44 protein-coding genes (1 of these 44 running past the window's edge) are annotated in these 57,671 nt (G+C 64.5%); 23 read left to right on the top strand and 21 right to left on the bottom strand.

Annotation, left to right across the window (positions count from 1 at the left end; genetic code table 11):
• Positions 1 to 128: the 3' end of a tRNA (adenosine(37)-N6)-threonylcarbamoyltransferase complex transferase subunit TsaD gene (gene tsaD / locus PQR08_RS20865; protein WP_238214734.1), read on the top strand. Its footprint begins 901 nt before the window's first position; 128 of the gene's 1,029 nt are visible here — the last part of the coding sequence; its start codon lies off the left edge, out of view; its stop codon occupies positions 126 to 128.
• Positions 129 to 132: 4 nt separating this feature from the next.
• Here tsaD and PQR08_RS20860 read toward each other — a convergent pair whose 3' ends face one another.
• Positions 133 to 756 (bottom strand): glutathione S-transferase family protein, encoded by a 624-nt coding sequence (locus PQR08_RS20860; RefSeq protein WP_250484335.1) that lies wholly within the window; start codon positions 754 to 756, stop codon positions 133 to 135.
• Positions 757 to 791: 35 nt separating this feature from the next.
• Positions 792 to 2,015, bottom strand: a complete 1,224-nt coding sequence (locus PQR08_RS20855) for an MFS transporter (RefSeq protein ID WP_408162220.1) — start codon at positions 2,013 to 2,015, stop codon at positions 792 to 794.
• A 101-nt stretch (positions 2,016 to 2,116) separates the two neighbouring features.
• On the opposite strand from PQR08_RS20855, the gene PQR08_RS20850 reads away from it, so the two are divergent.
• Positions 2,117 to 3,034 carry a LysR substrate-binding domain-containing protein gene (locus PQR08_RS20850; protein ID WP_250484333.1) on the top strand — a complete coding sequence of 306 codons (918 nt, stop codon included), beginning with the start codon at positions 2,117 to 2,119 and terminating at the stop codon, positions 3,032 to 3,034.
• A gap of 8 nt (positions 3,035 to 3,042) precedes the next feature.
• On the opposite strand, the gene folE2 is transcribed toward PQR08_RS20850, so the two are convergent.
• From folE2 to PQR08_RS20830, 4 genes are all read right to left on the bottom strand, one after another.
• Positions 3,043 to 3,849 carry a GTP cyclohydrolase FolE2 gene (gene folE2 / locus PQR08_RS20845; protein ID WP_238214743.1) on the bottom strand — a complete coding sequence of 269 codons (807 nt, stop codon included), beginning with the start codon at positions 3,847 to 3,849 and terminating at the stop codon, positions 3,043 to 3,045.
• 146 nt (positions 3,850 to 3,995) lie between these two features.
• On the bottom strand, positions 3,996 to 5,912 hold the full coding sequence (dxs, locus tag PQR08_RS20840; protein ID WP_238214747.1) for a 1-deoxy-D-xylulose-5-phosphate synthase: 1,917 nt from the start codon (positions 5,910 to 5,912) through the stop codon (positions 3,996 to 3,998).
• An 86-nt stretch (positions 5,913 to 5,998) separates the two neighbouring features.
• Complete coding sequence (locus PQR08_RS20835) at positions 5,999 to 6,886, bottom strand: polyprenyl synthetase family protein (protein WP_250484332.1); 888 nt, start codon at positions 6,884 to 6,886, stop codon at positions 5,999 to 6,001.
• On the bottom strand, positions 6,883 to 7,215 hold the full coding sequence (locus PQR08_RS20830; RefSeq protein WP_035502408.1) for an exodeoxyribonuclease VII small subunit: 333 nt from the start codon (positions 7,213 to 7,215) through the stop codon (positions 6,883 to 6,885). The genes PQR08_RS20835 and PQR08_RS20830 overlap by 4 nt, the downstream gene beginning before the upstream one ends.
• 311 nt (positions 7,216 to 7,526) lie before the next feature.
• On the opposite strand from PQR08_RS20830, the gene PQR08_RS20825 reads away from it, so the two are divergent.
• Positions 7,527 to 8,633 (top strand): aromatic ring-hydroxylating oxygenase subunit alpha, encoded by a 1,107-nt coding sequence (locus PQR08_RS20825; protein WP_238214750.1) that lies wholly within the window; start codon positions 7,527 to 7,529, stop codon positions 8,631 to 8,633.
• Between the two features lie 112 nt (positions 8,634 to 8,745).
• Positions 8,746 to 9,615, top strand: coding sequence for a sulfurtransferase (locus PQR08_RS20820; protein ID WP_250484331.1), 870 nt, complete (start codon positions 8,746 to 8,748; stop codon positions 9,613 to 9,615).
• Positions 9,616 to 9,621: 6 nt separating this feature from the next.
• Here PQR08_RS20820 and PQR08_RS20815 read toward each other — a convergent pair whose 3' ends face one another.
• From PQR08_RS20815 to polA, 3 genes are all read right to left on the bottom strand, one after another.
• Complete coding sequence (locus tag PQR08_RS20815) at positions 9,622 to 10,497, bottom strand: dienelactone hydrolase family protein (protein ID WP_035502403.1); 876 nt, start codon at positions 10,495 to 10,497, stop codon at positions 9,622 to 9,624.
• Between the two features lie 192 nt (positions 10,498 to 10,689).
• Positions 10,690 to 12,054: an NAD(P)/FAD-dependent oxidoreductase gene (locus PQR08_RS20810; protein WP_187605563.1), complete on the bottom strand. Its 1,365-nt coding sequence runs from the start codon at positions 12,052 to 12,054 to the stop codon at positions 10,690 to 10,692.
• A gap of 163 nt (positions 12,055 to 12,217) precedes the next feature.
• Entirely contained in the window at positions 12,218 to 14,956 is a 2,739-nt protein-coding gene (gene polA / locus PQR08_RS20805) for a DNA polymerase I (RefSeq protein ID WP_187605636.1), read from the bottom strand.
• A 1-nt stretch (position 14,957) separates the two neighbouring features.
• On the opposite strand from polA, the gene PQR08_RS20800 reads away from it, so the two are divergent.
• Positions 14,958 to 15,707, top strand: a complete 750-nt coding sequence (locus PQR08_RS20800) for an LOG family protein (protein WP_035502399.1) — start codon at positions 14,958 to 14,960, stop codon at positions 15,705 to 15,707.
• A gap of 175 nt (positions 15,708 to 15,882) precedes the next feature.
• Here PQR08_RS20800 and PQR08_RS20795 read toward each other — a convergent pair whose 3' ends face one another.
• Positions 15,883 to 17,409: an AMP nucleosidase gene (locus PQR08_RS20795; RefSeq protein WP_250484330.1), complete on the bottom strand. Its 1,527-nt coding sequence runs from the start codon at positions 17,407 to 17,409 to the stop codon at positions 15,883 to 15,885.
• Positions 17,410 to 17,640: 231 nt separating this feature from the next.
• Here PQR08_RS20795 and PQR08_RS20790 point away from each other — a divergent pair, with 231 nt between their 5' ends.
• From PQR08_RS20790 to PQR08_RS20780, 3 genes are all read left to right on the top strand, one after another.
• Positions 17,641 to 18,051, top strand: coding sequence for a hypothetical protein (locus PQR08_RS20790; protein ID WP_187605561.1), 411 nt, complete (start codon positions 17,641 to 17,643; stop codon positions 18,049 to 18,051).
• A gap of 118 nt (positions 18,052 to 18,169) precedes the next feature.
• The gene (locus PQR08_RS20785) at positions 18,170 to 19,138 is read left to right on the top strand and encodes a homoserine kinase (RefSeq protein WP_250484329.1); all 969 of its coding nucleotides are present in this window, start codon (positions 18,170 to 18,172) and stop codon (positions 19,136 to 19,138) included.
• 9 nt (positions 19,139 to 19,147) lie between these two features.
• Positions 19,148 to 19,969 carry a BPSS1780 family membrane protein gene (locus PQR08_RS20780; RefSeq protein ID WP_035502393.1) on the top strand — a complete coding sequence of 274 codons (822 nt, stop codon included), beginning with the start codon at positions 19,148 to 19,150 and terminating at the stop codon, positions 19,967 to 19,969.
• 115 nt (positions 19,970 to 20,084) lie between these two features.
• On the opposite strand, the gene PQR08_RS20775 is transcribed toward PQR08_RS20780, so the two are convergent.
• Together PQR08_RS20775 and PQR08_RS20770 are read right to left on the bottom strand one after the other, a co-directional pair.
• The gene (locus PQR08_RS20775; RefSeq protein ID WP_187605558.1) at positions 20,085 to 20,258 is read right to left on the bottom strand and encodes a DUF3563 family protein; all 174 of its coding nucleotides are present in this window, start codon (positions 20,256 to 20,258) and stop codon (positions 20,085 to 20,087) included.
• A gap of 139 nt (positions 20,259 to 20,397) precedes the next feature.
• Positions 20,398 to 21,555, bottom strand: a complete 1,158-nt coding sequence (locus PQR08_RS20770; RefSeq protein ID WP_250484328.1) for an extracellular catalytic domain type 1 short-chain-length polyhydroxyalkanoate depolymerase — start codon at positions 21,553 to 21,555, stop codon at positions 20,398 to 20,400.
• 332 nt (positions 21,556 to 21,887) lie between these two features.
• Here PQR08_RS20770 and PQR08_RS20765 point away from each other — a divergent pair, with 332 nt between their 5' ends.
• Entirely contained in the window at positions 21,888 to 22,574 is a 687-nt protein-coding gene (locus PQR08_RS20765) for a phosphatase PAP2 family protein (protein WP_250484327.1), read from the top strand.
• A 30-nt stretch (positions 22,575 to 22,604) separates the two neighbouring features.
• Here the strand turns inward: PQR08_RS20765 and PQR08_RS20760 are convergent, their stop codons facing one another.
• Positions 22,605 to 23,429: a TOBE domain-containing protein gene (locus PQR08_RS20760; RefSeq protein WP_238214766.1), complete on the bottom strand. Its 825-nt coding sequence runs from the start codon at positions 23,427 to 23,429 to the stop codon at positions 22,605 to 22,607.
• 45 nt (positions 23,430 to 23,474) lie between these two features.
• Positions 23,475 to 24,965: a CHAD domain-containing protein gene (locus tag PQR08_RS20755; RefSeq protein ID WP_250484326.1), complete on the bottom strand. Its 1,491-nt coding sequence runs from the start codon at positions 24,963 to 24,965 to the stop codon at positions 23,475 to 23,477.
• Positions 24,966 to 25,142: 177 nt separating this feature from the next.
• Between PQR08_RS20755 and PQR08_RS20750 the strand changes: the two genes are divergently transcribed.
• Together PQR08_RS20750 and PQR08_RS20745 are read left to right on the top strand one after the other, a co-directional pair.
• Positions 25,143 to 26,729: an inorganic phosphate transporter gene (locus PQR08_RS20750; protein WP_187605553.1), complete on the top strand. Its 1,587-nt coding sequence runs from the start codon at positions 25,143 to 25,145 to the stop codon at positions 26,727 to 26,729.
• 312 nt (positions 26,730 to 27,041) lie between these two features.
• Positions 27,042 to 27,200 carry a DUF3309 family protein gene (locus PQR08_RS20745; protein WP_035502384.1) on the top strand — a complete coding sequence of 53 codons (159 nt, stop codon included), beginning with the start codon at positions 27,042 to 27,044 and terminating at the stop codon, positions 27,198 to 27,200.
• Between the two features lie 87 nt (positions 27,201 to 27,287).
• Here the strand turns inward: PQR08_RS20745 and PQR08_RS20740 are convergent, their stop codons facing one another.
• The gene (locus PQR08_RS20740; RefSeq protein ID WP_187605552.1) at positions 27,288 to 27,599 is read right to left on the bottom strand and encodes a hypothetical protein; all 312 of its coding nucleotides are present in this window, start codon (positions 27,597 to 27,599) and stop codon (positions 27,288 to 27,290) included.
• A gap of 17 nt (positions 27,600 to 27,616) precedes the next feature.
• On the bottom strand, positions 27,617 to 27,841 hold the full coding sequence (locus tag PQR08_RS20735; RefSeq protein ID WP_250484325.1) for a hypothetical protein: 225 nt from the start codon (positions 27,839 to 27,841) through the stop codon (positions 27,617 to 27,619).
• Between the two features lie 267 nt (positions 27,842 to 28,108).
• On the opposite strand from PQR08_RS20735, the gene PQR08_RS20730 reads away from it, so the two are divergent.
• The 3 genes from PQR08_RS20730 (at position 28,109) to PQR08_RS20720 (ending at position 29,643) form a co-directional block, all read left to right on the top strand.
• Positions 28,109 to 28,381: a DUF2866 domain-containing protein gene (locus tag PQR08_RS20730; RefSeq protein WP_187605550.1), complete on the top strand. Its 273-nt coding sequence runs from the start codon at positions 28,109 to 28,111 to the stop codon at positions 28,379 to 28,381.
• 93 nt (positions 28,382 to 28,474) lie between these two features.
• Positions 28,475 to 28,912: an MbcA/ParS/Xre antitoxin family protein gene (locus tag PQR08_RS20725; protein ID WP_250484324.1), complete on the top strand. Its 438-nt coding sequence runs from the start codon at positions 28,475 to 28,477 to the stop codon at positions 28,910 to 28,912.
• Positions 28,912 to 29,643 (top strand): RES family NAD+ phosphorylase, encoded by a 732-nt coding sequence (locus PQR08_RS20720; protein ID WP_250484383.1) that lies wholly within the window; start codon positions 28,912 to 28,914, stop codon positions 29,641 to 29,643. Before PQR08_RS20725 ends, PQR08_RS20720 begins: the two co-directional genes overlap by 1 nt.
• 22 nt (positions 29,644 to 29,665) lie before the next feature.
• Here the strand turns inward: PQR08_RS20720 and PQR08_RS20715 are convergent, their stop codons facing one another.
• The 5 genes from PQR08_RS20715 to PQR08_RS20695 all read right to left on the bottom strand — a co-directional run bounded on the left by PQR08_RS20715 (position 29,666) and on the right by PQR08_RS20695 (position 35,324).
• Complete coding sequence (locus PQR08_RS20715) at positions 29,666 to 31,027, bottom strand: DNA topoisomerase IB (protein WP_187605549.1); 1,362 nt, start codon at positions 31,025 to 31,027, stop codon at positions 29,666 to 29,668.
• A 49-nt stretch (positions 31,028 to 31,076) separates the two neighbouring features.
• The gene (locus PQR08_RS20710; RefSeq protein WP_250484322.1) at positions 31,077 to 31,814 is read right to left on the bottom strand and encodes a metallophosphoesterase; all 738 of its coding nucleotides are present in this window, start codon (positions 31,812 to 31,814) and stop codon (positions 31,077 to 31,079) included.
• Between the two features lie 153 nt (positions 31,815 to 31,967).
• Entirely contained in the window at positions 31,968 to 33,197 is a 1,230-nt protein-coding gene (locus PQR08_RS20705) for a cytochrome c (RefSeq protein ID WP_250484321.1), read from the bottom strand.
• Positions 33,194 to 34,789 carry a GMC family oxidoreductase gene (locus PQR08_RS20700; protein WP_250484320.1) on the bottom strand — a complete coding sequence of 532 codons (1,596 nt, stop codon included), beginning with the start codon at positions 34,787 to 34,789 and terminating at the stop codon, positions 33,194 to 33,196. The genes PQR08_RS20705 and PQR08_RS20700 overlap by 4 nt, the downstream gene beginning before the upstream one ends.
• Before the next feature lie 43 nt (positions 34,790 to 34,832).
• Complete coding sequence (locus tag PQR08_RS20695) at positions 34,833 to 35,324, bottom strand: sugar dehydrogenase complex small subunit (RefSeq protein ID WP_250484319.1); 492 nt, start codon at positions 35,322 to 35,324, stop codon at positions 34,833 to 34,835.
• Between the two features lie 85 nt (positions 35,325 to 35,409).
• Between PQR08_RS20695 and PQR08_RS20690 the strand changes: the two genes are divergently transcribed.
• The 9 genes from PQR08_RS20690 (at position 35,410) to treY (ending at position 57,599) form a co-directional block, all read left to right on the top strand.
• Positions 35,410 to 36,066, top strand: coding sequence for a DUF1345 domain-containing protein (locus PQR08_RS20690; protein WP_238295417.1), 657 nt, complete (start codon positions 35,410 to 35,412; stop codon positions 36,064 to 36,066).
• A gap of 274 nt (positions 36,067 to 36,340) precedes the next feature.
• Complete coding sequence (gene glgA, locus PQR08_RS20685; RefSeq protein ID WP_408162213.1) at positions 36,341 to 37,996, top strand: glycogen synthase GlgA; 1,656 nt, start codon at positions 36,341 to 36,343, stop codon at positions 37,994 to 37,996.
• 390 nt (positions 37,997 to 38,386) lie between these two features.
• A complete protein-coding gene (locus PQR08_RS20680) occupies positions 38,387 to 41,791 on the top strand; it encodes a maltotransferase domain-containing protein (protein WP_250484317.1) in 3,405 nt (1,134 codons plus the stop codon).
• Positions 41,792 to 41,885: 94 nt separating this feature from the next.
• Positions 41,886 to 45,272: a maltose alpha-D-glucosyltransferase gene (gene treS, locus PQR08_RS20675; RefSeq protein WP_250484382.1), complete on the top strand. Its 3,387-nt coding sequence runs from the start codon at positions 41,886 to 41,888 to the stop codon at positions 45,270 to 45,272.
• Positions 45,259 to 47,484 carry a 1,4-alpha-glucan branching protein GlgB gene (glgB, locus tag PQR08_RS20670; protein WP_250484316.1) on the top strand — a complete coding sequence of 742 codons (2,226 nt, stop codon included), beginning with the start codon at positions 45,259 to 45,261 and terminating at the stop codon, positions 47,482 to 47,484. Before treS ends, glgB begins: the two co-directional genes overlap by 14 nt.
• 810 nt (positions 47,485 to 48,294) lie before the next feature.
• On the top strand, positions 48,295 to 50,520 hold the full coding sequence (glgX, locus tag PQR08_RS20665; RefSeq protein WP_250484315.1) for a glycogen debranching protein GlgX: 2,226 nt from the start codon (positions 48,295 to 48,297) through the stop codon (positions 50,518 to 50,520).
• A 37-nt stretch (positions 50,521 to 50,557) separates the two neighbouring features.
• Positions 50,558 to 52,456 (top strand): malto-oligosyltrehalose trehalohydrolase, encoded by a 1,899-nt coding sequence (gene treZ, locus PQR08_RS20660; protein WP_250484314.1) that lies wholly within the window; start codon positions 50,558 to 50,560, stop codon positions 52,454 to 52,456.
• Positions 52,453 to 54,669 carry a 4-alpha-glucanotransferase gene (gene malQ / locus PQR08_RS20655; protein WP_250484313.1) on the top strand — a complete coding sequence of 739 codons (2,217 nt, stop codon included), beginning with the start codon at positions 52,453 to 52,455 and terminating at the stop codon, positions 54,667 to 54,669. The genes treZ and malQ overlap by 4 nt, the downstream gene beginning before the upstream one ends.
• Positions 54,666 to 57,599, top strand: a complete 2,934-nt coding sequence (gene treY / locus PQR08_RS20650) for a malto-oligosyltrehalose synthase (RefSeq protein ID WP_250484312.1) — start codon at positions 54,666 to 54,668, stop codon at positions 57,597 to 57,599. Before malQ ends, treY begins: the two co-directional genes overlap by 4 nt.
• Positions 57,600 to 57,671 lie beyond the last annotated feature (72 nt).

Raw genomic sequence — 57,671 nt, 5'->3', positions numbered from 1 at the left:
CCGACAACGGCGCGATGATCGCGCTCGCCGGCGCGCTGCGGCTTTCGCGCTGGCCCGAGCAGGCCGTGCGCGACTACGCGTTCACCGTGAAGCCGCGCTGGGATCTCACGTCGCTCGCGCGCGCCTGAGCGTTCATCGCGGCGGATTGAAAGGCTGCACGATCGCCTTGAAGACAGGCAGCGTTTCGCAGCGGTCACTATGTCCGATGAGCGTAGGCCACCGCGTCGAGCTGAAAATCTCCGGATGCGCCTCGCGCGCGAAACGCAGCGCGCAGGCCACGGCGATGTCCGCGTGACCGATCGCATCGCCGAACCAGTACGGCGACGCGCGCGCGGCGCGGTCCGCTTCCAGTGCGTTCAGCACGCGCTCGACCTGCCCCGTGCAGCGATCGAGCCACGCCTGCGATTTCTCCCTGTGCAGCACGCGTTCGTACACGAGCGCGACGGCCTTGTCGGCGAGACCCGTCGCGAGCGCGCAGACCTTCAGCGCCTGGCGCCGCTCCGGGCCGCCCGATGCGATCATCGCGCGCTCGCCCGCCTGTTCGTCGAGATAGTCGAGGATCATCGCGCTTTCGACGAGCACGTCGCCGGAGTGGAGCACGAGCGTCGGCACGCGGATCAGCGGATTGAAGGGCGCGATCTTGTCGGCATCGCCGAAGACGGACCACGGGCGATGTTCGTACGCCATGCCGTAGAGATTCAGCGCGATGGCCACGCGCCGCACGAACGGGGAATCGAATTGGCCGATGAGGATCAAGATGCGCTCCGTGGTCGATTTCTCGGACGGCCAGTTTAAGGTCGCGCATGCCTCGGAAACAACAGCAACGCCAACGACGCGCACAGGCCCGACGCCAGCCATACGACCGGCCACGAACCCACCGCGAGCACGTGCGGAATGACGAGCGGCGTCACGAAGAACCCGGCATACACGGCCGTGTTCGCCATGCCGAGCGCGGTGCCGGCGCGTTCGGTGCCGGCGAGCGTCGCCAGTTCCGTGTACGCGACGCCATGCCACGCCGACACGCAAATCCCCGCGAAAACGAGTATCGCCGAGAGCAGTAAAGGCGCTTGCGCCGCGCCGCCCGCGACCGCCGCCGCCAGCACGACGAACGACGCCGACGCCACGATCACCGAGCCGCGCAAGTACGCGCGCCGGTTGCGGTGACGATCCGTGTGACGGCCGCTCCAGACCCGCATGACCATCGCGCCGAGCTGGATCGCGCCCATCGTCGCGCTGATCGCGGTTACGCCGAAATGACCGGCATCGTGAAGGAAGACGGTCGCGAAGGTCAGAATCGCGAATTGCGGCACGCACAGGATGCCGATGCCGAGCACGACGCGCCAGACCAGCGCGTTCTTCAATGGCGGGACGCCTTTGCCCGTCACCGCGCGATGCACGGCGTGCGGCGCTTCATGCAGCCAGCGCCAGGCGAACGCGCCGGAGACCGCGCACATCGCCGCCAGCGCGCCGTAGACCGCCGCAAAGCCATGCGACGACGCCAGCCACGGCAACAATGCCGCGCCGATGCCGCCGCCCAACGGCACGGCCGTTTGCCGGATGCTCATCGCGAGGCCGCGCTCACCGTCGGCGAACCACGCCATCACCGCCCGCCCGCTCGATCCGTTGACGCTGCCGCCCAAGAGACCCAGCACGCACATCGCGAAAACGAGCCAGCCGAGCGTCGCCGACGACGGCACCGCGAACAGACTCATCGCGACGAGCATCGCGGCTGTCGAAAGCAAGCCGGTCAGCAGAACCGGACGGTCGCCCCAGCGATCCGTCAGCACGCCCCACGGCAGTTCCGACAGCGCGACGCCCAGACCCAGCGCGCCGAGCGCGAGGCCCAGTTCGCCGTTGCTCAGGTGATAACCGCTGCGCATCCACACGGCGGTGGTCGGAATGCCCGCCGCCGCAGCCGAGAAGCTCGCGTTGGCCGCCACGCCGACGCCCAGCACTTTCCAGCGATGCGCGTCGCCGAATGCGTAAGCGCCTTTTACGAGAGAAGTGGCCATCATGCAATCCATTCGAATTTGACTCCGGCCAGTTTGAAGGCTTAGGATCGTCCTGAAAATTACAAAGTTTTTCATCGATCATTCAGAAAATCAGGACGATTGCCATGGGCCAGACGACATTCGATCTCGCGGTGCTGCGCAGCTTCGTCGCGGGGATGGATCTGGGCAGCTTCGCGAAGGCGGCGGACCGCGTCGGGCGCTCGACATCGGCGGTGAGTGCGCAGTTACGCAAGCTGGAGGAGCAGGCGGGCGCGACGCTTTTCCGCAAATCCGGACGCGGGCTCGCGCTCACCGATGCGGGCGAAGTGATGCTCGGCTATGCGCGGCGGCTCGTCGAACTGAACGACGAAGCCGCCGTCGCGATTCGCGGCGTCGATCTGGAGGGCTGGATACGGCTCGGTTTGCAGGAGGATTTCGGCGAAGTCGTGCTTCCGGATGTGCTCGGCCGCTTCGCGCGGGCGCATCCGAAAGTGCGGATCGAAGCGCGCGTGGCGCGCAATACGGAACTGCTGGAGCGCATCGATACCGGGCAACTCGATCTCGCGCTCGTGTGGGGCGCGCCGGGCGTCACCGACGATAGCAACGCCGCGATGATCGCCGAGCCGATCGCGGCGCCGTCGATGCGCTGGATCGCTTCGTCGACGGTTCCGTGGCAGTTCGACCCCGACGAACCTTTACCGCTCATCGCGTTCGATCGTCCGTGTCTCTTTCACAGCGCGGCGGCCGCGGCGCTGGATCGCGCGGGCATCAAATGGCGTGTGGCGTTCACGAGCCCGAGTCTGTCGGGATTGTGGGCGGCAGCGGCGGCGGGTCTGGGCGTCACCGTGCGAACGAGCTATGGATTGCCGTCGACGGTACGTGCGCTCGATGCCGGCGAAGGCGAATTGCCCGCGTTGCCTTCGATTCCTCTTGCGCTGCATCGCGCATCGGGAAGCGCATCGCCGCCGGTCGAGCGGCTCGCGGCGCTGGTGATGGCTTCAGTGCGGGCAGCGCACGTTCCTGCGGAAACGGCGCTCGCCTGAAGACGGGCTCACGCGTCTCGGCGCTTGTCCCGCTCGATCACCGCATACGCGCTGTGATTGTGGATCGACTCGAAGTTCTCGGCTTCGAGCACATACGCGACGATGCGTTCGTCGGCGTTCAGGCGCGTCGCGACATCCCGCACAAGATCCTCGACGAACTTCGGGTTTTCATACGCGCGCTCGGTCACGAACTTCTCGTCGGGGCGCTTCAGCAAGCCCCACAGTTCGCACGACGCCTCTTCCTCCGCGATGCGAATGAGTTCCTCGACCGCGACTTCCCCTGCGAGCTGCGCCGCGATCGTCACGTGCGAGCGCTGATTGTGCGCGCCGTATTGCGAGATCTTCTTCGAGCACGGGCACAGGCTCGTCACGGGCACGAGCACTTTCATCGACAGATGTGTTTCGCCGTCGCGCTTCTCGGCGATGAACGTCGCTTCGTAGTCCAAGAGGCTTTGCACGCCGGAGACCGGCGCCGTCTTCATCACGAAGTACGGCAAGGTCACTTCGATGCGCCCCGAATGCGCTTCGAGCTTCGTCAGCATCGAAGCGAGCAGCGTGCGCAGCGCGGCCTGATCGAGCGGCTCGCGATTCTCTTCGAGCAGCGCGACGAAGCGCGACATGTGCGTGCCCTTCTGATCGGCAGGCAGATGCACATCGAGATTCCATACGCCGACGCTCGGCTGCACGCCGTTCGCCGTGCGCACCGACAACGGATGCCGCACACCCTTCACACCGACGCGCTGAATCGCGATCTGACGCGTGTCGGGCGTGCTCTGAACATCGGGCATCACGAAGGCGGGATTCATCTGATTCATTTGTTTTGTCCTTATGCGCCGCGCGTCGCTGGGGACGCGAGCGGATCGAAACGTTCAAGCGCACACGGCGCGGGACGATGCCCGCGCCGTGTGTCAAAGCGTTGATACGCGGCGCACCCCGAGCGCGCCGTTCGAGCGATGCGTCGTCAGGCGACGCGCTTGGTCAGCTTGCCGGCGTGCGCGCTTTCGACGGCGTCGATGAAGCGCTCGCGAATCGACTTGACGATGCCAGCCGAGTCCAGGCCGACGCTCGACAGCAGCTTGGCCGGATCGCCGTGATCGATGAAGGCGTCGGGCAGCCCGAGTTGCAGCACGGGCTTCACGATCGAGCTGGCGAGCAGCGCTTCGACGCACGCGGAGCCCGCGCCGCCCATGATCGCGCCTTCTTCGATCGTCACGATGGCATCGTGCGTCGCGGCGAGTTCGCGCAGCAAATCGGCGTCGACCGGCTTCACGAAACGCATGTTGGCGACCGTCAGATCCAGTTCTTCCGCGGCGGCGAGCGACGGTGCGACCATCGTGCCGAACGCGCAGATCGCGATGCGCTTGCCCGAACCGAGCTTCTGCGACGACTCGCGGCGAATCTCGCCACGGCCGACGGGAATCGCGGTCATTTGCTTGACCGTCGCGACACCCGTGCCCGCGCCGCGCGGATAACGCACGGCCGTCGGGTTCGGTTGCTGCAGCGCCGTGTAGAGCATCTGCCGGCACTCGTTTTCGTCGGACGCGGCCATCACCGTCATGTTCGGGATGCAGCGCAGGAACGCGAGGTCGTAGTTGCCCGCGTGCGTCGCGCCGTCCGCGCCGACGAGGCCCGCGCGATCGATCGCGAACACCACCGGCAGGTTCTGCAGCGCGACGTCGTGGATCAGCTGGTCGTACCCGCGTTGCAGGAAGGTCGAATAGATGGCGACGACGGGCTTCATGCCGTCCGCGGCCATGCCGCCGGCGAACGTGACCGCGTGCTGCTCGGCGATGCCGACATCGAAATAACGCTCCGGGAAGCGCTTCTCGAACTCGACCATGCCGGAGCCTTCGCGCATTGCCGGCGTGATGCCGACCACACGCGAATCCTGCGCCGCGGCGTCGCACAGCCACTCGCCGAACACTTGCGTGTAGGTCTTCTTCGACGGCGCCGTCGACGGCTTGATGCCTTCCGCCGGATTGAACTTGCCCGGACCGTGATAGAGCACCGGATCGGCTTCGGCGAGCTTGTAGCCCTGACCTTTCTTCGTGACGACGTGCAGGAATTGCGGGCCGCGCAGTTCCTTGATGTTCTGGAGCGTCGGGATCAGCGAATCGAGATCGTGACCGTCGATCGGCCCGATGTAGTTGAAGCCGAACTCCTCGAACAGCGTGGCCGGCACGATCATGCCCTTCGCGTGCTCTTCGAGCTTGCGGGCGAGATCGAGCACCGGCGGCGCATGGCGCAGCACGCGTTCGACGCCCGCGCGCGCGGCCGCGTAGAAACGCCCCGACATCAGACGCGCGAGATGGCGATTCAGCGCGCCGACCGGCGGCGAAATCGACATGTCGTTGTCGTTGAGGATGACGAGCAGCGGCACGTCGTCGGCGACGCCCGCGTTGTTCATCGCCTCGAAGGCCATGCCCGCGGTCATCGCGCCGTCGCCGATCACGGCGATCGAATAGCGGTTGTCGCCCTGCAGCTTGTTGGCGATCGCCATGCCGAGCGCCGCCGAAATCGACGTACTCGAATGCGCGGTGCCGAAGGTGTCGTATTCGGACTCCGCGCGGCGCGGGAAGCCGGAAATGCCGCCCAGCTGGCGCAGGCCCGGCATCTGATCGCGACGACCGGTGAGGATCTTGTGCGGATACGTCTGATGACCGACATCCCAGACGATGCGGTCATTAGGCGTATCGAACACATAGTGCAACGCGATCGTCAGCTCGACCGTGCCCAGATTGGACGACAGATGGCCGCCCGTCTGTGACACGCTGTCGAGCACATAGGCTCGCAGCTCGTCGGCCAGCGGTTGCAGTTGGCGGCGATCGAGGGCGCGCAAATCGGCCGGATCGTCGATGGTTTTCAGCAAGTCGTACATCGTCGTCCCATTTTAGGAAAACTGGCGTGATTCGTTCGGCGCGATTATGTCTCTTCCCGCCGTGGGGTTCGTCACGCGTTCAACAATCAATTCACCCGGTTCACGACCAGGTCGGCAAGTTCTGCCAGGCGCTGGCCGCGTGCGCCGAACGGCTGGATCGCGGCGTGCGCGTCGCGGCCGAGTTGCGCGGCGAGTTCGCGCGACGCATCGAGCCCGATGATCGACACATAAGTGGGCTTGTCGTGCTGCGCGTCCTTGCCGGCGGTCTTGCCGAGCGTGGCGGAATCGGCGGTGACATCCAGGATGTCGTCGACGACCTGGAATGCGAGGCCGATCGCGGCGGCGTAATCATCCAGCGACGCGAGCGCCTCCGCGCCCGGATGCGTGCCCGCGAGCGCGCCCATGCGCACCGACGCGCGCAACAGCGCACCCGTTTTTTTGCGATGCATCGTCTCGAGCTCAGGGCGCGACAGCTTGCGGCCGACACTTTCGAGGTCGATCGCCTGTCCGCCCGCCATGCCGAGCGAACCGCTCGCGAGTGCCAGCTCGCGCACGAGCGCGGCTTGCTGGCCATCGGCCAGACCATTGCCTTCGGTCGTCAACGCGACGAACGCCTGCGATTGCAGCGCGTCGCCGACGAGCAGTGCCGTCGCTTCGTCATATTGGATGTGTACCGTGGGCTTACCCCGGCGCAATGCGTCGTCGTCCATGGCGGGCATGTCGTCATGCACCAGCGAATAGACGTGAATCATCTCGAGCGCCGCGCTCGCCGCTTCCACGGCCGGCGCGCTCGCGCCGGTCAGTTCGCCGGCAGCGTGGACGAGCAGCGGACGAACGCGCTTGCCGCCGCCCAGCACTGCATAGCGCATGGCCTCATGCAGACGCGCCGGCGCGACGTCCGTGCCCGGCAGATAGTGTTCGAGCGCCGTCTCGACGCGATCGAGCGTCGCGCGCATCCATTGTTCGAAGTTCATAGGTCGTCGTCCCCGTTGTCGTTTGTCGCTCCGGCACCCTGGGTGGCGCGCTGTACCTCGGCGGGCAGCGGCTTGAGCGTCTCGCCATCGAGAACGCGTACCTGCTGCTCGACTTTTTCGAGCTGCTGTTGGCAAAAGCCCACAAGCGCCGCGCCGCGGCGATAGGCCGCGAGCGATTCCTCGAGACTCAGCGCGCCCTCTTCCATGCGCGCGACAAGCGATTCGAGTTCCTCCAGCGCCGACTCGTAATTCTCCGGAAGCTGCGCGGCGTCCGCGCCTTGCGCGTCGCCGGTTTGCTCGACTGTTTCCTGGACAGCGGTCTTCGCCATGAATCGTGGATGTGCAATTGAATTTTTGGAACCAAGTCGCACATTCTACGGCAAAAGACAATTTTTCGACCCGCATCCCGTCCGCGCGAAACGGCCAAGAGTGCTTTGCCGGATTGTCCGCCAATCGTCGCCGAACGTGCCATCTGCGTTCGTCCGCGTGGCGATTGCGAGGAACTCTCGCGACAATTTATACCCAAATCAAGGCCTTAAGTACCCCAAGGAGGGGGATTTCGGTATAATCGCGGGCTCCCTAAATCGAATCTTCGATGGTTGGGTTGTTCACTGCTTTCACGTTTTCATCGGGAGTGGGAATGTCCAATCTGAGCAATGCATTGCAGCTGAATGCCATTCATAGCCAGCTGCCAGTCACGGCTTACTTTGACGAAGCGCTTCTTACGCGCGAACTCGACACACTTTTCAAGCAAGGTCCACGCTACGTCGGGCACGAACTCATGGTTCCCGATGCGGGAAACTATTTCGCGCTTCCGGGCGAAGGCGAAGGGCGCGTGCTCGTTCGTAATCAGCAGAACAATATCGAGCTGCTGTCGAACGTGTGCCGTCATCGCCAGGCGATCATGCTCAATGGCCGCGGCAGCGCGGAGAACATCGTCTGCCCGCTGCATCGCTGGACCTACGATCTCGACGGTCAACTGCTCGGCGCGCCGCATTTCGCGGACAAGCCCTGCCTGAACCTCGGCAAGACTTCGCTGCAGAACTGGCAAGGCCTGCTCTTCGAATCGGAGGGCCGCAATGTCGCTGCGGATCTCGCGAGACTTGGCACAGCGCGTCATTTCGACTTTTCGGGCTTCATGTTCGATCACGTCGAAGTGCACGAGTGCAACTACAACTGGAAGACCTTCATCGAGGTCTATCTGGAGGACTATCACGTCGCGCCGTTCCACCCGGGCCTCGGCAGCTTCGTGTCGTGCGACAACCTCGAGTGGGAATTCGGCGACTGGTACAGCGTCCAGACCGTCGGCGTCCACAAGAATCTCGAGAAGCCGGGCAGCCCGACGTACCGCAAGTGGCACGACGAGGTCCTGCGCTTCCGCAACGGCACGCCGCCCGAATTCGGCGCGATCTGGATGGTGTATTACCCCGGTCTGATGATCGAGTGGTATCCGCACGTGCTCGTCGTGTCGTGGCTCATTCCGCACGGCACGCAGAAAACGACGAACATCGTCGAGTTCTATTACCCCGAGGAAATCGCGCTCTTCGAGCGTGAGTTCATCGAGGCGGAACGCGCCGCATACATGGAAACCGCGCGCGAGGACGACGAAATCGCCGAGCGCATGGATGCCGGCCGTCGCGCGCTGATGTCGCGCGGCGAGAATCAGGTCGGCCCGTATCAGAGCCCGATGGAATCCGGCATGCAGCACTTCCACGAGTTCCTGCGGCATCAACTCGGGACCATCTGAACGCGGTTCCGGGTTTGCGTCGGACGTCGGCAAAAGACGGGCTTTCGAGCCCGTTTTTTCTTTTAGACTATTGGCTCATCCCCGCATTACAAGCGCCGCTTGAGGAGCCGTCATGCCGCACACCCACTACACCACGCTCATCTCGGCGACGAATCTCGCCGAACGGCTCGCCGCCGCGCCCGGCAGCATCCTCGTCTTCGATTGCCGCTTCGATCTCGCCGCGCCGGAATCGGGCGAAGCGGCCTATGCGCAAGGGCATATTCCCGGCGCGCACTATCTTCATCTGGATCGCGATTTGTCCGGCGTCAAGACCGGCACGAACGGGCGTCATCCGCTGCCAGAACGCGCCGCGCTCGTCGCAAAGCTGGCGAGCTTCGGCCTGAACGAAGGCCAGCAAGTGGTTGCGTACGACGCGCACGGCGGCATGTACGCCGCGCGTCTGTGGTGGCTGCTGCGCTGGCTCGGCCACGATTCCGTCGCGCTGCTCGATGGCGGCCTGCAGGCGTGGGAAGCCGCGGGCAATCCGCTCGACAGCGCCGTGCCGCCGAAGACGCAAGGCACGTTCAAGGCCGGCGCGCCGCTCCAGGTGACCATCGACGCACCGGCGATCGAGCGCGGCATCGGCACGCGCGACCATCTGCTGATCGATGCCCGCGCCGCCGACCGTTATCGCGGCGAGAACGAGACGATCGATCCCGTCGGCGGGCATATCCCCGGCGCGCTCAATCATTTCTTCAAGAACAATCTGACGGCGGAAGGCCGCTTCAAGACCGCGCACGAACTGCGCGAGGCGTTCGGCTCGCTGGTTGGCACGACGCCGGCGGACCGCATCGTGCTGCAATGCGGATCGGGCGTGACGGCGTGCCATAACGTGCTCGCGATGGAAATCGCGGGCCTGCACGGCGCGGCGCTCTATCCGGGGTCGTGGAGCGAGTGGAGCGCCGATCCGGGCCGACCGGTCGCGACCGGCCCGAATCCCTGAACGTCGTTATTTGACGCCGTGCTCGCGGAACCACGCGAGCGCGCGCTTCCAGCCGTCTTCCGCGTCGGCCTTGCGATAACTCGGACGGTAATCCGCGAAGAACGCATGCGGCGCGTCGTCGTAGACGACGAACTGCGAATTCTTCGCGGGCGGCGGGTCGTTCGCGAGCGCCTGCTTCATCTGCTCGATGGTGTCCTGCGGGATGCTCTGATCCTGCCGGCCATACAGCCCGAGCACCGGCACCTTGAGCTGGCTCGCGAGGTCGATGGGATTGCTCGGCGTGTTCTCGGTCTTGTTGCCGACGAGCCGCCCGTACCACGCCACCGCCGCCTTCAGGTTGGGATTGTGCTCGGCATAGAGCCAGGCGATGCGCCCGCCCCAGCAGAATCCAGTGATGCCGATGCGCTTCGGATCGCCGCCATGTTCGCCCGCCCATTTGACGGTCTGGTCGATGTCGGAGATCACCTGCGAATCGGGCACCTTCGACACCAGTTGCTCGTTCAGTTGCTGCATCGATTTGTACGCCGACGCATCGCCCTGACGCGTGTAGAGATCTGGCGCGATGGCCAGATAACCCTGCTTCGCGAAGCGCCGGCAGACATCGGCGATATGCTCGTGGACCCCGAAAATCTCGTGAATCACGATGATCACCGGCAGATGCGTCTTGCCCTTCGGCTGCGCGCGATACGCGGGCACGAGCGTGCCGTCCGCACCGCGTATGCCGATCGCGCCCGCCTCGAGCCCGTCGGAATCGGTATGAATGGTTTGCGCCGACACCGGCAGCACGGCGGCCGCGAAGCCGGTGCCGAAGGTCGCCTTGATGAACGTGCGCCGATTGAACGGAACGTGCGGAATGAGGCTGTCGACTTCAGGGTCTAGCATGAATAGCTCCCGCGGCGGGGCCGTCGCGTCACTTTCGCGATCGAGCGCGACGGCGTGGATCCTTGGAACCGCGCGACGTGCTCGAGGCTGCACGCGGCGCGGCGCTGCACGACGAAGAACGCGCGCCCTCGGTCGGGCGCGCCGCCCATTCTAAACAGCTTTGAACGAATGACGCAGGCGTTCTATTCCGTGTCAGTGCAGTTTCACGCGTGGCGCGGTGGAGCGGCGCAGCCAGTGCGCGACGGTATCGAGCACCATGCGCGCATAGCCGTGCAGCGCCGCGACGTGCAGCCGGTAGAGCGACATGTACATGAAGCGCGCGAAGAGCCCTTCGATCAGCATATTGCCGCCGATCAGCCCGCCCATCAGATTGCCGACCGCGCTGTAATGCCCGAGCGACACCAGCGAGCCGAAATCGCGATACGTGTATTCGGGCAGCGGCTTGCCCTGCAACATCCGCTCGAACGACTTGAACAGAAAACTCGCCTGCTGATGCGCGGCCTGCGCGCGCGGCGGCACGTTGCGCTCGTTGCCGGGCCACGGACACGCGGCGCAATCGCCGAGCGCGAAGACGTTGTCGTCGGTTTCGGTTTGCAGCGTGCGGCGCACGATTAGCTGACCGAGGCGGTTCGTCGGCAGACCTTCGAGATTGGTAAGGATCGCGGGGGCCTTGATGCCCGCCGCCCAGACCGTGAGATCCGCGCGAATCATCTTGCCGCTCGCGGTGCGGATCGTGTCGCGCGAAACCTGTGCGACCGTTTCGCCGGTCATCAGCTTCACGCCGACCTTGGTGAGCAGTTCCGCCGTCGCGCTGGACACGCGTTCCTGCAGCGCGGGCAGAATGCGCGGCCCGGCTTCGATCAGCACGATGCCGATATCGTGTTTCGGATCGAGCTTGTGCAATCCGTATGCGGAAAGCACCTGCGCGGTATTGCGCAGTTCCGCCGACAATTCGACGCCCGTCGCCCCCGCGCCGACGATCGCCACCTGGATGCGCGGCACGGGATCGACCCCGGGTTCGTCCTCGCCGTCCTCCACGCCCGCCGCGACCGGTTCCGGCGCGAAGTGCTCGGCGCGCATGCAGGCCGCGATCAGGCGCTTGCGGAAGAGCTCCGCCTGACCGACGGTATCGAGCGCGATCGAGTTCTGCTGCGCACCTTCGACGCCGAAAAAATGCGTCGTACTGCCGATAGCGATGACGAGCGTGTCGTATTCCAGCTCGCGCTCGGGCAGCAGCTCGCCGGCTTCTTCATCGCGCAACGCGCCGATCGTGATGCGCTTTGCGGCGCGATCCAGTCCGACGAGGTCGCCCTGCTGGAATTCGAAGCCATGCCACAGCGCCTGCGCCGCGTATTCGAGTTCCTGCGTGAAAGGGTCCATGCTGCCCGCTGCGACTTCATGCAGGAGCGGCTTCCAGATATGCGTCGGATTGCGGTCGACGAGCGTGACTTGCGCTTTGGGCGGGGTCTTGCTGTCCGTCGAGCCGAAACGGTCGCCGAGACGAGTCGCGAGTTCGAGGCCGCCAGCCCCTCCGCCGACGATGATGAAGCGATGCATGGATCTCTCCCTGTGCTTTTATATTGGATCGGCCTTCGTGCTGTTCTTCCTCGACTGACTTATTGTGCGTGAGCTTCGATGACAGTCACAAGCGTGTCACCAACATGTCGGGCATATGCGACATCCGCCGCATATGCCTTGCGCAAAGAATTTCAGTGCGCCTTCAGTGCGCCTCTTCCCAGTTGTTGCCGACACCCACTTCCGCGACGAGCGGCACCTTCAGCTTCGCGACGCCGCACATCAGTTCAGGTAAGCGCTTCCTGACCTCGGGAAGCGCTTCCTCGGGCACTTCGAGCACGAGTTCATCGTGCACCTGCATGATCATCTTCGCGCCGATGCCCGACGCTTCCAGCCAGTCCTGCACCGCGATCATGGACAGCTTGATGAGATCGGCGGCGGTGCCCTGCATGGGCGCGTTGATCGCGGCGCGCTCCGCCGCCTGACGACGCGGCCCGCTGCCGCCGTTGATCTCGGGCAGCCACAGACGCCGGCCGAACACGGTCTCGACGAAGCCATTCGCCTTCGCGCTCACGCGCGTGTTCTCCATGTACGCCGCGACGCCCGGATAACGCGCGAAATAGCGGTCGATATAAAGCTTAGCCGCATCGCGCGTGATGCCGAGATTCGACGCGAGGCCGAACGAGCTCATGCCGTAGATCAAACCGAAGTTGATGACTTTCGCGATGCGACGCTGATCGTTATCGACTTCGAGCGGCGTGACGCTGAACACTTCCGACGCCGTCGCGCGATGCACGTCTTCGCCTTCCTTGAACGCGCGCATCAGCGATTCATCGCCGGAAATATGCGCCATGATGCGCAGTTCGATTTGCGAGTAATCCGCCGACACGATCTTCCTGCCCGGCGGCGCGATGAACGCTTCGCGAATGCGCCGCCCTTCGCCCGTGCGCACCGGGATGTTCTGCAGATTTGGCTCGTTCGACGACAGGCGCCCCGTCACCGCGACGGCCTGCGCATAGTTCGTGTGCACCCGTCCCGTCGATGCATTCACCATGCGCGGCAGCTTGTCCGTGTACGTGGACTTGAGCTTCGACAGTCCGCGATGCTCGAGCAGCACCTTCGGCAACGGAAAGTCTTCCGCGAGCTTTTGCAGCACTTCTTCATCGGTGGAAGGCGCGCCGCTCGGCGTCTTCTTCACGACCGGCAATTGCAGCTTCTCGAAGAAGATCTGGCCGATCTGCTTCGGCGAACCGAGATTGAATTCGCCGCCCGCGAGTTCGTAGGCTTGCGCCTGCAAGTCGATGAGACGCTTCGCGATCTCGTTGCTCTGCGTATCGAGCCGCGCGCGATCGATCAGTACACCGTTACGTTCCATCTTGCGCAGCACGCGCGAGGTCGGCAATTCGATGTCGCGATACACATGCAACAGCCCTTCCTCACGCGCCACTTGCGGATAGAGCGCCTGATGCAGACGCAGCGTGATATCCGCATCTTCGGCCGCATAGGCGGCGGCCTTGTCGAGCGGCACTTCGTCGAAACCGATCTGCGACGCGCCCTTGCCCGCGACGTCCTCGTACTTGATCGTCTTCACGCCGAGATGCCGCAACGCGAGGTTGTCCATGTCGTGCGGACGATGCGACTCCAGCACGTACGATTGCAGCAGCGTGTCGTGCTCGACACCGCGCATTTCGATGCCGTAGTTCGCGAGCACCTGCTCGTCGTACTTCAGATGCTGACCGACCTTCTTCTTCGATGCGTCTTCGAGCCAGGGCTTGAGCTTCGCGAGCACTTCATCGCGCGGCAATTGCTCGGGCGCATCCGGCCCGCGATGCGCGACCGGAATGTAGGCCGCGTGACCGGGCTCGGTCGACACCGACATGCCGACGATCTGCGCGGTCATCGGATCGAGCGACGTGGTCTCGCTGTCGAAGGACGTGAGCTCCGCTTCATTGATGCGCTTAAGCCATGCGTCGAACTGCTCCCAGGTCTGCACCGTCTCGTAGTGATGCACGATTTCGGTGACTTCGGCGGGCGGCGTGTCGGTCGGGCCTTCGACGGCATCGGCGATTTCGACTTCGCGCAGCCATGTCTTGAAGCCGTGACGCATGAACACGTCGCGCAGCTCGTCGCGCGCTTCGGGGCGCGCCAGAAGCGTGCCTTCGATCGACTCGATCTGCGAAGCGAGGTCGCATTCCGTGTGCACGGTGACGAGCTTTCGCGCCATCGGCAGGAAGTCCAGAGCCTTGCGCAGATTGTCTCCTACCGCACCCTTGATCTCGCCGGCATGTTCTACGATGCCATCAAGGGTTTCGTATTGCGTGAGCCATTTGAGCGCTGTCTTGGGACCGCACTTCTCGACGCCCGGCACGTTATCGACGGTATCGCCGATGAGCGACAGATAATCGACGATCCGCTCCGGCGGCACGCCGAACTTCGCGAGCACGCCGGCACGGTCGAGCGTTTCGTTGGTCATCGTATTGATGAGGGTGACATGATCCGTCACGAGCTGAGCCAGATCCTTGTCGCCCGTCGACACGATCACCTTCATGCCGCGCTTCTCGGCCTCGACGGCGAGCGTGCCGATGACGTCGTCGGCCTCGACGCCCTCGATCATCACGAGCGGCCAGCCGAGCGCGCGCACGGCGACGTGAATGGGCTCGATCTGTCTGGAGAGGTCTTCCGGCATCGAGGGCCGGTTGGCTTTGTACTCGGCGTACCAGTCGTCGCGGAAAGTCTTGCCTTTGGCATCAAATACGCACGCGCTATACTCTGCATTGATTTCGCGCCGCAAGCGCCGCAGCATGTTGATCATGCCATACAGAGCGCCGGTGGGCCCGCCGTCGGGGCCTCGCAAGTCCGGCATCGCATGGTAGGCCCGGTACAAGTAGCTAGAACCGTCGACCAATAGCAGGGTCTTACCTTCAAGACTTAGTTCTTCAGGCATTATGAACAAGAGAAAAGTGATTCCGAGTCTGCGATCACTCGCAGATCAAGAGCGCGCGACGGCCAAGAAGGCTCGCGCATCGTGGCAGATGTTCACGATTATGGCAGAGTTTATCGAGGCGACCGAGTACCTCTCGGAGATTCGCCCTGCCATCAGCATCTATGGTTCGGCGCGCCTGAAACCGGAGTCGCCGTACTATCAGCTCACGATCGAAATCGCGCAGAAATTCTCCGACGCGGGCTTCGCCGTCATATCCGGCGGCGGGCCGGGCATCATGGAAGCGGCCAATAAAGGCGCGCATGCGGGCAAGTCGCCTTCGGTCGGCCTCAATATCGAACTGCCGCACGAGCAATCGGGCAATCAGTGGCAGGACATCTCGCTACGCTTCCGTCACTTCTTCACGCGCAAGGTGACGTTCGTGAAGAACTCGGATGCGGTCGTGGTGATGCCGGGCGGCTTCGGTACGCTGGATGAGCTCGCCGAAGTGCTGACGCTCATTCAGACGAAGAAGTCGCGTCATGTGCCGATCGTGCTCGTCGGCGCGGAGTTCTGGGCTGGACTGCTCGACTGGTTCAAGAACACGTTGCTGACCAACGGCGTGATCAGCCCGAAGGATCTCGATCTGATGCAGGTGATCGACGATCCGGATCAGGTGCTCGATGCCGTGCTGCGGTTCTATGAAGATCGGGAAGACTCGGTCGAACAGCCGGCGGAAGGTAAGTCGGATGAGGATCGGATGTTTTATCTATAAGGTGTCGATGCAGTGGCCGCTTTCGATGGACGTATTTCTTGTACTGCATGACGGGACGTTCGTCATGCAGTAGTTGTCCAAAATAGTTGCCATTGCTTGGTTTGTTAAACGCCCCACGCGTGCAGCAATAAACTCTTTGCGGGCGGCATCCTGCCGCCCGCCGCAGTACGCCGCGTCACTGAAACGCCACTTCCGCAAAACTCCGCAACTTGCGCGAATGCAGCTTCGACAACCCGTTTTCGCGCAGCAACTCCATCGCCTTCACCCCGATCTGCAAATGCTGATCCACCTGCGCGCGATAAAACTGATCGGCCATGCCGGGCAGCTTCAGTTCGCCATGCAGCGGCTTGTCCGACACGCATAGCAACGTCCCATACGGCACGCGGAAACGGAACCCGTTCGCCGCGATCGTCGCGCTTTCCATGTCGAGCGCGACCGCCCGGCTCTGCGACAGCCGACGCACCGGCTCGCGATGATCGCGCAATTCCCAGTTACGGTTATCGACGCTCGCGACCGTGCCCGTGCGCATCACGCGCTTCAAGTCGACGCCTTCGAGTTGCGTCACCTGCGCGACCGCACGCTCGAGCGCAACCTGCACTTCCGCGAGCGCCGGCACCGGCACCCACAGCGGCAGATCGTCATCGAGCACGTGGTCTTCGCGCACATAGCCGTGAGCGAGCACGTAATCGCCCAGACGCTGCGTGTTGCGCAATCCCGCGCAGTGCCCGAGCATGATCCACGCATGCGGCCGCAACACCGCGATGTGATCCGTGATCGTCTTCGCGTTCGACGGCCCCACGCCGATATTCACCATCGTGATGCCGCTGCCGTCCGCACGCTTCAGGTGATACGCGGGCATCTGCGGCAGACGCGCGGACGCCGTGCCCTCCTCCGGCTGCTCGCCGAGATTCGCGTTATACGTGACGACATCGCCCGGTTCGACGAACGACGAATACTCGCTGCGATAAGCACGCGTTTCCTCGTCATCGGCGCGCGACATCATCGTGCGGCCGAGCTTCACGAATTCATCGATATAGAACTGGTAGTTCGTGTACAGCACGTAGTTCTGAAAGTGCGTGGGCGACGTCGCCGTGTAGTGTCTCAGCCGATGCAGCGAAAAATCGACGCGCGCCGCCGTGAACAGCGCAAGCGGATGTGGCTCGCCCGGGCCCGGCTCGTACGTGCCGTTGACGATGCGATCGTCGAGCAGCGCGAGATCGGGCGTATCGAAGATATTTCGCATCGCGAGGAGCCGGTCGCGATCGAGATCGCCTTCGAGATGAATACCTTCGGCGAATGCAAAGTGAATCGGAATCGGATGCGCGGACACACCCACTTCGAGGCCCACGTGATGGTTCTTCGTGAGCAGTCGCAATTGCTCGCGATAGTAATCGCCGAAGAGATCGGGACGCGTGAGCGTCGTTTCATAGATGCCCGGGCCCGCCACGAAACCATACGAGCGCCGCGAATCGATCTGCGTGTTCAGTTCGGTGCGCACACGCACGAACGGGTAGCACGCGCGCACACGATGCGTGAAGCGCTCGTTGCGGCGATAGCGCGCGAACGCATCGCGCAGAAATGCGGTATTCGCTTCATAGATCGACGAAAGGCGCGTGACGGCGGCAGCGGGATCATCGAAGGATTCGGTCGGAAAATCGTTGGCGGGTGTGCCCTGTGTGCTTTGAGTCCGGTCGTTTGTCATGATCTTGTGTGTTCTTCAAATGCCCTCGTAGTGAATCGACATTAACACGGAAGAATGCGCGAACCATGAAGTCCCTCTTTGTGTGAGTGCGTGCGATCACACCTCGCAACACCTTTTTGGTTTCCGAAGTCAAAATTCGCGAAACCAGCGCAAAATAAGGCGTTGACCCAGCGCGAGTCACTGAGTCCGCAACCGTTTTGTTAGAATCCGGCCATCGCCTGGAGAACCATCATGAAGCCGCACCTTTGCGCCGCCGCCGCGGCAGTCCTCGCCGCAACAAGCTTCGGCGCATTCGCGCAGCCGGCACAGCAGGCCGGCAGCACGGCACCCCAACCGGCGACCCAGAAAATGTCGCCGGAAGAAGCCGCTGGCCTTCCGGATCTGAAAGCCATCAATCGCCCGCCCGCGAATGTCAGCTCGAAAGTCGAGATTTCTCCGCCGCGCACGCCGAGCTATCACGAATTGAGCACCAACGGCACCGAAATCACCGAATTCCGCGACAAAGGCAAACCCGTCGAAATCGATGTGCATTCCAATTTCGGCACGCGCTATCAGATGAGCGCGCCGGCCGACACATCGCCGCAAGTGCGCGACAACGGCAAGGCGAGCACGCGCCTGCCGTCGATCAACCTGCATTACTGATCCCGTATCGTTCTCGGACCCGCTCTTTCCGGGCGGGTCGCGGCACCGTGGCTCCTTGCCCGGCGCCTCCGTTCACAGGCCTCTTCCCGGCCGTCCAACCTGACCGACGCTTTCCCGCATGGCCGTCTTCACTCCCGTCACCAACGCCGATCTCGGCGACTGGCTGCAAGACTACGATCTCGGCGATGTCGTCGAATTTCGCGGCATCCAGTCGGGCATCGAGAACAGCAACTTTTTTCTCACGACGACGCACGGCGAGTACGTGCTCACGATCTTCGAGAACCTCACGGCGACGCAACTGCCGTTCTATCTCGATCTGATGCGGCATCTGGCGTCGCATCGCGTGCCCGTTCCCGATCCGATGCCGCGCCGCGACGGCTCGCTCTTCGGCATGCTCCACGGCAAGCCCGCAAGCATCGTGACGAAGCTCGAAGGCGCGCCCGAACTTGCGCCGACGCCCGCGCATTGCATCGAAGTCGGGCAGATGCTCGCGCGCATGCATCTCGCGGGCCGCGATTTTTCGCAGCATCAGCCGAATTTGCGCAGCCTTTCGTGGTGGCAGGAGAAGGCGCCCTCGATCGTCGATTTTCTGAGCCGCGAGCAGCGTGACCTTTTCGAGAGCGAGCTCGCGCATCAGGCGGCGTTCTTCGGCACGGCGGATTACGCATCGCTGCCCGATGGCCCGTGTCACTGCGATCTGTTCCGCGACAACGTGCTGTTTGCCCACGGCCGCGAGCACGCGCGACTGGGCGGCTTCTTCGATTTCTACTTCGCGGGCGTCGACAAGTGGCTCTTCGACGTCGCCGTGACCGTCAACGACTGGTGCATCGACCTCGCCACGGGCGCGCTCGATTCGGCGCGCGTCGACGCGATGCTGCGCGCGTATCAGACCGTGCGCCCATTCACGCCCGCGGAGGAGCGTCACTGGAACGACATGCTGCGCGCCGGCGCGATGCGCTTCTGGGTGTCGCGCCTTTTCGACTTCCATCGCCCGCGCGAAGCACAGATGCTGAACGCGCACGATCCCGGCCACTTCGAACGCATTCTGCGCGAACGCGTCAAAGCCGCTTCTCCCGTAAATCGATAACCTAGCCACATGCGACTGATCGAAGTTCCCGCCAAGACCGGCTACGTGTGGTTCCGTCAGGGCATCTGGCTGTTCCGCCGCAACCCGTTTGCGTTTCTCACGGTGTTCTTCGCCTATTTGTTCGTGATGACGCTGATCTCACGCGTGCCGCTCCTCGGCCCGCTCCTGCCGTTGCTCTTTATTCCGGGCATCGCGGTCGGCTTCATGGCGGCGTGCCGCAACACGATCGCGGGCAAGCCCGTTTGGCCGACCATACTCGTCGACGGCTTCCGTTCGTACGGCAGCGTCGTCGCGCGGCGGCTGCTCGCGCTGGGCGCGCTGTATATCGTCGCGATGGCGGTGATCTTCACGGCATCGGCGCTCGTCGACGGCGGCACACTGCTCAGCATCATGATGGGCGACGGCCCGAGCGGCGATCCGGAAACCGTCGCCGCGAGCTTCAGCCCGCTCGCAGTGCTCGTCGCGATGGGGTGCTATGTGCCAGTTGCGATGCTGTTCTGGTTCGCGCCGATACTCGTCGCATGGCACGACGTGCCGCCCGCGAAGGCGCTGTTCTTCAGCCTCGTGTCCTGCTGGCGCAACCGTGGCGCGTTTATTTACTACGGCGTGCTGTGGATCGCTATCGCGCTCGCGGTGTCGTTCGGCCTGACCGCGCTGATGCAGGCGCTCGGCGCGGGTCAGGAAATGGCGCTGGCGGTGCTCATGCCTGCTTCGATCATCGTCACGACCGCGCTGTATTGCTCGTTCTACGCGACTTATCGCGGCTGTTTCGGCGTGCAGTCGTCGGACTCGCCGGACATTCCGGACGCGACCGGCACGCCCAACGCCTGACTTGATGCCGCATCTGGGGGCGTTGCAAACGAAAATGCCGGCTCGAAAGCCGGCATTTTGCATTTACATTCCGCAGTGACGCCGAAACCGACTGGCGCACTTCAAACCGAAACGCTTAGTTCGACATCCACGACGGGTGACGAGCGATCGCACGCCGATCCAGCTTTTTCATACGATATTCGAGATCGTAGATGTCCGTGGCTTCGGCCAGATAGGCGTCGTCGCGCGCACGATCGCGCTCGTCAGCGGACTTGGTAAGGAACAGGAAAATGCGGCTAATCAGGAACATGGTGGACCTCGCTTGAATACTGGGGTTACTACCTATGAAACCGATTATAGGGTAATCCCTTATCAAACACCAGCCCTAACCGCTAGAAGATTGATACGAAAGACTAATTTGCAACACCTGAAACGCTGGGCGGCGACCTTCAGGCGACATACGCATCGCGCGCAGCCTCGCCGGGGCGCCGCTGGTGCTTAAAGAACTCCCACATGACCGCAGCCGAATCCGGCCCCTTGGACGAATGGAACGCGACGGTATCGTCGCCACCGGCCCATGAATGCCCGAGGCCGCGCACGATCGACGTCTTCACGACGCGCCGGCTGTTCTTGAAATAATCGGTCACGACGCCGTCCGGATGCTCTTCCTCGCGTGCCTCGCCCGCGCGGCGATTGCCCGCCGCATCGATGAAACCGTTCAGCCGCAGAAACTGTTTCGCCAGTTGCGCGGCATTCGCTGCCGTCACCACGGAATCCAGCTCACCGTGCACGATGATCGCGGGCATGCCCGGATAGTCGCGGACGTCGACGGCAGCGTCGATCAGCGCAACGGGATCGCTGCGCGCGCCACGGCGCATCACGTCCATCGCACCGATGGCCGAGCGCGCCTCGCCGAACACCACGCCCGAATGCAGGCCGACCGCGGCGAACATGTGCGGATAACGCACGGCGAGCAGCGCCGCGAGCCCCGCACCGGCGGACATTCCGGCGACATACACCCGCTCCGCATCCAGATCGTGCTGCTCGACGACCGCATTCACCAGCGATACGACCGACGTCGCCTCGCCGCCGCCGCTCCCGGCATCGTCATACCAGCGCCAGCAGCGATGCGCGTGATCGTGCTTCGACTGCTCGGGGAACAACACGGCGAAACCGTATCTGTCGGCGAGAAGATTGATGCGCGTGCCTTGCGCGAATTCGTCGGCGTTCTGCTTGCAGCCGTGCAGCATCACGACGAGCGGCATCGGCTCGGACCCGGCTTTGGGCGGCATATAGAGCGCGTACGACATGTGATTCACAAAGCGCCCGGCCGTGGGCGGCGCCGAGTGGTACGAGCGCGCCCACTTGCCGCGCGCCCACGCCGACGCACGCGGACGAACGCGCGATTCACGCGCCGCCGGTCGCGCGGCGGCACTGGGCGCGACCGGCGCTTTCGCGGCCGTGCGTGGCTTGAGTTTCGATTTGGTGGTCTTCACGCGCGCAGGCTTGGCCGCCGCGCGGGGCTTCGGTGAGCGAATCGCATCCACCTGGCCGGCGACCAGGCGTCTCAAGCCGCGCAACCAGAGCTTGGTAAGGCTTTTTGACATTGGGCTGGGTCCTCCACAAACGTGCAATCGGATGACGCGTCGAAACGCGTCGGGTTGTGCAGTGCACAATAGCACTAAACCGCGGTGACGACGCGCGCCCCGAACTCACATATCGGGATGAATTAACAGCAATTCAACAAAAAAGCCAAAATTAAACGAAAGTTACGCGATGTAACGGGCAGACCGCTCGGGCGATTGGCGCATAATTCAGCATGATCCCAAGCGTTATACTGCTATAAATTTGCGGCGTCGCATTTGACGTGCTTCCGAAGTCGCGGGCCATTTCTGGCGTGGCTGCCGCACTGCAGCAACCCTCATTCCCAAGAGTAGCAATGAACGTGGATTTATCTTTTTCCGACTGGATTTTTGTGACCGCGCTCGGCAGCGTCGGCGTGATGGGGCCGGTGGCGCTCATCGTCGCCGCGTGGCTCGCGCTCGGCTATCGCTGGAAATACGCCGGCGCGTGGCTCGCGCTGCTCGGTGCGGCAAGCGGCCTCGTCGCGTTGAGCAAGATCGCGTTCATCGGCTGGGGAATCGGCGTGCGTCATCTCGATTTCACCGGCATCAGCGGACATGCGTTGATGTCGACGGCGGTTCTGCCCGTCGCGATCTTCGTCGCGCTCTTGCCCACGCGTGGTGCAGTGCGCGCCATCGGCGTCGCGCTCGGTCTGATGCTGGGAATCTGGGTCGGCGTGTCGCGCGTCGTGCTCGATGCGCATTCGGTCTCGGAAGTGGTCGCGGGTTGCGCGCTCGGCGCGGTGGTCGCGCTCGCGTTCGTGTGGATCGCGTGGCGGGCCGAGTCCGGCAAGCTCGCGCCCGCGCCCGTCGCGGCGAGTCTCGCGGTGGTCGTCGTGGCCTTGCATGGCGTGCCCGTGCCGACGCAGCACTGGATCACGGAAATCGCGCTCGGGTTGTCGGGCCACGAGCGTCCCTATGTGCGGGCGAGCTGGAAGGCGAAGACCTTTCGCGCGCCGGATCGCCGCACGGAACTGCCGCCGGAGCAACGCGCGGCCGCCTGATACTGCCGCCGCGTTCGCACTGCGCGCTGCTTAGTCGTTCACGCCGATGATCACGCTCGACGCCTTGATCACCGCCACGGCCTTCTGACCTTGCGCGAGGCCGAGCGTATCGGCGCTCTGGTTCGTGATGATCGCGGTGATGGTCGTGCCGCCGTCGAGCGACAGCGAAACTTCCGCATTGACCGCGCCCTTCGTCACGCTGGCAACCGTGCCACGCAATTGATTGCGCGCCGACAGCTTCGCGTTCGTGTCTTCCATCAGCATGACCCACGACGCCTTGATGAGCGCGAACGCGTCGCCGCCTTCCTTCAGCCCGAGCGATTGCGTGCTCTCGTGCGTCACGACCGCGACGATCGTCTGACCGCCCGGCAAGCCGAGTTCGATTTCATCGTTGACCGCACCGCGCGTGACTTTCGTTACCTTGCCGGCCAGTTGGTTGCGTGCGCTTGTTTTCATGCCTAGTCTCCCGATCAGTTGCCAGTCATGGGCGAAGCCGTCGATGGCCGCGCCCGCCCGTTCCAGAAATTTTCGATGCTCGCGTTCGATCGTGCGGAACGTGTCGATGAGACGAAGCGCGGCCGGCGTGAGCACCGTGCCGCCGCCGCCCTTGCCACCGACCGCGCGCGTCACGAGCGGCTCGCCGGCCAGGTTGTTCATCGTATCGACTGCATCCCACGCGGCCTTGTAACTCATGCCGACGGCCTTCGCCGCGCCGGTGATCGATCCCGCGTCGCGAATCGCCGCCAGAAGCGCGATGCGCGCCGCGCCGCCGAGCGTCTCGGTGCCGCTTCGCAGCCATACGGAGCCGCCGAGTTCCAGCGGATCGCGCACGTTCGACGGTGCTGTCTTACTCATCTGTCGCCTTTGCGGACCGTGCCGGATCAATGAACGCGTGACGCATTATATCGATGCCTTCAGACGCGGACGACGCATCGCGCGAAGCAGCCGCTCGCCCTCCTGCGCGTCCTTCCTCGCCGACGCCGCGCCCCACGCCCGCGCGAAGCCGCGCTGGTAATCGCTGGCTTGCGGAATCGACGCGAGCCGATCGGCGGCGACGGCCGCATCGTTCGCTTCGCCGAGCGCCGTCTGCAACTCGCCGAGCAGCTTCGCGGTGTCCTTGCGGGTGCGCCGCGACGTGACCGAGCGGAAGAATTCGAGCGCATAGCGCAGCCGCTTTGCATGAATGCGCACGCGATGCCGCTCATGCGCTTCGAGCGACGCGAGATCGGGCACGCGCGCGATGCGCCGGTAGTCCTTGCGGATGCGCTTTTCGGCGTAGCTCACGAAGCGCGTCGGCGACTCGTCCTCTTGCGAGGCGAAGCGGGCGAGCCATTCGACGAACGCGAGCGTGAGACGCGCGTAGCGCTTCGACGCGAGCGCATCGCGCACCTTGTCCCGCGCGACGCGGCGCTTCACGTCCGCGGCGGCGATGAGCGTCTGCCAGCGCTCGGCGCTGTCGTCCGATTCGGCGTACGCGGGGAGCGTCTTGTCGACGAAAACGTCCCAGTCGCGCGCATCGGCTAGCAGGTCGCCGAACCACTTCAGATCCGGCGCGATGCGGGTGCTCCAGACATCATCGACATTATCGCGAAAGAGTTTCAGCAAAGTCTTGAGCCGCCGCTGCGCGACGCGCAACTGGTGCACGTGCTCGTCGCCGAGACCTGCGCGCGATGCCGCCGCGTTGCCAAACCACTGCCCCGCCACCGACGACGCAATCGCGACGAACGCGGCGCGGCGCGTCGCGGTGCGCGGAAGATCGAGCGTCGCCGCATACACCGGTTCCGCTTCCGACGCGTGCTCATCGTCCGGCGCGATGTAAAACGGCGCGGCATCGATCACTTCGCCCGCGACGCTGAAGACCGCATCGAGCGCACCGTTCACCGCCGGCGCCGCGAGCCGCAACGTCGGCGGCGTCTGCGCGGACGTTTCGAGCGTCGCGAGGATGTCCGCGCCGCTCGCGTCGATGCGCCATTCGATGCGCTCGACTTCGAGCTCGGGCGCAAAAGCGTCAGGCGGCACGACGGTTTCGGGCTCCGTCTGCCGATACGCCTTCGCAAGCGGCGCGCGCAACGCTTCGTCGGCTTGTGCGAATTCGATCAGCGATGCCGCCAGATCCTCGCCCGCAGGCCGCGCGAACGTCCGGTAGCGCATGAAACCGGGCATCGGCGCGCCTTCCGTCTCCACGGCGCATAGCGTGCGCGCGCCCTCCAGCGTTTCGACCGACAGCCGCCAGCCCGGCGCTTTCAGCGGAATCACGCGCGTCGCGAAGCGCGTCGACAAAGGTGTCGCGCCCGCGAACGCGGCGATGCGCTGCAACGTCTCCGCGAGCGCGCAGATCGATCCGTCGTCCGATCGGCTGGATTGCAACGTGACCTCGACCCACATCGTCATGAAGTCTCCCGGAGCAGTCTCGCGCCGCCCGTCAATTCATACGAAAGGCTCGTCTTTCCCGAGTCATGAAATCGACACACGCACCGGGAAACATGGCCATTTGAGCTTCTGAAACGCTTCTCGTCTGCTTTTTCACCTTCCGATACGCCCTCGCGCAAGACCACCCAAGGACGCGACATGAACCAGATTGCCTTTCCCCAATCACGAGAAGGCCGCACGCTCGGCCAGCGGCTCGCGCTGCTGCTTTTTCTGCTCGCCATCGGCGTGGGCGCCGTGTACTGCGTCCTGCATTTGCTCGAAGATCTCGCGCCGGTGCGCGAATCGTCGGTGTTTCCGTATGTCCTGCTCGGCGTCGCGCTGCTGATCGCGCTCGGCTTCGAATTCGTCAACGGCTTTCACGACACCGCGAATGCTGTCGCAACCGTAATCTACACGCACTCTTTGACACCAAACTTAGCGGTTGTCTGGTCGGGTGCATGGAATTTCATCGGCGTGCTGATTTCGAGCGGCGCGGTCGCGTTCGGCATCCTGCAACTGCTGCCGGTCGAGCTGATTCTCGGCGTCGGCAGCTCGCAGGGCTTCGCGATGGTCTTCGCGCTCCTGATCGCTGCGATCATCTGGAATCTAGGCACCTGGGCGCTCGGTCTTCCTTCGTCGAGCTCGCATACGCTGATCGGCTCGGTGATCGGCGTCGGCCTCATGAACCAGATGCTGCACGGCACCAACGGCACATCGGGTGTCGACTGGAGCCAGGCGATGTCGGTCGGCAAGTCGCTGCTGTTTTCGCCGATCATCGGCTTCGTACTCGCGGGGTTTCTGCTCTATGTGCTGAAGCTCGTCGTGCGCGTGCCGGCGCTCTACAAGGAACCGGAAAAGAACACGCCGCCGCCGTTCTGGATCCGCTGCCTGCTGATCCTCACCTGCACGGGCGTATCGTTCGCGCACGGCTCCAACGACGGCCAGAAAGGCATGGGCCTCATCATGCTGATCCTGATCGGCACCGTGCCGACCGCCTACGCGCTCAACAAGGCCGTGACGGCGAACGAGACGCAGACCTTCGTCGCCGTGAGCCACAGCGCGTCCGACGTGCTGCAGCGCTACAGCAACGGCGCGGCGCCGGCAGCCGACGCGCGCGGCCAGGTCGAAAAATACGTGCAGACGAAGACGCTCGCGCCGGACACGATCGCGTCGCTGAAGAGCGTGGTCGATTCGATCGAATCGCAGATCCGCCCGAGCCAGACGATCGCCGACGTGCCGCAAGGCAACGTCCGCAACGTGCGCAACGAGATGTACATCGCGTCCGAAGCGCTGCGCATCATGGAGAAGCAGAAAGCGCCGGCCTTCTCCAGCGACGATGACGCCGTGCTCAACAACTACAAGAAGCAACTCGACCACGCGACCAAGTTCATTCCGACCTGGGTGAAGGTCGCCGTAGCGGTCGCGCTCGGTCTGGGCACGATGGTCGGCTGGAAGCGCATCGTGGTGACGGTCGGCGAGCGCATCGGCAAGACGCATCTGACGTACGGGCAAGGCGCGTCGGCGGAGCTCGTGGCGATGCTGACCATCGGCGCCGCCGATGTGTACGGCCTGCCGGTCAGCACGACGCACGTGCTGTCATCGGGCGTCGCGGGCACGATGGCCGCGAACGGCTCCGGCCTGCAGTGGCGCACCGTGCGCAGCCTCGCGCTCGCGTGGATCCTGACGCTGCCGGTGTCGATCGCGCTCTCGGGCCTGCTGTTCTGGGCGTTCCGCGGCATTTTCTGACCGGTTCTTTGCGACGAACTGCACGGCGGCTTTCAAGCGCCGTGCAACTTTTGCCCGCCCTGCCTCGTTTCGCCTCTCCTTTTCGACAATCGTATGCTCACGCGGACGTTCCTTCGATCCGCGGAACGCCTTGTGCCACGGTCTTTCAGGCTTACTGGCACGACCGTTGCTCTTCTCCTCTCGTCGATCGCACATCTGATCGTGCCGGCGGCCACGAGCCGCCGTTCCCCTGGCGCATGACTGTCGATGACAGTTGGGAGGCTGCGCCGGACGCCGGTCCGTCCCGCGGTCATTTGAACAAGGAGAAGTCGAATGACGATCGGAACCATACTGCTGATCATCCTGATCCTGCTTTTGATCGGCGCCATACCTTCCTGGCCGCACAGCCGCAGTTGGGGCTACGGGCCGAGCGGGATTCTCGGCGTCGTGCTGGTCGTGGTGATCGTTCTGTTGTTGATGGGTCGGTTGTGACATAGCGCGGCCAGTCTGGCCGCAAAAGCAAAAAGGGGCGCTCCATTCGGGCGCCCCTTTTTGCTGTTCGTGCCTCGCGCACGTGTTCTAGACGCGCATCACCTGTCCGTTCGGCTCGATCTTGCGCGGAATGACCGGCACGGCCGGCTTCGGCGACGCCGACTTCGGACGCGGCGTGGCGGACGGCTGCTCGATGGCGGCCCGGTCGGCGACCTGCTTCACCGACGTCGCGCTCTTGTGCTTTTTCCTGGCTGCGGCGGTCTGCGCGGCCGCGTGCGTCTTGCTCTTGCCCTTGACGGACTGTGCTTCGGGAGGATTCCAGACTTCCGTGTAGCGCTCGGCCGCAAAAAGCGACGACGAGCCGATCAGAAGAACGAGGATCAGGAATACGCGCTTCAAGTGATTCGCTCCAACGGTTAGTGGCCCGCTCTGCGCGAGAGGATGGCGTCGAGCGACTGCTCGGAGGTTTCCAGTTCGCGCAACGCGGCGTCGAGACGCTCGAGCGAGCGCGCGACGGATTGCCCGTCCTGCATGAAATCGGACTCGCCTCGCGTCGCGTCGAACGCCACGTTGACCGCGCGCGTCGCGCGCATGAAACGTTCGAGCGCAGCCGCTTCGAGCGGATCGTTGCGTGAAATCATCGGCAGGCTCCCTGTTGCAGACAAGCTGTACGAATATACAGTAAGCCGTCGCCACGGCAAACAGGCGGCACGCGGCGTGGTGAAAATGCCGAAGCACCTCTTGACCTGCGTTCGCGGCGTCTTTCGGCGGCATTTCGTCGCGGCTCGATGCGGCGTCGCTCGCGATTAAGTCGCCCTTAATTCTCACCCGACACACTCGTCTCGCGATCCGGCTCAATTGCCGCCGTCCGCATCGGACGGCCGGGTCATCACCGTGAGGAATGTGCCATGTCAGCCAACACTGCCGCGCGCCGAAGCTTTGCCAATCTCGCTCCGACGATGCGCAAACAATACGCGCTCACGCTGCGCGAATGCCGTCTGTCCCTGCCGGTCGAACCGTTGTGGGGACCGGCGTATCGCATGGTCGAATGGGTGCTGAAGAACGATCAGCGCGTGCAACGGCGCGTGCTTCCCGCCGATTGCACGCCCTCGCAGATCGCGGATGCACTCAAGTCCCACGTGCCGGGCCGCCGCTACGGTCCCACTGACGATGACGGCTGATCCGTCGCTGCGAGTCGAAACATTCATGGCATGCTTGTATTAATCCAAATGTGGACTAATATGTGAAACAAGTTCCTTTGGAGACTTAACGACATGTCCAACGCCGCTCGCGCCGAACTTGCGCCGGCCAGCCGCCATGTGCCGCGCCCGGCACTGGATTCGGGCGATCTCTCTGCCGCCGGCCTGCGCGCGTTCTTCAATATCGCGCGCGACTGGGAGCTTTCGGCCGAAGAGCAGATCACGCTGCTCGGCTCGCCCGGCCGCTCGACTTATTTCAAGTGGAAGCAGGACCCCGGATCCGCACGGCTTGCGCGCGACACGCTGGAGCGCCTCTCGCTGATTCTCGGCATCTACAAGGCGCTGCAGATCCTCTTGCCCGATCCCAAAGCCGCCGATACCTGGATCCGCCGCCCCAACGCCGCGCCGCCCTTCGGCGGCCATCCGGCGCTCGATCGCCTGCTGGCGGGCAATATCAGCGACCTCGTCGCCGTGCGCCAGTATCTCGACGCGATGCGAGGCGGCTGGGCGTGATGGGGATAGCATTCAACAAGGACGAATCGAACTGGCGCGAACGGTGGCCCCACAGCTTCATCGACTGGTCGCCTGCGTATCGCGTGATTCCAACGCGTTTTCCGGCCGTCAATCTGTTCGACCGAGTGGCGTCGCCGCAGGATTTCGAAGCGCTCTATGCGCTCGAAGCGATGACCAACGACCGCCTGCGCACCGAAGTCGGCGAACTCGACCTCGTGCCGGCCGACGAACGCTGTTTCGGGCCGGGTTGCGGGCCGATCATGGCCGCGTTCACGCATCTGAATCCGAACGGCAGCCGCTTTTCCGATGGCAGCTACGGCGTGTTCTATTGCGGCCGCGAACGGCAGACCGCGATCGCCGAAACGCGCTATCACGCCGGCCTCTTTCTCGCGGCGACGAACGAAGCGCCGCTGCGCCAGCAGATGCGCCTCTATACGGTGATGGCGCGCGGCGAAGTCGTCGATCTGCGCGGCGACGCGATCGTGCAGGCGGGCCTCGATCCGCGCATTCTCGCGCCGGACGACTACGGCCCGGGCACGGCGCTCGGGCGCGCGGTGCGTGCGGCAAGCGCGCCGGGGATCGCGTATCCGTCGGTGCGCGATCCGGAGGGGGAATGCCTCGCCGCGCTGCGCACGACGATGCTGCGCGACTGCCGGCACGCGGCATATCTGGAATACAACTGGAACGGCGAGACGATCGACTATGTTTTCGAGCTGAATCAGGTCGGCTGAGCGGGCAAACGTTTCACTCGTCTCAGCGGATCGCTATCGCCGTTTCGGTGCGCGTGCGCGCGAGCTTCTTCGAAGCCGGACGCGCCGCTTTCCTCGCCGGCTTCTTCGCGACATGTTCCAGCGCCTGCGCTGCCACGTTCTTGCCGCTCGCCTTCAGCCCGCCGGCGCGCGCCTTGCGGCTCGATTCCGATAGCAGCCTGGTCAGGCGCGCGTCGGCTGGCGCCTCGCCCTTGCGGTTCTTGCGCGCCGCCTCGCGCGTGCGGCGCTTCGCTTCCTTTTCGAGGAAGATCGCGAGCGCGGCCTCGTCGGTCTTGAGCCCGTGACGGCGCGACGCGGACATCGTCTCGGCAAGTTCGCCGGCCTCGAATGCGTCGATCACCGCCGGATGCACGTAGCACTTGCGGCACACGGCGGGCGTGTTGCGCAGCAGTTGCGCGACTTCCTTGATCGTGCCGACGATATGCCTGCGCGCCTCCGTCACGGTTTCCCATTTCAGCCGTCTGAGCGCCGCGAGCGCGAACACGCTGCCGGCCCACGTCCGATAGTCCTTCGCGGTGAAATCCGCGCCCGTGATCTCGTGGAGATAGTCGTTGATATCGGATGAGGAAACGGTATGGCGCGTGCCGTCCGCATCGAGGTACTGGAAGAGATCCTGGCCCGGCAAGTCCATGCAGCGTTTGACGATGCGCGCGACCCGCGTGTCGCTGACCGCGACATCGTGCTCGATGCCGCTCTTGCCGCGGAACCTGAATCTCAACGTTCCCGCCGATACTTTCAGATGGCGCTTCCTGAGCGTCGTCAGTCCGTACGAGCGATTCTCACGCGCGTATTCCTCGCTGCCGACGCGGATGAGCGTCGTGTCGAGCAGGCGCACGACAGTCGCGAGCACCTTGTTGCGCGGCATGCCGTCGAGCTTGAGATCGCGTGCGACGCGCGATCGCAGCTTCGGCAGCACGACGGAAAACGCGAGCATGCGCTCGTACTTGTTGGCGTCACGCGTTTCGCGCCATTGCGCGTGATAGCGATATTGCTTGCGCCCGCGCGCATCGCGTCCGGTTGCCTGGAGATGCCCGCGCGAGTCCGGGCAGATCCACACATCGGTATAAGCGGGCGGAACGGCGAGCGCATTGATGCGGCGAATCTCGGCTTCGTCGTCGATACGCTTGCCTTGCGTGTTGAAGTACGCGAATGCGCCGTCGATCCAGTCGCGCGTATATCCGCGCCGCGAATCGTCCATGTAGCGCAGGCCCGGCGGCAAATCTTCCGGGCAGCCCTGCACGCCGCCCGTCAGAACGTCGCTGGCCCCGCCGCCTGTCTCGTTGTTCGTTCCGATTCTCGCCACCGCGCGCCTCGCCTGATTGTCGTTCGAGTCATGGCGATGCATCGAGCAACGTGCGTGCCGGAGCGGCCGCCCGTGCGAGCAGGCAGGGGAATCAGGGCAGCGCGAGTTCGCGCGCGCCTTCGGAGGCGGCCCAGCGCTCCTTGACGGACCAGCGTTCCTCGGTGCCGGCCTGAACGATCGTGAGCCGGCCTTCCGGCGCGAAAGCGCACGTATCGATGTAAATCTGCGAGCCGATCTGCTTCACCGCGCGCGTCGGCGTATGGCCGCAGTAGGTCGGCGACAGGCCGAGCTGCTGCTGCGGGTCCGCGTGACCGAGCGCGAGGCCGCGACCCCACAGAATCTGGCTGCGCACGTCTTCGTGGAAATCGCCGGCGTCGAGTTCGGCGTCGTTGCCGAAAAACTCCGCGTGCAGCACATTGAAGCGCCGCTCGCCCTCGCCGACGATGCGCACGAGCGGCAGCTTCGCGAGCCGCGCCGCGAGCGCGGCGAGTTGATCGTCGGGGACCGTTTCGGCCCACGCGCCGCCGATCGCATACCACGACTGACGGCGCATCGTGCCTGCCGCCACGGAGATCAGCGAATCCTCGTGATTGCCGAGCACCGGATAGAACCACGGCTTGTCGATGAGATCGACGGCCGCGAGCGAGTCCGTGCCGCGATCGACCAGATCGCCGACGGAAAATAGCCGGTCCCGCGCACCATCGAAGCCGATTTCGCGCAACAGATAGCGCAGCGCATCCACGCAGCCATGCAGATCGCCGACCACGAAATCGCGGCCGATATCATTGGCAGGATGCCTGCAGACGATAGGATAGGTAGGACCATTCATGCGCCCATGATAGCGCTGCTCAATGACGGAATGTGAGTGCTGGCTCGCTTTTGCAAGCAGTCTGCAAGCCGCATCCACACTCGTTACAACGGCGTTACCGGCGCGCTCGAAGCACGTGTAAAAGCTGCCGCACGTGCTTGTCGGGAACCGTATTTATTGCGTCATCGAGCGAAGCCGCGCGACCGCTTTCGCATCGGTCGTCGCGCGTGGATCGCCGAACTGGCGCGTGATGAAATTGCTCAGTGCGGCGATCTGTTCGTCGGTCAGTTGCGCGGCGAATGCGGGCATCTGCGCGTACGCATCGCGCGTTTGGCGATTCACGCCGTGCAGGATCACGAGGACGAGATTGCTCGTCGTCGCTGTGCCGAGTGCGCCGGTCACGCCGTCGTGGACGAGCGGGGGAAACGGCTTGCTGCCCTCGCCCGTCATGCCGTGGCAACAGGCGCACGCGGCGGCGTAGAGCCGTGCGCCGTCGGTGTCGAGCGCCGTGATATCCGTGCGGGCTGGCCGGCCGAAACTCGTGCGCGAGCGCGCGTCCTTCACCGCGACGGGCGGCACCGCGCGCATATACGCGATCATCGCGCGCAGATCGGCGGTCGTCAGGAATTGCGTGCTCGTCGCGACGACTTCCGCCATCGGTCCGATGGCATAGGCGCGGCCGGGCGCGGCGCCGGTCGACAGGAAGCGCAGCAGTTCATCGTCACGCCATGCGCCGATGCCCGCAACGCGCTCCGGCGTGAGGTTGCCCGCCTGCCAGCCCGCGACCGTCGCGCCGCCGAGCCGCTCGCTTCGATTAAGCCCGCCGAGCCAGTTGCGTGGCGTGTGACATTCGCCGCAATGCCCGAGCCCTTCGACGAGATACGCGCCGCGATTCCACTCCGCGCTCTTCGACGGATCGGGCACGAAGCGCCCCGGCGAAAAGTTGAACAGATTCCACAGCGTCATCAGCCAGCGCTGGTCGAAGGGAAACGCGAGCGTGTTGCGCGGCGTCGCGGCGCGCACGGGCGGCACGGTCGCAAGCCACGCGCGCATCGCGAGCAGATCGGCGTCGGAGAGCAGCGTGTACGCGGTGTACGGAAACGCCGGATAGAGTTGCTCGCCGTTGCGGCCGATGCCCTCGCGCATCGCGCGGACGAATTGCGCGTCGGTCCATGCGCCGATGCCCGTTTCGCGGTCGCTCGTGATGTTCGGCGCGAACACGTTGCCGAACGGCGTCGCGATCGGCCTGCCGCCCGCGAAAGGCCGCGCGGGATCGGCGGTATGGCAGCTCATGCAGCCGCCCGCGCGTACGAGATATTCGCCCTGAGCGGCATTCGTTTGTGCCCTGGCGAGGCCGGGCAGACACGCCAGCACGACGATCAGGCACGCGAGCCGCGCGTTCATCGGAGCGATGTTTCGATCGTGCCGGCGAGTCGCAGCGACAGCGCCGCGATCGTCAGCGTGCAGTTGACCGACCCGCCCGCCGGCATCACCGCGCTGCCGGCGATGAAAAGATTCGGATGATCGTGCGCGCGGCATTCGGCATCGACGACCGCATCGTTCGGATCGCGGCCCATGATCGCCGTGCCCATGATGTGGCTGCTCGCGCCGAGCGAATCGTCGTATTCGATTTCGGTGCCCTCGAACATGCCGGCGATGCGCTCGAACTGCGCGTGCGTATCGGCGGCGCTCTTGCGCACGTAATCGTCGATGGAATAGGCGATCTCCGGGCGCGGCAAGCCGAGCGCATCCTTTTGCGCCGACAGCGTCACGCGATTCGCGCCCGATGGCAATTGCTCGTGAAAGCTGCCGAACGTCAGCCTGCGCGCGCATTGCTCGCGGATCTGCCGGTCGAGCTCGCCGCCCGTCAGACCTCGGCCGACAAGATTCCAGGTGACGGCGAGCGTCGGCGCGGCGTTCGACAGATGCAGCTTTTTCGCCGCCTGCTGCGCGCGAAACGGGCCGTCGCGAAAATCGACGATCGAGCTCATTTCCACCGGCCCGCGCCCCGGCCACAGCGCCTCGTTCGCGAGAAAGCTCACGCTCGCGCCGGGATGATCCATCAGATTGCGCCCGACCTGATCTGAACCATTGGCGATGCCCTTTGGATAGCGCGCCGACGCCGACATCAAAAGCAGCTTCGGCGTTTCGATGCCGTTCGCCGCGATCACGAAGCGCCTGCCGGTCACGCGCGTGCTCTGGCCGTTCGGGTCCTTGCAGTGAATCGCGACGATGTCTCCGCGATCGTTCGCCTCGACGCGATACGCGACAGCCTGCGCGATCAGCGTCGCGCCCGCGCGCTCGGCCTTGTCGGCGTGCGTGGCGGCGTGGTACAGCGCGCCGATCGGGCAAATCGGCATGCAATTGTTGTTGCCGCAGCACGCGGGTCGCGCATCGTAAGGACGGCTGTTGCGCGCCATCGGCTCGGGCACGACGCGCAACGACTGCGCGCCGAGCACCTCGGCCACCCGCCGGTCCATCCATGAAAGCGGCAGCGCGCTCATCGGATACGGCGTGGAGCGCGGCGAGCCGAGATCGACGTCCGGGCCCGCGACGCCCAGCTCGACTTCCGCCTGCCCGTACCAAGGCTCCAGCGTCTCGTAGGGAAACGGCCAGTCGCGCCCGACGCCGTATAGCGACTTCACGCGAAAATCGGCGGGCAAGAGTCGCCACGCGGCGCCGGCCCAATGCCACGTCGTGCCGCCGACGAGCCGAAGATATTGCGGCTGATACGGCGTCGCGCCGCGATCGATGAGATACGCGCCGGGATTCATCGGCTCGGGGCGCGGCGCGTGACGCAACAGCGGATACGGCGCGCACAGGTCGCGCTTGTCGGCCACGCGGCGAAAGCTGTCGACGATCTGCCAGCGCGCGAGACGCGGCCCGGCTTCGAGCAGGATCACCGACGCGCCCGCCCTCGCCAGCCGATACGCGACGAGACTGCCCGCCACGCCCGACCCGACGACGACCACATCCGCCGAAGTGGAACCCGCCATGCGCGCGCCTTTGTCCTTGGTCGTGATACGGCGGTCCGGCTGTTCAGGGCTTCTGCGCCCAGTCGGCCGGCTCGCCGCGGCAGTATGAGGGAATCGTGAGCATGTCGCCGACCGGATCGAACATCAGTGCGCGTTCGTACGCAACGACCTCGACATGCGGCGGCTCGCCGACGACGCCGAGATACCACGCACGCATCACCGCGCTCACGGTCTTCGCCAGTTCGGGATGCGTGGGTTCGAGCGCGGCGGTGATGATGTCTGTCGGCGTGCCGCCGTGCGTCGCGATCCATTGATTCAGCGCGGCGATCTTCGCGGCGAATCCGGGCACGTTGCGGGCGAGCGCGGCGTGCACGCGGTCGGCCAGAAGCGGATCGAAGCTCGCGCGGCCGGTGAGTCGCGCCGATACCGCGAGAAACGTATCGAAGCCGGGCGCGCGCGCCGGTTGAGCGCGCAGCGGCGGCAACGCCCACGCGGCGCACACGCTCGCCACGATGCTCCGCCGCATCACGAAAGAAACGCGCTCAGACGCTTTCATGCGCTTTCCTCAGGCTGCCGAAAGGTGGCCGGGCAATAATCGCAGGCATCGAGCGAAGCCTGGCTCTCATGCGGATAAAAACGAAATGAAGCAGATTCTCCCGCCCGTTCTGCGCTACCGGCCGCGCGCCCTGATCGGCCTTCTGGTTGGTTGCGTCGTCGCCGCTTTGGTTCCGGCGCACGTGCGGCCGACCGCGCGGGCGCTGATCGGCTGGGACTCGGCGGTGTGGCTCTATCTCGTGCTGATCTGGCTGAAGATGGCGACGGCGCGCCAGAGCGACGTGCAAGCGCTCGCCGAACGCGAGGACGAGAACGCCGCAACCGTCCTGATGGTCGTGAGCGTCGCGGCAATCGCGAGCATCGTGGCGATCGTCATGGAGTTATCGACCGCGAAGAACATGGGCTCCGGAGCGGTGCTGCATTACGTGCTGACCGGCGCGACGATGCTCGGCGCCTGGTTCCTGATCCCGACGATGTTCACGCTGCACTACGCGCGCCATTACTATCAGTCGCCGGACAACGATCCCGCGCTCAGGTTTCCCGACCGGCATCTGAAGCCCGATTACTGGGACTTCCTCTACTTCTCCTTCACGATCGCGGTCGCATCCCAGACCGCCGACGTCGCCCTCGCATCGACAGCCGCGCGCCGCACGGCGCTCGGGCAGGCGGTGCTGTCGTTCTTCTTCAACCTCGCGGTGCTCGGGCTCTCGATCAACATCGCCGCGAGCATGGTCGGCGGCTGAAACGACGCTGTCACGCGCGCTCCATAAGCTCGTCGGATACGCCGTGTAAAAACGCGGCGCGTGCCGCTGTCAGTTTTACACGCGGCACGTTCGTGCCGTTCCGCCGGCGGTCTTTTAGCGCCATCGGCGCACATGGACGGGCTGCACCGTTCACGCAATCGGTCTCGTGGCACACCGATTGCTGCACTGCGCCAGTCAGTTCCGACGAAACCCCGATCAGCGCTCGCATGCGCGGCTTTTCGCCCGCACGTTCCTCTTGCTCAGGAGCCCCATTTTGCCTTTGAACGTTCTGCTGGTCGCCTCCGAAGCCGTGCCGCTCGCCAAGACCGGCGGACTCGGCGACATGGTCAGCGCCTACGCCGCCGCGCTGCGCGAAGCCGGCGTCGATGCCACCATCCTGCTCCCCGCCTACCCGAACGCGATCGCTCAGGCAGAAGGTCTGAGCAAGGTCGGCACGCTCACAGGCCTGCCCGGCGGCGATGCGGCGCTGTTGCGCGGACGCATGCCCGACACCGGCGTGCCCGTGTTGCTGCTCCGTTGCGACGCGCTCTATGCGCGCACCGGTCTCTATCAGGATGCGCAGGGCCGCGACTATCCGGACAACGCGATCCGCTTCGCGACGCTCTCGGCCGCCGCCGTCAGGATCGCCGAAGGCGTGCGCGGCGTGAAGAAGCCGGACATCGTTCATGCGCACGACTGGCATACGGCCCTCACGCCGCTCCTGATGAAGCACGCGGGCGTGCACGCGAAGAGCGTATTCACGATCCACAATCTCGCATTCCAGGGCAACTACGCGCTCTCGCTTGGTGCGTCGCTCGGTGTGCCGGAAAAATGGCTGGTGCATGCGCTCAGCGATCCGCAGAGCATCGAGTTCTACGGCGCGCTGAGTCTGATGAAAGCGGGCATCGTGCATGCCGATCGCGTGACGACCGTCTCCGAAACCTATGCGCGCGAGATTCTCACGCCGCGCTTCGGGCACCTGATGGAAGGCGTGCTGCAAAGCTGCGCGGACAAATTGCAGGGCGTCGTGAACGGCATCGACGAAGCAACGTGGGATCCCGCCGCCGATCCGCTCATCGAACGCAACTATTCGTTCGACGACATGCGCGGCAAGCACGCGTGCAAGCGCGCGCTGCAACGCAAGTTCGGCCTGCCCGTCGATCCGTTCGCGCCGCTCATGGCGATCGGTAGCCGCATGACCGGTCAAAAGCTCGCCGATGTCGTGGTCGAGGCGCTGCCCCGGCTGCTCGAAAAACATCCGCGACTGCAACTCGCGGTGATCGGCAAGGGCGAAGCGTATATCGAGGCGGGCTTCAGGAAACTCGCGCAGGAGTGGCCGGATCGCGTGGGCGTGTATATCGGATATGACGAACGGCGCGCGCATGCACTGCACGCGGGCGCCGATCTTCTGCTGCACGGCAGCCGCTTCGAGCCGTGCGGCCTGACGCAGATGTATGCGATGCGCTACGGCACGTTGCCGATCGCGTCGCGCGTGGGCGGCCTCGCCGACACGATCGTCGATGCGGCGCAAAACGCGGCGCATGGCGTGCGCGACGTGCTGCGTCCATCGGCGTATCTGCGCGACGGCACGCACGACATGCCGATCGCGTCGATCCCCGCGCCGCGCGCCTCGCACGCGCCCACGGGCTTTCTCTTCGATGGCGAACGCGCCGCCGATGTCATCGACGCCGCGAGCCGCGCGCTCGATGCCTACATGCGTCCGCAAGTGTGGCGCGCGCTGCAGCGCAACGCGATGTCCTGCGATTTCGGATGGAACGAAGCCGTGACGACGATGGTCGCACTGTACGTCGGCCTGAGCGACGCGCGTCCGAGCCGGTCGACATTGCGTGCGCGCCGTGTTCCGGACGTCATGCAGGCGCCCGCGCAGACCCACGCGCAGGACGCGCGTTCGCTTGCGCGCACCGCATGAGCATGGGCGGCGCAGTTGCTCCATAGTAGTGCCTTGATGCAAAGCCGAACCGGGCATTCGCAAGGGGCGCGGCACGCAACGTGCTGCCTCGCCCCGTGCGACGACCGAAGGAAGTCCCTTCAAGAACGATCGAAGGGAATGCTCCGAAGGAAATCACTTGGGATCGTGGCGCCCACCGTGAGCGCGGCCAGCGCTCGATGCACGGTGCATCGCGATACGCGGCCAGGCAGGCGTCGATTCACGCGGCGCCAGGGTGTAATCTGAGTTCCGCCTGAGCGCCGCGCGATTCCGTATGTGCGGACCGGCTCTTCAGCAGTTTGGCCCGTGAGCGTGATCGCGATTGATGCCCGCATCCCCGCCACCGCAGGACGACTCTGGAAAAGACGAACGATGGAAAACCATCAAGCTCATCATGCGTACGCGCCGCGTATTTACTTCATCGATCCCCTGCTCGTCGGCCCGCTCGCGAACTGGCCCGACCAGTTCAGGCATGCGGCCGCGCTCGGCTTCGATCACGTCCTGATCGGCTCGCCGTTCGTGCCCGGCAGCAACGGGCACCGCGAAGCCGTCGCGGATCATCATCGGCTGCATCCTGTTTTCGAATCCGATGCGAGCGCATCCGATGGCCTGCGCCAGCTCGCCGACGCCGCGAAGAAACACAAGCTCACGCTGCTCGTCGATATCGTGATCGATCGCGTGAGCGCGGAAGGCGGGCTCTATCAGGAGAACAAACACTGGTTTCAGCCGTTCGAGAGCGCCGATGCGCGGCTCGATCCACGCAAGCCGCCGCGTCAGCGCGATGTCGCCTGGGCGAACTTCGCCGATGGCGAGTCCGCGCATCATCTGACCGAATGGTGGGCGCGCGAGCTGAACCTGCTCGCCGACGCGGGCGTCGGCGGCTTTCGCTTCGATTCGCCGCATGCGGTGCCCGCGCACGTGTGGCGCAGGCTCGGCGCGGCGGTGCGCGAGAAGCATCCCGAGACGCGCTGGCTCGCATGGACCGTCGGCGTCACGCGCCATGATCTGCATGGTCTCGCCGACGCCGCGTTCGACGCCGTGTTCGCATCGACGCGCTGGTGGGACTTCAAGAGCGCGTGGCTCTTCGACGAGCACGCGGCGCTGTCGCGCATCGCATCGCCCATCACGTTTCCCGAAGATCCGTTCGGCGCGCGGCTCATCAGCGATCTCTCCGACACGAGCGACACCGCGCTCGTCGAACGCGCCTACACGCGCGTGCTCGACACCGCCGCCGCGCTCGGCACCGGCATCATGGTGCCGATGGGATTCGAGTATGGCGTCGGCCTGCCGATGTCGCCGCAATACGGCGTCGCCGCCGAATACGAACGTGCGAAGAACGAGAAGCGCATCGACCTCACGGCACGCGTCAAACGTGCGAACGACTTGCAACGCAATGTCGCCACGCTGTCGAGCGTCGGCGAACTGCGGGCGCTGACGGGCGCGGGCACGCCGTACGCGGCGCTGATCCGCGCGGATGGCGGCGATCTGCGCCACAGCAACGACGCCGTGCTCGCCGTGATCAATCCCGATCTCGTCGCGCCCGTGCATGTCGATACGCTGCATCTGCTCGAATCGGTGCCGGGCAACTACACGCGCTTCGCGCTGATCGACGATTCCATGGGGAAGGCCGAACGTCTCGCGCCCTTCACGTTGAAGGCGGGCGAAGTGCGGCTCTTCCGCGCCGAGGCCGAGCCCTTCATCCTGCTCGCGCAGCCGCAGGTGAAACGTGGCGCGAAGACCGCCGACAAGAAGGCGGTGACCGAGGCGATCGCCGCGCCGCGCGTGTCGATCGAAAGCGTGACGCCTTCGGTCGATCATGGGCGCTTTCCGGCGAAGCGCATCGTCGGCGAAGCGGTGGAGATTCAGGCCGCGATCTTCGCGGAAGGCCACGACAAGATCGCCGCTGCCGTGCAATGGCGCGCCGCCGACGAAACCGACTGGCACGAAGCGCCGATGCGCGCCGTGCAGCCCGCCGGCCTCGACTTGTGGAGCACGCGCATTCCGCTCGAACGCGTCGGGCGCCACGAGTTCGTCGTGATGGCGTGGCGCGACGATTTCGCGTCGCTCGTCGATCACATGCAGAAGAAGCTGAAGGCCGGGCAGACCGTCGAACTCGAAGTCGAGGAAGCCAAGCATCTGTTCGCGCTGATCCTGGCCGAAGTCAAGACCGCCGACGATCCCGACAGCGACAGCGCCCCGCTCGATGCGATCGTGAAGGAGTTCACCAAGGCCGACGACGCGCGCAAGCTCGAACTCACGCTTGCGCCGGCGACCGCGAAGGCCATTGCAGCGGCGCGGCATCGTCCGTTCCTGTCGCGCGATCCGGTCGTGTATCGCGTCGATGCGGAACGCGCCGCCGCGCGCTTCGCGAGCTGGTACGAGATCTTCCCGCGCTCGATGAGCGACGACGTGAACCGTCATGGCACGTTCATCGACGTGATCGGCAAGCTGCCGCGCATCCGCGAGATGGGTTTCGACGTGCTCTATTTCCCGCCGATCCATCCGATCGGCGTCGCGAATCGCAAGGGCAAGAACAACACGCTGACGGCGGGTCCCGGCGATGTCGGCAGCCCGTATGCGATCGGCGGCAAGGAAGGCGGACATACCGCCGTGCATCCGGAGCTCGGCAATCTCGATGACTTCAAGCGCATGCTCGAAGCCGCGCATGAGCACGGTCTGGAGATCGCGCTCGACTTCGCGGTGCAATGCTCGCCCGATCATCCGTGGCTCAAGGAACATCCGACGTGGTTCGCGTGGCGTCCCGACGGCACTTTGCGTTATGCCGAGAATCCGCCGAAGAAGTATCAGGACATCGTGAATCCGGACTTCTATGCGCAGGACGCGAAGCCCGATTTATGGATCGGGTTGCGCGATGTCTTCCTGCACTGGATCGCGGCGGGCGTACGCATCTTCCGCGTCGACAATCCGCATACGAAGCCGTTCCCGTTCTGGGAATGGGTGATCGGCGACGTGCGCGCGCGCCATCCCGACGTCATCTTCCTCTCCGAAGCGTTCACGCGGCCGCGCGTGATGAATCGTCTCGCCAAGCTCGGCTTCTCGCAGTCGTACACGTACTTCACGTGGCGCGAGAGCAAGCGCGATTTCATCGACTACATGCACGATCTCACGCAGACCGACGCGAAGGAATTCTTCCGCCCGAACTTCTTCGTGAATACGCCGGACATCAATCCGCGCTTTCTGCAAAGCTCGGGGCGTCCGGGCTTCGTGATTCGCGCGGCGCTGGCGGCGACCTTATCGGGCTTGTGGGGCGTGTATAGCGGCTTCGAACTGTGCGAGTCCGCCGCGCTGCCGAACAGCGAGGAGTATCTCGACTCCGAGAAGTATGAAATCAGGGCGTGGGACTGGAATCGTCCCGGCAACATCGTGACCGAGATCACCGCGCTCAATCGCATCCGCCGCGCGAATCCCGCGTTGCAGACGCATCTCGGCGTGAACTTCCTGCCCGCGCATAACGATCACATTCTGTTCTTCGAGAAGGCGAACGCATCGCGGGACAACGTCGTGCTCGTCGCGATCAATCTCGATCCGTTCAACGAGCAAGGCGCGGATATCGAGTTGCCGTGGCAGACGCTCGAACGCTGGGGCGTGCAAGAAGGCGATGCGCTCGCGGTCGAGGACCAGGTGACGGGCGAGCGATTCGAATGGCGCGGACGGCGTCAGCACGTGCGGCTCGATCCGCATTCGCTGCCGTTCGCGATCTGGCGCATTTCACCGACATGGGGCTTGCCGAAGCCGCAGCCGGACAACGAAGGATGAATCCTCAGCAGCGAACGAGAGCACACGAATAACAAGGGCGAATAGCGATGCATTCAGCCCATAAGGACATTGGAGCGAAACCGTGGATACAAGGGTGAAGCGCAACAAGAAGGCCTCGATTCTCAGCGACGATCCGCTCTGGTACAAGGACGCGATCATCTATCAGGTTCACATCAAGTCTTTCTTCGATGCGAACAACGACGGCATCGGCGATTTCCCCGGCCTGCTCGCGAAGCTCGACTACATCGCGGAGCTGGGCGTCGATACGATCTGGCTGTTGCCGTTCTATCCGTCGCCACGCCGCGACGACGGCTACGACATCGCCGATTACCGCAACGTGCATCCGGACTACGGCACGATCGCGGACGTCAAGCGCTTCATCCAGGAAGCGCACGCGCGCGGCATCCGCGTGATCACCGAGCTCGTCATCAATCACACGTCGGACCAGCATCCGTGGTTTCAGCGCGCGCGGCATGCGAAGCCGGGATCGAATCATCGCAACTACTACGTGTGGTCCGATACGGACAAGAAGTATGAAGAGACGCGCATCATCTTCATCGACTCGGAGCCGTCGAACTGGACGCACGATCCGCTCGCGGGCCAGTACTACTGGCATCGCTTCTATGCGCACCAGCCCGACCTGAACTTCGACAATCCCGCGGTCCTGAAGGAAGTGCTCTCCGTGATGCGCTTCTGGCTCGACATGGGCATCGACGGGCTGCGGCTGGATGCAGTGCCCTATCTCGTCGAGCGCGAAGGCACGAACAACGAGAACCTGCCCGAAACGCACGACATCCTGAAGAAGATTCGCGCGACGATCGATGCGGAGTATCCGAACCGCATGCTGCTCGCGGAAGCGAACCAGTGGCCGGAAGACGTGAAGGAATATTTCGGCGACGAGGACGAATGCCACATGGCGTTCCACTTCCCGCTGATGCCGCGCATCTACATGTCGATCGCGAGCGAGGACCGCTTTCCGATCACCGACATCATGCGTCAGACGCCCGATCTCGGCACCACGAATCAATGGGCGATCTTCCTGCGCAACCACGACGAGCTCACGCTCGAAATGGTCACGGACTCCGAGCGAGACTATCTGTGGAACACCTATGCGAGCGATCGCCGCGCGCGCCTGAACCTCGGCATTCGCCGGCGTCTCGCGCCGCTCATGGAACGCGATCGCCGCCGCATCGAACTGATCAACTCGCTGCTGCTGTCGATGCCCGGCACGCCCGTCATCTATTACGGCGACGAGCTCGGCATGGGCGACAACATCCACCTGGGCGACCGCGACGGCGTGCGCACGCCGATGCAATGGTCGTCCGATCGCAATGGCGGTTTTTCGCGCGCCGATCCCGAGCAACTGGTATTGCCGCCGGTGATGGGCTCGCTCTACGGCTATGACGCGGTGAATGTCGAATCGCAGAGCCGCGATCCGCATTCGCTGCTGAACTGGACGCGCAAGATGCTCGCGGTGCGCCGCTCGAAGCACGCGTTCGGACGCGGCACGATCCGCTTCCTGCGGCCCGCGAATCGCAAGATCCTTGCTTATTTGCGCGAGCTCGAAGGCGAGCCGCCGATTCTGTGCGTCGCGAATCTGTCGCGCGCGCCGCAGGCGGTGGAGCTCGACCTGTCGGAGTTCGATGGCTCGGTGCCGCTCGAGATGACCGCCGATTCGCCGTTCCCGGCCATCGGCAAGCTCACGTATCTGCTGACGTTCCCGCCCTACGGCTTTCTGTGGTTCCAGCTTTGCCCGGGCAACCTCCGTCCGGCGTGGGCGCAGGCGCCGTCGGAGCAGTTGCCTGAATTCGTGACGATGGTGATCCGCGCGGGACAGACCGGCCCGACGCCCGAGAACGTGCGCCTGCTCGAATCCGAAGTGCTGCCGAACTACCTGAGCAAGCGCCGCTGGTTCGCGTCGAAGGATCAGAAGCTGCATGGCGTGCGCCTCGCCGCGCTGACGACGATCGAAGGCGCGGGCTTCGCGTTCACGGAAATCGAAGCCGATGTCGGCGATCATTGCGAGCGCTACGTGCTGCCCCTTTCCATCGCGTGGGGCACGGAAACGACATCGCCGCTCTACATGCAGCTCGCGCTGGCGCGCGTGCGCCGCAACCGCAACATCGGGCATCTGACCGATGCGTTCTCGGTGCCGCAATTCACCTACGGCGTGATGCGCAAGCTGAAGGAACGAGCGGTCGTGCCGACGGTGCAAAAGAGCGAGATCCGTTTCATTCCGACCGAGCGCCTCAACGAGCTCAACTACTATCCCACCGATCTGCCCGAGATTCGCTGGCTCGCGGCCGAGCAGAGCAACAGCTCGCTCGTGATCGGCGACAAGGTCGTGCTGAAGCTCGTGCGGCGTGTCGTCGGCGGCATTCATCCCGAAGCGGAGATGAGCCGCTATCTGACGAAGCTCGGCTATGCGAACACCGGCCCGCTCTATGGCGAAGTGGTGCGTGTCGATCCGCAGGGCGTGCCGCATACGCTCGTCATTTTGCAGGGCTTTATCGACAATCAGGGTGATGCGTGGAACTACGCGCTCGACTATCTGCGCCGCACCGTCGATGAACTCGCGGTCGTGGTGGAATCGGAAGAACACACGGCGGAGCGCGATGCGCAAACCGAAGGCTTCTCGGGCTACGGCAACATCGCGGGCGTGATCGGCAAGCGGCTGGGCGAGCTGCATGTCGCGCTCGCATCGCCGACCGAAGACGAAGCCTTCGCGCCGCAACGCGCGACGCCCGAGGACGTGAAGGGCTGGATTGACGGCACGCTGAAGCTGCTCGAATCGGCGCTCGATATCCTTGCGCAGAAGATCGGCGAGTTCAACGAGCACGACCGTTTCCTCGCGCAGAGCCTGCTCGATCGCCGCGCGCTGCTCGTCGATGCCGTGAAGAAACTGGTCGCGGCCGGCGCCGATGCGCTGTGCATCCGCATTCACGGCGATTTCCATCTGGGCCAGGTGCTGATGGCGCAGGGCGATGCGTATCTGATCGACTTCGAAGGCGAACCCGCCCGTGCGCTCGAGGAGCGCCGCAGGAAGACGAGCCCGCTGCGCGACGTCGCGGGACTGCTGCGTTCGCTGTCGTATGCGAGCGCGGCCGCGCAATCGACGACCGAGAACGCGCCCGCTCAGACCGCGGATCGCAAGCGCGCGCTGTTCGAACGGCTGCGCGCCTTCGCCGAGGAGAGCTTCTTGCGGGAGTACATGGCGGCGATCGCATCGTCGCCTGAAACGATCGCGGCCGAAGACGTTTTCGAACCGTTGCTCGATCTCTTCCTGATCGAAAAGGCCGCCTACGAAATCCGCTACGAAGCAGCGAACCGGCCGACCTGGATCGGCCTTCCGTTGCGGGGTCTCGCGTCGCTCGCGAGCCGCTTGCTGGGAGACACGGGCGAGCCGCCCGCTCCGGGCACGCGACCCGTATTCGGAGCAACCAAGGACAATCCGGATGGAACCCACCATGAACAATCGTAGCGATCCGGCGGATTCCAGAAATCCCGCGCACGGACTCAATCCGCTCGACATCGACGCGCTCGTCGAGGCAAGGCATCCCGACCCGTTCTCGATGCTCGGCCTGCATGAAACCGATCGGGGACATGTCGTGCGCGTGTTCCTGCCGGGCGCATCATCGGTGAGCGTGACGGATTCGGGCAACGGCGAGCACATCGGCTCGCTCGCGCGCATCCACGATGCGGGTCTCTACGCGGGCTTCGTCGAACGGCCGACGGCGTATCGCCTGCAGGTCGACTGGCACGGCACGCCGCAGGAAACGCACGACACGTATTCGTTCGGCCCCGTGCTGTCCGATGAATGGCTCGATCGCCTCTCGCAGGCGGACCCGTATGCGGTGCTCGAATGCCTCGGCTCGCGGCCGGTTACGCACGGCAATGTCGCGGGCGTGCGCTTCGCGGTGTGGGCGCCGAATGCGCGGCGCGTATCCGTGGTCGGCGACTTCAACACATGGGATGGACGGCGGCATCCGATGCGCCTGCGTCACGGCGCGGGCGTGTGGGAGCTGTTCATTCCGGGCATCGGCGCGGGCACGCGCTACAAGTACGAGATCGTCACGCGCGATGGCCACACGCTGCCGCTGAAGGCCGATCCCTGCGCGATGCAGAGCGAGAAGCCGCCGTCGACGGCATCGGTGGTCGCGGATGCGGATGCGATCGATCACTACGCATGGACCGATGCCGACTGGATGAGCACGCGCGGCGGCAAGCAGACGCCGCAATCGCCGATCACCATTTACGAGGCGCACGCCGAATCGTGGCTGCGCGTGCCGGAGGAAGCCAATCGCGGCATGAACTGGCACGAGCTTGCCGAGCGCCTGATTCCGTATGCGAAGGGCATGGGCTTCACGCACCTCGAATTCATGCCGATCGCGGAGCATCCGTTCGGCGGCTCGTGGGGTTATCAGCCGCTCGGGCAGTTCGCGCCGTCCGCGCGCTTCGGCACGCCGGAGCAGTTCGCGGAGTTCGTGAACCGCGCGCACGAGGCGGGGCTCGGCGTGATCATCGACTGGGTGCCGGCGCATTTTCCGAACGACGCGCACGGTCTCGTGCAGTTCGACGGCACGCCGCTCTACGAACATGCGGACCCGCGCGAAGGCTATCACCAGGACTGGAACACGATGATCTACAACCTCGGCCGCAACGAGGTGAGCGCGTTCCTGATTGCGTCGGGGCTTGCGTGGCTGAAGCGTTATCACATCGACGGATTGCGCGTCGATGCGGTTGCGTCGATGCTGTATCGCGACTATTCGCGCAAGGCGGGCGAGTGGGTGCCGAATATATACGGCGGGCGTGAGAATCTCGAATCGATCGCGTTTTTGAAGCGCCTGAATCATGAAGTGCGGCAGATTCCGGGCGCGATCACGGTGGCGGAGGAATCGACTGCATGGCCGGGCGTGACGGCGAATGTCGAGAGCGGTGGCCTCGGCTTCGACTTCAAGTGGAACATGGGCTGGATGCACGACACGCTGCATTACATGCAGGAGGATCCGGTTTATCGGCAGTATCACCATCATCTCTATACGTTCGGGATGGTGTATGCGTATTCCGAGCGCTTCGTGCTGCCCTTGTCGCATGATGAAGTGGTGCACGGCAAGGGGTCGCTCATCAACAAGATGCCGGGCGACCGGTGGCAGAAGTTCGCCAATCTGCGCGCGTATTACGGCTTCATGTGGACGCATCCGGGCAAGAAGCTTTTGTTCATGGGCGGCGAATTCGGGCAGTTCGCGGAGTTCAATCACGATGAATCGCCGCATTGGCATCTGCTCGACGATTCGCTGCATGGCGGTTTGCAGAAGCTCGTGCGCGATCTGAATCATCTCTATACGAGCGAGCCTGCGTTGCACAAGCTGGACAGCGATGCGCGCGGATTCGAGTGGATCGTCGGTGATGACAATGCGAACAGCGTGTATGCGTATCGGCGCACGGATGCCGAAGGGCATGATCTTGTCGTCGTGTGCAATATGACGCCGGTGCCTCGGCTGGCTTATCGGATTGGATTGCCGCGGCGCGGGCGTTGGAGTGAGGTGTTCAATTCGGATGCGGCCATTTATGGCGGATCGAATACGGGGAACGGCGGGGTCATTCATTCGGATGACTATCCGAGTCATGGGAAGGAACAGTCGGCGGCGTTGACCTTGCCGCCGTTGGCGACGATTGTTTTGCGAGCGGATTGAGGGTTTTTTGCGCGGGGCTTTCGTGGAATCCTGATTTCATGTCGGTCTATTAGCACTGCCCCTCCCCGGGGCGGGGGTCACTTTCTTTGCTGCTGCAAAGAAAGTAACCAAAGAAAGCAGCTTCTCACCGCCCGCGGTCACACGCAGTTTGGCCATGCTTGCCAGCCGCACGTGGCACTCGCCTAAGTGTGGCTCTCATAGGCCCCATCGGGCTTGGATCGCGCACGGTCTGACGCGCTATAAGTTATAGCGCGCTGGTTCAGCACCAAAGAGCTTCGGCACTGCGCTACGCGCTGCCGTTGGGTCCGCAAGGGAAACCAACGGAGAACATGTGCAGTGCATTGAGATGGCGGTGTTTGCAAAGAAGCACGCGCCGACCCGATTGACCGGTCGGCCGCGAAGCGGGCCGGAGCTCTTTGGTGCTGAACCAGTGTGTTCTGTGGTGCGATGTGTCAGACCGTGCGCGAGCCAAGCCCGGTATGTCCTTCGAGGGCGACACTTAGGCGAGTGCCACTGCGGGCTGGCAAGCATGGCCAAACTACGTGTGACCGCGGGCCTGAACGAGCTGCTTTCTTTGGTTACTTTCTTTGCAGCAGCAAAGAAAGTGACCCCCGCCCCGGGGAGGGGCAGTGCTAATAGACCGACGCGAAATCAGGACTTCACGACAACAAGCCAGAACCCAAAAGCGCGCTACCGCACAGACAAACAACCGCAGCAAATAACCCCTCAACAACCCAAAACCACCCCCGAAACAAAGGCATAAACTTACCGAACCGCCAAAAAAAGGCAAAAAACCAAAGGACCGCCCACATGGCAAATGCACTCCCCGACAAGTTGCTCCCGGGCGCACCCTACCCGCTCGGAGCCAACTGGGACGGTCTGGGCGTCAACTTCGCGGTATTTTCATCGAACGCGCACCGCATCGAGGTCTGTCTCTTCGACAGCACCGGCCGCAAGGAGCTAATGCGTTTCGATCTGCCCGAGTGCACCGATGAAATCTGGCACGGCTACCTCCCCGGTGCGCATCCCGGCACCGTCTACGGTTTCCGCGCGCACGGCCCGTATCAGCCGCAACAGGGGCATCGCTTCAATCCGCACAAGCTGCTGCTCGACCCCTACGCCAAAAAGCTCGTCGGTCCGTGGCGCTGGTCGGACGCGCTCTTCGGCTATCGCGTGCATTCGAACCGGCTCGACATGTCGATGGATCGCCGCGACTCCGCGCCCGCAATGCCCAAGTGCATCGTCACCGACGACGCCTTCGACTGGTCGCGCGACGTGCGCCCCGACACGCCATGGGGCGAAACCATCGTCTACGAAACGCACGTGCGCGGCACATCGATGATGCGCAACGACATCCGCCAGCACGAACGCGGAACGTTCGCGGCGCTCTCGTCGCCGTGGTTCATCGAGCACTTGCAGAAGCTCGGCATCACCGCCGTCGAGTTCCTGCCGGTGCACGCGTTTCTGAACGACCGCTTTCTCGTCGAGCGCAGTCTCAAGAACTACTGGGGCTACAACACCGCCGCGTTCTTCGCGCCCGAGCCTTCTTATCTCTCGACGCATCGTCTGAACGAAATGCGCATCGCCGTGCGCCAGTTGCACGCGGCGGGCATCGAAGTGTTTCTCGACGTCGTCTACAACCACACGTGCGAAGGCAACGAACTCGGGCCCACCGTCTCGTGGCGCGGCCTCGACAACGCAAGCTATTACCGCCTCATTCCCGGCGACGAACGCCACTACATCAACGAGACCGGCTGCGGCAATACGCTGAACCTGTCGCATCCGCGCGTGCTGCAGATGGTGATGGATTCGCTGCGCTACTGGAGCACCGCGTTCAACATCGACGGCTTCCGTTTCGATCTCGGCGTGACGCTCGGCCGCGAAGGACACGGCTTCGATCCGGGCTCGGGCTTCTTCGACGCAGTCCGCCAGGACCCGGTCCTGTCCACGCGCAAGCTCATCTCCGAGCCGTGGGACATCGGGCCGGACGGCTATCAGGTCGGCAATCATCCGCCGGGATTCGCCGAATGGAACGACAAGTATCGCGATGGCGTGCGGCGTTTCTGGCGCGGCGATTCCGGCATGCGCCCCGATCTCGCCGCGCGCCTCACCGGCTCCGCGGAACTCTTCAATCGCCGCTTCAGGAAACCGTGGGCGTCGGTGAACTTCGTCGCGTCGCATGACGGTTTCACGCTCGCCGATGTCACCGCCTATTCGCACAAGCACAACGAAGCGAATCAGGAAGGCAACAACGACGGCCACAACGAAAACTGCAGCGCGAACTGGGGCGTCGAAGGCCCCACCGACGACCCCGCGATCCTCGAAGTGCGCGCACGTCTCGCCCGCTCGATGGCCGCGACGACATTGCTCTCGCTCGGCACGCCGATGCTCCTCGCCGGCGACGAGTTCGGCCGCACCCAGCAGGGCAACAACAACGCCTATTGCCAGGACAACGAGATTTCCTGGCTCGACTGGGACGCGGCGCAGAGCCCGCAAGGCGTCGAGATGACGGCGTTCGTCGCAAGGGTTATTGCACTGCGCAAAAACTACCCGGTGCTGCGCGAAACGCGCTTCCTTTACGGCGACCGCGAAGTGCTGCCGGGACTCTACGATGTGAGCTGGTTCGATGAACGCGGCAACGCGCTCGCGATCGAAGCATGGCAGGACCCCGAAGGCCGCGCGCTCACGCTGCGGCGCGCCGGCCCGGGCATCGACGGCGAAATCGACGTGCTGCTCATCATGTTCAATGCATCGTCGCAGGCGCTCGTGTTCACGCCGCCCGCGCCGCACTTGGAATGGAACGTGCTCCTTGATAGCGCGGAGCCCGACTCCGTGACGCGGCCGCTCGTCGGCAGCGAAGTGGAACTGGCGCCGCACAGCATCGTGGTGATGCTGGCCGAGCCGACCGGCGAGGCGGACTGGCAGGCGGTCTGGATGGCGGGCGCGCATCAGGGTCCGCGCCTTCTGACGGCGCTGCCGCCCGATCCCGGCACGATTGCGTCGCATCGTGAGCCTGAAACCGATTCGCCCCACTGACACTCGCAGTCCATCGCAGCAATACAGGCAGGAAATCATGTCCGAACGTCCGATCGATCCGCACAAGCATCATCATGCGTATTGCCTTCCTTTCGGCGCTCATCTGACGGGCGCAGTGCGCGAGAATCCGCGCACGCGCTTTCGTTTCTGGGCGCCATCGCGCGATGCCGTGCAAGTGGAAATCCAGCGCGCGGGCGGCGCGCCCGAACTCGTCGACATGCAGTCGACCGGCGACGGCTGGTTCGAAGCCGAAGCCGACGGCGGCGCGGGCACGCTGTATCGCTATCGGCTGGACAAGGATCTCGCCGTGCCCGACCCCGCTTCGCGTTTTCAGCCGCAGGACGTGCACGGTCCGAGCGAAGTCGTCGATCCGCGCGCATATCGCTGGACGCACACGAACTGGCACGGCAGGCCGTGGGAAGAAACCGTGCTGTACGAACTGCATGTCGGCGCGATGGGCGGTTTCGCGGGCGTCACCGCGCGTCTGCCCGAGCTCGCGCAACTGGGCGTGACGGCCATCGAACTGATGCCGCTCAACGATTTCTCCGGCACGCGCAACTGGGGCTACGACGGCGTGCTGCCCTACGCGCCCGACTCGGCGTATGGCCGTCCCGAGGATCTGAAGAAGCTCGTCGATACCGCGCATGGTCTCGGCCTGATGGTCTTTCTCGATGTGGTCTACAACCACTTCGGCCCGGACGGCAACTATCTGAACGCGTATGCGAAAACCTTTTTCCGTGAAGGCGTGCACACGCCGTGGGGCCCGGCGATCGATTTCGAGCGCCCGCAAGTGCGCGATCTTTTCTTCGACAATGCCCTGTATTGGCTCAACGAATACCGTTTCGATGGCCTGCGCCTCGATGCGGTGCACGCGATCAACGACGACGAATGGCTGCGCGAGCTCGCGCAACGCGTGCGCAGTTCGGTCGAGGCGAGCCGTCATGTGCATCTCGTGCTGGAGAACGAGCACAACACGGCGAATCTGCTCGAAACGCATTTCGACGCGCAATGGAACGACGACGCGCACAACACGCTGCACGTCCTGCTGACCGGCGAGGACGAGAGCTACTACGGCGCGTATTGCGACAAGCCGATCGAAAAGCTCGCGCGCGTGCTGACGGAAGGTTTCGCGTATCAGGGCGATCCGTCGCCGATACACGACGGCAAGCCACGCGGCGAAACGAGCGCGCATCTGCCGCCGACGCGCTTCGTGATGTTTCTGCAAAACCACGATCAGATCGGCAACCGCGCAATGGGCGATCGCCTGCGCTCGCTGACCGACGACGAGTCGCTCTTCGCCGCGACGGGCCTGCTGCTGCTGTCGCCGCAGATTCCACTGCTCTTCATGGAAGAGCAATACGGATCGAAGCAGCCGTTCCTGTTCTTCACCGACTATCACGATCAGCTCGCCGACGCGGTGCGCGAAGGCCGCCGCAAGGAGTTTGCGAAGTTCTCCGCATTCACCGATGAAAAGCGCCGCGCGCAGATTCCCGATCCGAACGACGCGAAGACCTTCGAGATGTCGTCGCCGAAGCTGTCGGACAAACAGGACGAAGCGGACCGGCTCGAATGGCTGCACTTCTATCGCTCGGCGCTTACGGTGCGCGCGAAGCTCGTGACGCCGCGTCTGAAGGGCGCGAAATCGCTCGGAGCGGATGTACTCGGCGACAAGGCGCTCGTCGCGCGCTGGAAGCTCGGCGACGGCGAGACGCTGAGCGTCGCGCTGAATCTCGGCGAGAGCGCCATCGCGTTGAAGGAGCAGCCGCCGGGCAAGCTCATCTTCGAGACGCCGGCGCGCGCACAGGATCGCGCGCGTGACGGCGAACTCGGCGGCCGCACGTTCCTCGCATGGGTCACCGGCGAGGTGAACGAATACGCGATCGCGCACGACGCGCGCCGCTTCGAACCGGCATCGGCCGAAGGGAAGGTCTCGTGAGCGCCGCCGCCAGCAACCCGAACGACACGAAGGCCGCGCGCCCCGTGAGCAGCATCGAGGCGCTCGCGGAACGCGCGGGCTTCGAGATCGAATGGAAAGACGCGCACAAGATAATGCAGCGCGTGCCGGAGACTACACTGCGCAGCCTGCTCGAAAAACTCGGCCTGCCGTGCGGCAACGCCACGCAGATCAGGCAGAGCATGGCCGCCGTCGATGCCGAGATGAGCGGGCGCAAGCTGCCGCCGCTCATCACCGCCGAAGTGGATCGCGGCATTGCGCTGCCGGTGTCGGCGGCAAAATCGGGGGCGCGCTATCGCATCGAACTGGAAAGCGGCGCGGTCATCGACGGGCGGTTCACGTCGCCCAAGGGCGAGATCGCGCTGCTCTCGCCGATCGCGGAGCCGGGCTATCACACGCTCGTCATCAACGACCATCACACGACGCTCGCGGTCGCGCCCGCGCGCTGCTACACGATCGACGATGCGTGGCGCACGCTCGACGAAGACGCGGCGAACTCGACTCACGCGCCGCCGCTGTGGGGCGTCGCGGCGCAGGTGTACGGCTTGCGGCGCAACGGCGATGGCGGCATCGGCGATTTCACGGCGCTGGCGTCGCTCGCGACGCAGACCGCGAAGCGCGGCGGACATGCGGTCGCGATCAGCCCGATGCACGCGATGTTCAGCGCCGAGCCGGACAAGTTCAGCCCGTATTCGCCGTCGTCGCGGCTCTTTCTCAACATCGCTCATGTCGATCCCGCCGCCGTACTCGGCGCGCCCGCCGCGCGTGCGGCAATCGAGAAAGCGGGCGTGGCGCACGAGCTCGCCGAACTCGAAGGGCTTGCGCTGATCGACTGGCCGCGCGCATCGAAGGCGCGGCTCGCGATCCTGCGCGCGCTCTTCGATACCTTCTCCGAAGACCGCGATTCGCCCTTCGCGAAGGACTTCGCCGATTTCGTCGATAAAGGCGGCCGCCCGCTCGAAGATCATGCGCGCTTCGAAGCGCTGCAGGCCGCGCAGATCGCTGCGAACGGCGAAGGTCACTGGCGCAACTGGCCCGAAGCCTTGCGCGATCCGCGCAGCGCCGAAGTGACGGAATTCGCGAACGCCAATCGGCGCGAAGTCGATTTTTATCTCTTCACGCAATGGCTCGCCGCGAAGGGACTCATGCACGCGCAGCACGCCGCACGCGACGCGGGCATGGCCGTGGGCCTCGTCGCGGACCTCGCGGTCGGTTGCGACAGCGCGGGCAGTCACGCGTGGTCGTATCGCGAGGAGATGCTCACGGGCGTGTCCGTCGGCGCGCCGCCCGATCTCTTTAATCAGGCGGGGCAGTCGTGGGGACTCACGACCTTCTCGCCGCGCGCGATGCGCACGCAGGGTTTCGCGGCGTTCATCGACATGCTGCGCTGTGCGTTCGCGCGCGCGGGCGGCATCCGCATCGATCATATTCTCGGCTTGCGCAGGCTCTGGCTCGTGCCCGAGGGCGAAAGCGCGAAGGACGGCGCGTATCTGCGCTATCCGCTGGAGGACATGCTGCGGCTCATCGCGCTGGAATCGTGGCGGCATCGCGCGATCGTGGTCGGCGAGGATCTCGGCACCGTGCCGCCCGGCTTTACGGAGCGCTTGCAGGAGCACGGCTTGCTGGGCATTCGCGTGCTGTGGTTCGAACGCGAAGTGGACGGCCCGGGCTTCAAGCCGCCGCGCGAATGGGACAGCGGCGTCACCGCGACGACGACGACACATGACCTGCCGACCGTCACCGGATGGTGGCGCGGCGAGGACATCGTGTGGCGCTCGAAGATCGGCCAGACGATGGCGCGCGCGGATGGCCGCGACGCCGTCGAAGTGGCGCTCGAAGAGCGTGGCGGCGATCGCGAGAATTTGTGGCGCGCGTTCCAGGACGCGGGCATCGCACCGGACGACGTGGGTGCGCCCGACATCGACAATGCGCCCGTCGATGAAGCGCTCGCCTTCGTCGCCGCGACGCCCGCGCCGCTCGTCACGTATCCGCTCGAAGACCTGCTCGCGCTCGCGGAGCAGCCGAACCTGCCGGGCTCGATCGACGAGCATCCGAACTGGCGCAGGCGGCTCGCCCTGCCCGTCGACGAGCTGTTTCTCGACGATGCATTTTCGGACCGCCTGCTCGCCGTCGACACTGCGCGCAAGCGCTCCGTGCAACCGAACGAACACACATCGAAACCCGAATCACCATGACCGTACCGCGTTCCACGCTCAGGCTTCAGCTTCATAAGGGCTTCACTTTCGACGATGCCGCCGCGCAAGTGGACTACTTCGCGCGGCTCGGCGTGAGTCACGCCTACGTGTCGCCGATCACGACCGCGACCGCCGGCTCCACGCACGGGTATGACGTCGTGGACTACACGTTGGTCAATCCCGAACTGGGCGGCGAAGACGGTTTGCGGCGCTTCGTCGAGAAGCTGCGCGCGCACGAGATGGGACTGATCGTCGATATCGTGCCGAATCACATGGGCGTCGGCGGATCGGAAAACGCATGGTGGCAGGACATTCTCGAATGGGGCCGGCACGCCGCGCACGCGCGATTCTTCGACGTCGACTGGCATTCCCCCGATCCCGCGTTGCGCGGCAAGGTGCTCGCGCCGTTTCTCGGCGGCGCCTATGGCGACGAGTTGCAGAACGGCAAGATCCGGCTCGCGTATCGCGCGGACGAAGGGCGTTTCGTCATCGAGTATTACTCGAACGTGTTTCCGGTTTGCCCGGTCGATTACCCCGCCGTGTTTCAGGAAGCGCCGGAGCTTGCGCAACGCTTTGTCGGCCTGACGACGCAGCCGACCGATCAACCGCGCGCCGCCGATGCGCGCACCGCGCTCGTCACCATCGCGCAGACCGAGGGCGGCCGTGCCGCGATCGAAGCGATCCTCGCCGCACACGCGCCGGACACGCCCGCGGGCCGCGACCGGCTGCATCGGCTGCTGGAGCGCCAGCATTACCGGCTCGCATGGTGGCGCACCGCTGCCGACGAAGTGAACTGGCGGCGCTTCTTCGACGTGAGCACGCTGGGCGGCGTGCGCGTCGAGCGGCCCGAGGTGTTCGAGGCATCGCATGCGCTGATTTTCAGGCTCTTCACCGAAGGTCTGATCGATGGCGTGCGAGTCGATCACGTCGATGGTCTCGCCGAGCCGCGCGAGTATTGCCAGCGCCTGCGAACGCGGCTGGAAGAGCTGTCGCAAGAGCGTCCCGAGGCGTTGCGGCACGGCAATGGGCACACGTATTTCGTCGTCGAGAAGATACTCGCGCGAGGCGAACCGTTGCGCCGCGAGTGGCAGGTCGATGGAACGACCGGCTACGACTTCATGAACGATGTCGGCGCGCTGCTGCACGATCCGGCGGGCGCGCAGCCGCTCGCCGCACTGTGGGCCGAGGTCACGGGCAAGAGCGCGTCTTTCGCCGATGAAGCGCTCGCCGCGCGCCGCAAGATACTCGCGGAGAATCTGTCGGCCGAACTGGACCGCGTGACGCGCGCGTTGCATCGCATCGCGCGGGATGCGCACACCACGCGGGATTTCACGTTCACGTCGATCAGGCGCGCGGTCGCCGAACTCGTCGTGCAGTTTCCGGTGTATCGCATCTATCCCGTGAGCGGCGTGCGCAGCCCCGAGGACGAACACTTCTTCTCGCAGGCGCTCGAAGCCGCGCGCGCCGTGCTTGCGCGCGCGGATCATGTCGTGCTCGATCAGGTCGCGCAATGGCTCGGCGGCAAGCTGCCCGATGAATTGCCGCCGCCGCCGGAGCGCAACGAACGTCCCGAGCGTGGACGGGATCGCGCCGCGGAGCGCAATCGCGAGCGCGATCGCAATCAGGCGCCGGCGACGCAGACGCCGCCGTCATCGAGCGGCTCGCAGCGTCGCGCGGCGCAGACGCTGTTCTCGCAACTCACATCGCCGGTGGCGGCGAAGGCCGTCGAGGATACGGCGTGTTATCGCTACGGACGCCTTATTTCGCGCAATGAAGTCGGCGCGGATCCGGGCGAGTTCGCGCTGTCCGTCGATGCGTTTCACGCGGGCAATCGAGAACGCTTCGATGCGTTTCCGCACGCGATGCTCTGCACGGCGACGCACGATCACAAGCGCGGCGAGGATGTGCGCGCGCGCATCGCGGCGTTGAGCGAGATTCCCGATGAATGGGCCGCGACGCTTCGGCAATGGTCCACCTTGAACACGCCGTTGCGACGTGGCCCGAGCGGCGGACACGGCGAGACGAGCGATGTCAATGACTGGGCGCCGGGACCGGCCGCGGAGGCGATGCTGTATCAGACGCTCGTCGGCTGCTGGCCGATGACGCTCGAACCCGACGACGAGGCGGGCGTTCACGCGCTCGCGGAGCGTGTCGCGGGATGGCAACTGAAGTCGTTGCGCGAGGCGAAGTTGCGCACGAGCTGGTTCGCCCCCGATGAAGCGTATGAGAATGCGTGCAAGGATTTTCTCTTCGATATCGTCGCGCCGCAGCGGCGCAATGGCTTCCTGCAGGAGTTGTCGGCGTTCGTCGCGCGCATCGGACCGCTCGGTGCGATCAACAGTTTCCAGCAGACGCTTTTGCGACTGACATCGCCGGGTGTGCCGGATCTTTATCAGGGCACGGAGTTGTGGGACTTTAGTCTCGTGGACCCGGACAATCGCCGGCCTGTCGATTATGAATTGCGTCGGCAGTGGCTCGCTGAGGTCGAAGAGAAAGGACCGCCTTCGGAGCAGCTCGCGAACTGGCGCGACGGGCGTGTGAAGCTGTCGCTCGTGAGGCGGGCTTTGGCCTTGCGCAAGCATTGCGAGTCGTTGTTCGCTCAGGGCGAGTATGTGGCGCTCGACGTGCAGGGCGAGCATGCGGGGCGGGTGATTGCGTATGCGCGGCATGCGGGGAGCGCGTATGCAATCGTGATTGCTACGCGGCTCGCGGCGCCGTTGTTAGGCGCGGGATGTGACGTGCCGATCGTCGAGCCGGAGCGTTGGGGGGATACTTCGGTCGTGCTTCCCGAAGCGCTGCATTCGCGTGCGTTGTTCGACTGGTTGAGTCCGAATGCGCCCAAGGCTGAGGGTGAGAGGTTGTTTTTGCGTGATGCGTTGGCGGCGATGCCGGTGGCTCTGCTCGTTGAGGAAGGTGTGCCGAAGGTTTGAGGGGTTGGGTTGGGTCGTGCGTTCGCGCGTTCTTCTCGCGTGGAATCCTGTGTTGGTGTCGGTCTATTGGCT

It is taken from the genome of Caballeronia jiangsuensis (assembly GCF_046030135.1).
GTDB classification, from domain to species: Bacteria; Pseudomonadota; Gammaproteobacteria; order Burkholderiales; family Burkholderiaceae; genus Caballeronia; species Caballeronia jiangsuensis.
Note: the sequence above shows the minus strand (reverse complement) of the source record. Positions and strands in the feature narration are given on the sequence as shown.

Coding starts and splice junctions, on each gene's coding strand:
- PQR08_RS20855 (WP_408162220.1), bottom strand. CDS start 2,015: ATGATGGCCACTTCTCTCGTAAAAGGCGCTTACGCATTCGGCGACGCG.
- PQR08_RS20850 (WP_250484333.1), top strand. CDS start 2,117: ATGGGCCAGACGACATTCGATCTCGCGGTGCTGCGCAGCTTCGTCGCG.
- folE2 (WP_238214743.1), bottom strand. CDS start 3,849: ATGAATCAGATGAATCCCGCCTTCGTGATGCCCGATGTTCAGAGCACG.
- dxs (WP_238214747.1), bottom strand. CDS start 5,912: ATGTACGACTTGCTGAAAACCATCGACGATCCGGCCGATTTGCGCGCC.
- PQR08_RS20835 (WP_250484332.1), bottom strand. CDS start 6,886: ATGAACTTCGAACAATGGATGCGCGCGACGCTCGATCGCGTCGAGACG.
- PQR08_RS20830 (WP_035502408.1), bottom strand. CDS start 7,215: ATGGCGAAGACCGCTGTCCAGGAAACAGTCGAGCAAACCGGCGACGCG.
- PQR08_RS20825 (WP_238214750.1), top strand. CDS start 7,527: ATGTCCAATCTGAGCAATGCATTGCAGCTGAATGCCATTCATAGCCAG.
- PQR08_RS20820 (WP_250484331.1), top strand. CDS start 8,746: ATGCCGCACACCCACTACACCACGCTCATCTCGGCGACGAATCTCGCC.
- PQR08_RS20815 (WP_035502403.1), bottom strand. CDS start 10,497: ATGCTAGACCCTGAAGTCGACAGCCTCATTCCGCACGTTCCGTTCAAT.
- PQR08_RS20810 (WP_187605563.1), bottom strand. CDS start 12,054: ATGCATCGCTTCATCATCGTCGGCGGAGGGGCTGGCGGCCTCGAACTC.
- polA (WP_187605636.1), bottom strand. CDS start 14,956: ATGCCTGAAGAACTAAGTCTTGAAGGTAAGACCCTGCTATTGGTCGAC.
- PQR08_RS20800 (WP_035502399.1), top strand. CDS start 14,958: ATGAACAAGAGAAAAGTGATTCCGAGTCTGCGATCACTCGCAGATCAA.
- PQR08_RS20795 (WP_250484330.1), bottom strand. CDS start 17,409: ATGACAAACGACCGGACTCAAAGCACACAGGGCACACCCGCCAACGAT.
- PQR08_RS20790 (WP_187605561.1), top strand. CDS start 17,641: ATGAAGCCGCACCTTTGCGCCGCCGCCGCGGCAGTCCTCGCCGCAACA.
- PQR08_RS20785 (WP_250484329.1), top strand. CDS start 18,170: ATGGCCGTCTTCACTCCCGTCACCAACGCCGATCTCGGCGACTGGCTG.
- PQR08_RS20780 (WP_035502393.1), top strand. CDS start 19,148: ATGCGACTGATCGAAGTTCCCGCCAAGACCGGCTACGTGTGGTTCCGT.
- PQR08_RS20775 (WP_187605558.1), bottom strand. CDS start 20,258: ATGTTCCTGATTAGCCGCATTTTCCTGTTCCTTACCAAGTCCGCTGAC.
- PQR08_RS20770 (WP_250484328.1), bottom strand. CDS start 21,555: ATGTCAAAAAGCCTTACCAAGCTCTGGTTGCGCGGCTTGAGACGCCTG.
- PQR08_RS20765 (WP_250484327.1), top strand. CDS start 21,888: ATGAACGTGGATTTATCTTTTTCCGACTGGATTTTTGTGACCGCGCTC.
- PQR08_RS20760 (WP_238214766.1), bottom strand. CDS start 23,429: ATGAGTAAGACAGCACCGTCGAACGTGCGCGATCCGCTGGAACTCGGC.
- PQR08_RS20755 (WP_250484326.1), bottom strand. CDS start 24,965: ATGACGATGTGGGTCGAGGTCACGTTGCAATCCAGCCGATCGGACGAC.
- PQR08_RS20750 (WP_187605553.1), top strand. CDS start 25,143: ATGAACCAGATTGCCTTTCCCCAATCACGAGAAGGCCGCACGCTCGGC.
- PQR08_RS20745 (WP_035502384.1), top strand. CDS start 27,042: ATGACGATCGGAACCATACTGCTGATCATCCTGATCCTGCTTTTGATC.
- PQR08_RS20735 (WP_250484325.1), bottom strand. CDS start 27,841: ATGATTTCACGCAACGATCCGCTCGAAGCGGCTGCGCTCGAACGTTTC.
- PQR08_RS20730 (WP_187605550.1), top strand. CDS start 28,109: ATGTCAGCCAACACTGCCGCGCGCCGAAGCTTTGCCAATCTCGCTCCG.
- PQR08_RS20725 (WP_250484324.1), top strand. CDS start 28,475: ATGTCCAACGCCGCTCGCGCCGAACTTGCGCCGGCCAGCCGCCATGTG.
- PQR08_RS20720 (WP_250484383.1), top strand. CDS start 28,912: ATGGGGATAGCATTCAACAAGGACGAATCGAACTGGCGCGAACGGTGG.
- PQR08_RS20715 (WP_187605549.1), bottom strand. CDS start 31,027: ATGCATCGCCATGACTCGAACGACAATCAGGCGAGGCGCGCGGTGGCG.
- PQR08_RS20710 (WP_250484322.1), bottom strand. CDS start 31,814: ATGAATGGTCCTACCTATCCTATCGTCTGCAGGCATCCTGCCAATGAT.
- PQR08_RS20705 (WP_250484321.1), bottom strand. CDS start 33,197: ATGAACGCGCGGCTCGCGTGCCTGATCGTCGTGCTGGCGTGTCTGCCC.
- PQR08_RS20700 (WP_250484320.1), bottom strand. CDS start 34,789: ATGGCGGGTTCCACTTCGGCGGATGTGGTCGTCGTCGGGTCGGGCGTG.
- PQR08_RS20695 (WP_250484319.1), bottom strand. CDS start 35,324: ATGAAAGCGTCTGAGCGCGTTTCTTTCGTGATGCGGCGGAGCATCGTG.
- PQR08_RS20690 (WP_238295417.1), top strand. CDS start 35,410: ATGAAGCAGATTCTCCCGCCCGTTCTGCGCTACCGGCCGCGCGCCCTG.
- PQR08_RS20680 (WP_250484317.1), top strand. CDS start 38,387: ATGGAAAACCATCAAGCTCATCATGCGTACGCGCCGCGTATTTACTTC.
- glgB (WP_250484316.1), top strand. CDS start 45,259: ATGAACAATCGTAGCGATCCGGCGGATTCCAGAAATCCCGCGCACGGA.
- glgX (WP_250484315.1), top strand. CDS start 48,295: ATGGCAAATGCACTCCCCGACAAGTTGCTCCCGGGCGCACCCTACCCG.
- treZ (WP_250484314.1), top strand. CDS start 50,558: ATGTCCGAACGTCCGATCGATCCGCACAAGCATCATCATGCGTATTGC.
- treY (WP_250484312.1), top strand. CDS start 54,666: ATGACCGTACCGCGTTCCACGCTCAGGCTTCAGCTTCATAAGGGCTTC.